Origin of the sequence: Tumebacillus flagellatus, from assembly GCF_000714935.1 — a bacterium.
Classification (GTDB): domain Bacteria; phylum Bacillota; class Bacilli; order Tumebacillales; family Tumebacillaceae; genus Tumebacillus; species Tumebacillus flagellatus.
Genome location: NZ_JMIR01000034.1, coordinates 1 through 51,249, shown reverse-complemented (window position 1 = coordinate 51,249; position 51,249 = coordinate 1). Strand labels below are relative to the sequence as shown.

The 51,249-nt window shown below is 57.0% G+C and carries 45 protein-coding genes and 1 rRNA gene; 10 read left to right on the top strand and 36 right to left on the bottom strand.

Going from position 1 to position 51,249, the window contains the following annotated elements; all coding sequences use genetic code 11:
* Positions 1–261: 261 nt before the first annotated feature.
* From EL26_RS18930 to EL26_RS18890, 9 genes are all read right to left on the bottom strand, one after another.
* Positions 262–825 (bottom strand): acyltransferase, encoded by a 564-nt coding sequence (locus EL26_RS18930; protein WP_081857334.1) that lies wholly within the window; start codon positions 823–825, stop codon positions 262–264.
* 43 nt (positions 826–868) lie between these two features.
* Entirely contained in the window at positions 869–1,510 is a 642-nt protein-coding gene (gene ppaX, locus EL26_RS18925; protein WP_038092676.1) for a pyrophosphatase PpaX, read from the bottom strand.
* Entirely contained in the window at positions 1,507–2,454 is a 948-nt protein-coding gene (locus EL26_RS18920) for a nucleoside recognition domain-containing protein (protein WP_038092674.1), read from the bottom strand. The genes ppaX and EL26_RS18920 overlap by 4 nt, the downstream gene beginning before the upstream one ends.
* 99 nt (positions 2,455–2,553) lie before the next feature.
* Positions 2,554–4,020, bottom strand: a complete 1,467-nt coding sequence (locus EL26_RS18915; protein ID WP_038092671.1) for a M23 family metallopeptidase — start codon at positions 4,018–4,020, stop codon at positions 2,554–2,556.
* A 154-nt stretch (positions 4,021–4,174) separates the two neighbouring features.
* A complete protein-coding gene (gene hprK, locus EL26_RS18910; protein ID WP_052036575.1) occupies positions 4,175–5,134 on the bottom strand; it encodes an HPr(Ser) kinase/phosphatase in 960 nt (319 codons plus the stop codon).
* On the bottom strand, positions 5,115–6,050 hold the full coding sequence (locus EL26_RS18905) for an NAD-dependent epimerase/dehydratase family protein (protein ID WP_038092668.1): 936 nt from the start codon (positions 6,048–6,050) through the stop codon (positions 5,115–5,117). Before EL26_RS18905 ends, hprK begins: the two co-directional genes overlap by 20 nt.
* 125 nt (positions 6,051–6,175) lie before the next feature.
* On the bottom strand, positions 6,176–6,511 hold the full coding sequence (locus tag EL26_RS18900) for a phage holin family protein (protein WP_038092664.1): 336 nt from the start codon (positions 6,509–6,511) through the stop codon (positions 6,176–6,178).
* Between the two features lie 86 nt (positions 6,512–6,597).
* Positions 6,598–7,815, bottom strand: a complete 1,218-nt coding sequence (locus EL26_RS18895; RefSeq protein ID WP_038092661.1) for an NAD(P)/FAD-dependent oxidoreductase — start codon at positions 7,813–7,815, stop codon at positions 6,598–6,600.
* Between the two features lie 148 nt (positions 7,816–7,963).
* Positions 7,964–8,584 carry a hypothetical protein gene (locus EL26_RS18890; protein ID WP_038092658.1) on the bottom strand — a complete coding sequence of 207 codons (621 nt, stop codon included), beginning with the start codon at positions 8,582–8,584 and terminating at the stop codon, positions 7,964–7,966.
* A gap of 128 nt (positions 8,585–8,712) precedes the next feature.
* Here EL26_RS18890 and EL26_RS18885 point away from each other — a divergent pair, with 128 nt between their 5' ends.
* Positions 8,713–9,186 (top strand): hypothetical protein, encoded by a 474-nt coding sequence (locus tag EL26_RS18885; protein ID WP_152559329.1) that lies wholly within the window; start codon positions 8,713–8,715, stop codon positions 9,184–9,186.
* Between the two features lie 107 nt (positions 9,187–9,293).
* Here the strand turns inward: EL26_RS18885 and uvrA are convergent, their stop codons facing one another.
* On the bottom strand, positions 9,294–12,185 hold the full coding sequence (uvrA, locus tag EL26_RS18880) for an excinuclease ABC subunit UvrA (RefSeq protein ID WP_038092652.1): 2,892 nt from the start codon (positions 12,183–12,185) through the stop codon (positions 9,294–9,296).
* Positions 12,186–12,442: 257 nt separating this feature from the next.
* Between uvrA and EL26_RS26765 the strand changes: the two genes are divergently transcribed.
* Positions 12,443–12,604 (top strand): putative holin-like toxin, encoded by a 162-nt coding sequence (locus tag EL26_RS26765; RefSeq protein ID WP_420802073.1) that lies wholly within the window; start codon positions 12,443–12,445, stop codon positions 12,602–12,604.
* Positions 12,605–12,785: 181 nt separating this feature from the next.
* On the opposite strand, the gene EL26_RS18875 is transcribed toward EL26_RS26765, so the two are convergent.
* The 20 genes from EL26_RS18875 to EL26_RS18780 all read right to left on the bottom strand — a co-directional run bounded on the left by EL26_RS18875 (position 12,786) and on the right by EL26_RS18780 (position 37,531).
* On the bottom strand, positions 12,786–14,771 hold the full coding sequence (locus EL26_RS18875) for an ATP-dependent nuclease (protein WP_052036574.1): 1,986 nt from the start codon (positions 14,769–14,771) through the stop codon (positions 12,786–12,788).
* Positions 14,772–14,867: 96 nt separating this feature from the next.
* Positions 14,868–16,850 carry an excinuclease ABC subunit UvrB gene (gene uvrB / locus EL26_RS18870; RefSeq protein ID WP_038092649.1) on the bottom strand — a complete coding sequence of 661 codons (1,983 nt, stop codon included), beginning with the start codon at positions 16,848–16,850 and terminating at the stop codon, positions 14,868–14,870.
* 112 nt (positions 16,851–16,962) lie between these two features.
* Positions 16,963–17,763: a flagellar motor protein MotB gene (locus EL26_RS18865; RefSeq protein ID WP_052036573.1), complete on the bottom strand. Its 801-nt coding sequence runs from the start codon at positions 17,761–17,763 to the stop codon at positions 16,963–16,965.
* The gene (locus EL26_RS18860) at positions 17,747–18,541 is read right to left on the bottom strand and encodes a flagellar motor protein (RefSeq protein ID WP_038092644.1); all 795 of its coding nucleotides are present in this window, start codon (positions 18,539–18,541) and stop codon (positions 17,747–17,749) included. The genes EL26_RS18865 and EL26_RS18860 overlap by 17 nt, the downstream gene beginning before the upstream one ends.
* Before the next feature lie 28 nt (positions 18,542–18,569).
* On the bottom strand, positions 18,570–19,874 hold the full coding sequence (locus tag EL26_RS18855; protein ID WP_052036572.1) for a PDZ domain-containing protein: 1,305 nt from the start codon (positions 19,872–19,874) through the stop codon (positions 18,570–18,572).
* A 117-nt stretch (positions 19,875–19,991) separates the two neighbouring features.
* The gene (locus EL26_RS18850) at positions 19,992–21,413 is read right to left on the bottom strand and encodes a S41 family peptidase (RefSeq protein WP_081857333.1); all 1,422 of its coding nucleotides are present in this window, start codon (positions 21,411–21,413) and stop codon (positions 19,992–19,994) included.
* A 53-nt stretch (positions 21,414–21,466) separates the two neighbouring features.
* Positions 21,467–22,678, bottom strand: a complete 1,212-nt coding sequence (locus EL26_RS24075) for a murein hydrolase activator EnvC family protein (RefSeq protein WP_052036570.1) — start codon at positions 22,676–22,678, stop codon at positions 21,467–21,469.
* A 31-nt stretch (positions 22,679–22,709) separates the two neighbouring features.
* Complete coding sequence (gene ftsX, locus EL26_RS18840; RefSeq protein WP_038092638.1) at positions 22,710–23,591, bottom strand: permease-like cell division protein FtsX; 882 nt, start codon at positions 23,589–23,591, stop codon at positions 22,710–22,712.
* Positions 23,581–24,267 carry a cell division ATP-binding protein FtsE gene (ftsE, locus tag EL26_RS18835; protein WP_038092635.1) on the bottom strand — a complete coding sequence of 229 codons (687 nt, stop codon included), beginning with the start codon at positions 24,265–24,267 and terminating at the stop codon, positions 23,581–23,583. The genes ftsX and ftsE overlap by 11 nt, the downstream gene beginning before the upstream one ends.
* Before the next feature lie 213 nt (positions 24,268–24,480).
* Positions 24,481–25,320 carry a metal ABC transporter permease gene (locus tag EL26_RS18830; protein WP_052036576.1) on the bottom strand — a complete coding sequence of 280 codons (840 nt, stop codon included), beginning with the start codon at positions 25,318–25,320 and terminating at the stop codon, positions 24,481–24,483.
* A gap of 11 nt (positions 25,321–25,331) precedes the next feature.
* Positions 25,332–26,111 carry a metal ABC transporter ATP-binding protein gene (locus tag EL26_RS18825; RefSeq protein WP_081857332.1) on the bottom strand — a complete coding sequence of 260 codons (780 nt, stop codon included), beginning with the start codon at positions 26,109–26,111 and terminating at the stop codon, positions 25,332–25,334.
* Positions 26,112–26,162: 51 nt separating this feature from the next.
* On the bottom strand, positions 26,163–27,122 hold the full coding sequence (locus tag EL26_RS18820) for a metal ABC transporter substrate-binding protein (protein WP_038092634.1): 960 nt from the start codon (positions 27,120–27,122) through the stop codon (positions 26,163–26,165).
* 169 nt (positions 27,123–27,291) lie between these two features.
* Complete coding sequence (locus EL26_RS18815; RefSeq protein ID WP_038092631.1) at positions 27,292–28,245, bottom strand: metal ABC transporter substrate-binding protein; 954 nt, start codon at positions 28,243–28,245, stop codon at positions 27,292–27,294.
* A 123-nt stretch (positions 28,246–28,368) separates the two neighbouring features.
* The gene (locus EL26_RS18810) at positions 28,369–28,839 is read right to left on the bottom strand and encodes a hypothetical protein (RefSeq protein WP_038092628.1); all 471 of its coding nucleotides are present in this window, start codon (positions 28,837–28,839) and stop codon (positions 28,369–28,371) included.
* Positions 28,840–28,945: 106 nt separating this feature from the next.
* Entirely contained in the window at positions 28,946–30,328 is a 1,383-nt protein-coding gene (gene argH / locus EL26_RS18805) for an argininosuccinate lyase (RefSeq protein ID WP_038092625.1), read from the bottom strand.
* Positions 30,325–31,557: an argininosuccinate synthase gene (locus tag EL26_RS18800; protein ID WP_038092622.1), complete on the bottom strand. Its 1,233-nt coding sequence runs from the start codon at positions 31,555–31,557 to the stop codon at positions 30,325–30,327. Before EL26_RS18800 ends, argH begins: the two co-directional genes overlap by 4 nt.
* A gap of 119 nt (positions 31,558–31,676) precedes the next feature.
* A complete protein-coding gene (gene argF / locus EL26_RS18795) occupies positions 31,677–32,651 on the bottom strand; it encodes an ornithine carbamoyltransferase (protein WP_052036569.1) in 975 nt (324 codons plus the stop codon).
* 40 nt (positions 32,652–32,691) lie between these two features.
* Complete coding sequence (gene carB, locus EL26_RS18790) at positions 32,692–35,901, bottom strand: carbamoyl-phosphate synthase large subunit (RefSeq protein ID WP_038092620.1); 3,210 nt, start codon at positions 35,899–35,901, stop codon at positions 32,692–32,694.
* On the bottom strand, positions 35,885–36,976 hold the full coding sequence (locus tag EL26_RS18785) for a carbamoyl phosphate synthase small subunit (protein ID WP_038092617.1): 1,092 nt from the start codon (positions 36,974–36,976) through the stop codon (positions 35,885–35,887). Before EL26_RS18785 ends, carB begins: the two co-directional genes overlap by 17 nt.
* A gap of 333 nt (positions 36,977–37,309) precedes the next feature.
* The gene (locus EL26_RS18780) at positions 37,310–37,531 is read right to left on the bottom strand and encodes a hypothetical protein (protein WP_038092614.1); all 222 of its coding nucleotides are present in this window, start codon (positions 37,529–37,531) and stop codon (positions 37,310–37,312) included.
* Positions 37,532–37,775: 244 nt separating this feature from the next.
* On the opposite strand from EL26_RS18780, the gene EL26_RS18775 reads away from it, so the two are divergent.
* From EL26_RS18775 to EL26_RS24070, 4 genes are all read left to right on the top strand, one after another.
* Positions 37,776–37,985 (top strand): hypothetical protein, encoded by a 210-nt coding sequence (locus tag EL26_RS18775; RefSeq protein ID WP_038092610.1) that lies wholly within the window; start codon positions 37,776–37,778, stop codon positions 37,983–37,985.
* 49 nt (positions 37,986–38,034) lie between these two features.
* Positions 38,035–38,796 carry a YcdB/YcdC domain-containing protein gene (locus EL26_RS18770; protein WP_038092607.1) on the top strand — a complete coding sequence of 254 codons (762 nt, stop codon included), beginning with the start codon at positions 38,035–38,037 and terminating at the stop codon, positions 38,794–38,796.
* A gap of 194 nt (positions 38,797–38,990) precedes the next feature.
* The gene (locus tag EL26_RS26510; protein ID WP_274518900.1) at positions 38,991–39,116 is read left to right on the top strand and encodes a hypothetical protein; all 126 of its coding nucleotides are present in this window, start codon (positions 38,991–38,993) and stop codon (positions 39,114–39,116) included.
* On the top strand, positions 39,113–39,514 hold the full coding sequence (locus EL26_RS24070) for an NUDIX domain-containing protein (RefSeq protein ID WP_052036568.1): 402 nt from the start codon (positions 39,113–39,115) through the stop codon (positions 39,512–39,514). Before EL26_RS26510 ends, EL26_RS24070 begins: the two co-directional genes overlap by 4 nt.
* 44 nt (positions 39,515–39,558) lie before the next feature.
* On the opposite strand, the gene EL26_RS18760 is transcribed toward EL26_RS24070, so the two are convergent.
* On the bottom strand, positions 39,559–40,332 hold the full coding sequence (locus EL26_RS18760; RefSeq protein WP_038092604.1) for a DUF3050 domain-containing protein: 774 nt from the start codon (positions 40,330–40,332) through the stop codon (positions 39,559–39,561).
* A gap of 173 nt (positions 40,333–40,505) precedes the next feature.
* Between EL26_RS18760 and EL26_RS18755 the strand changes: the two genes are divergently transcribed.
* Positions 40,506–41,549, top strand: a complete 1,044-nt coding sequence (locus tag EL26_RS18755; RefSeq protein WP_052036567.1) for an EAL domain-containing protein — start codon at positions 40,506–40,508, stop codon at positions 41,547–41,549.
* A gap of 50 nt (positions 41,550–41,599) precedes the next feature.
* Here the strand turns inward: EL26_RS18755 and EL26_RS18750 are convergent, their stop codons facing one another.
* From EL26_RS18750 to EL26_RS18735, 4 genes are all read right to left on the bottom strand, one after another.
* Complete coding sequence (locus EL26_RS18750) at positions 41,600–43,807, bottom strand: hypothetical protein (protein ID WP_152559327.1); 2,208 nt, start codon at positions 43,805–43,807, stop codon at positions 41,600–41,602.
* A 201-nt stretch (positions 43,808–44,008) separates the two neighbouring features.
* The gene (locus EL26_RS18745) at positions 44,009–44,680 is read right to left on the bottom strand and encodes a GNAT family N-acetyltransferase (RefSeq protein ID WP_038092598.1); all 672 of its coding nucleotides are present in this window, start codon (positions 44,678–44,680) and stop codon (positions 44,009–44,011) included.
* Between the two features lie 25 nt (positions 44,681–44,705).
* Positions 44,706–45,383 carry a GNAT family N-acetyltransferase gene (locus tag EL26_RS18740; RefSeq protein WP_038092596.1) on the bottom strand — a complete coding sequence of 226 codons (678 nt, stop codon included), beginning with the start codon at positions 45,381–45,383 and terminating at the stop codon, positions 44,706–44,708.
* A 13-nt stretch (positions 45,384–45,396) separates the two neighbouring features.
* Positions 45,397–46,254, bottom strand: a complete 858-nt coding sequence (locus EL26_RS18735; RefSeq protein ID WP_038092593.1) for a carbon-nitrogen hydrolase family protein — start codon at positions 46,252–46,254, stop codon at positions 45,397–45,399.
* 477 nt (positions 46,255–46,731) lie between these two features.
* Between EL26_RS18735 and EL26_RS18730 the strand changes: the two genes are divergently transcribed.
* From EL26_RS18730 to EL26_RS18720, 3 genes are all read left to right on the top strand, one after another.
* Positions 46,732–47,709 carry a peptidylprolyl isomerase gene (locus EL26_RS18730; protein ID WP_038092590.1) on the top strand — a complete coding sequence of 326 codons (978 nt, stop codon included), beginning with the start codon at positions 46,732–46,734 and terminating at the stop codon, positions 47,707–47,709.
* A gap of 140 nt (positions 47,710–47,849) precedes the next feature.
* Positions 47,850–48,572, top strand: a complete 723-nt coding sequence (locus EL26_RS18725; protein WP_038092587.1) for an N-acetylmuramoyl-L-alanine amidase family protein — start codon at positions 47,850–47,852, stop codon at positions 48,570–48,572.
* 162 nt (positions 48,573–48,734) lie between these two features.
* Positions 48,735–51,059: a glycoside hydrolase family 31 protein gene (locus EL26_RS18720; protein ID WP_052036566.1), complete on the top strand. Its 2,325-nt coding sequence runs from the start codon at positions 48,735–48,737 to the stop codon at positions 51,057–51,059.
* Between the two features lie 116 nt (positions 51,060–51,175).
* Here EL26_RS18720 and rrf read toward each other — a convergent pair.
* Positions 51,176–51,249 (bottom strand): 5S ribosomal RNA (gene rrf / locus EL26_RS26825); the annotation flags it as partial.

Sequence of the window (51,249 nt, the reverse complement as noted above, 5' to 3'; positions counted from 1 at the left end):
AAACTCACCTTCAACTCCTGCGCCGTCTCTGCGTGCGAGGCCGGAGCCGGGGTCAGGCCGAGCAGCAGCGCGGCGGTGGTCAGACCGGCGAGGGGAAACATCCACTTTTTCACTCTCTTCACCCCTTGGGTTTTGTTGTTCATACAGGCATTTATTAGTATATCGGAAAAATTTATGCAGTTCTATGAAACTGGTAAAGTAAATCCTCCATAAAAAAAGTTCCCGTCCGCATAGCGTCCGGGAACTCTCTTTTTCAACTGCTTAATGCAAAATTCCAGCTTCTTCATCATCCAGCACTTCCGCCAGCTCGCCCGACTCCGTGCGCACATCCGCCGAATCGACGATCGACTGGCGAATGATGCGAATCGGGTTGCCGCCGACGAACGCGCCCGCCGGGACATCTCGGTTGACGAGCGAACCTGCTGCGACCACGGCTCCGTCTCCGATGGTGATCCCCGGCAACAGCGTCGAATTCGCGCCGATCATCACTTCGTCGCCGATGATCACCCGGCCGAGGCGGTATTCGCGGATCAGGTACTCATGGGCGAGAATCGTCGTGTTGTACCCGATGATCGAGTTTCGCCCGATCGAAATCAATTCGGGGAACATGATGTCCATCATCACCATCAGCGCCACCGCCGTCTGCTCCCCGACCTTCATCCGCAGAAAGGTGCGGTACAGCCAGTTTTTCACTCCGACAAACGGCGTGTAACGCGCAATCTGGATCACGATGAAGTTTTTGACGACCTTCCAGAAGCTGACCGTCTTATACAGTTGCCACAGGGCGTTTGCACCCTCGACCGGGTAGCGGTCCGTGTTCCGCATGAAGTTCCCTCTTTTCTACAGGTGTCCCGAATCTCGTTCTCCGTCAGCTCCCGAGAATGATCTTGCGCAATTCGAGCATGTCGCCCACCAAGTAGGTCGGCTTGTGCACGCGCAATCCTTCCTCGCCGCGCAAACTCCACTTCACGCCCGCCGTCGCCACGCCGGCCGCGTGACCGGCGCCGATGTCGTACGGGCTGTCCCCGACCATCAGCGTACTGGCGGGATCTGCGCCGAGCAGCTCCATCGCTTTGTGCAACGCTTCCGGATGCGGCTTGTGATGCTCCACATCGTCCGACGTCACCACCGCGTCCAGATACTCCGTGAGACCGCACAGTTTCAGCCCCATCTCCGTGGTCAAGCGCATCTTGGACGTGACGATCGCTTGTTTGATCCCGCGCTCATGCAGTTCGCGAAGCACGTCTTGCACGTGCGGGAAGCCGACCACCAGCGCGTCGTGCTGGCCGATGTTGTAGCGGCGGTACGTCTTCACCAACTCCTCCGAGCGCCCCGGCGCAAACCGTTCCATCTGTTGAAAAAGCGGCTCGCCCATGTACGGGAGGATATCGGCACGGGTGTATTGCCCCGGCGTATGCGTTTCCAGCGTGTGTTCAAACGATCGGATGATCAGCTCGTTGGTGTCAAGCAAAGTTCCGTCTAGGTCGTAGAGTACGTAGGAATAGGTCATTTCGCGATCACCGCTTTCTGAGATTGGTTCACGTCCCGCCCCGCCCGCCAGATGCGGGCCAACACAGCGGTCAGCACCAGCGCCGCCAGCAAGCGGCTGCCGAGCAAGTACCAGCCGTTGACGTGAACAGGTACGAAAATCAACGTGTCTTCCACCACCGCGTGGCACAAGACCAAGAAAATCATCAAGAGATACAACTGCCGCTTCGGGAGCGGGTTCTCCCGCGCCGCTTCAATCATCACCCCGGAGCCGTACGCAAGACCGAAGAACAGACCTGCCAGCATCGGGATGGCTGCTTTTTTGTCCAAGCCGCAAAACGCGAGCAACGGGTTCATCAGCGTCGCAATCCGATCGAGGAAGCTGAATTCCTTCAGCACTTGGATGACCACCATCAGCGGGATGACGATCAAAGCCAGTTTGTACACACCGCCCCAGATCGTAAGGACCACTTCCTTCGCCGTCGTCCACAGCGACACGTCCCACAAGTACGCTTCATGCCCGTACGTCCCGGCGATGCTGCCCGGATGGTTGCCGTAACCCAGATGAACGAGCCAGCCGCCGATCAAACTGGTCACAACCCGAATCATCGCCAAGACCGGCCCGGAGAGCCCGATGCGCTTCGCCACTGCCGTTTCAATGAAGATGTTGTGGCAAAACGAGAGCATCACCGAGAGGATCATCACTTCCGGAGAGTTGAGTTGCAAGGAAAAAATCGCGCCAATCGCTGCGTACAGGTTCAAAAACCACCCCAAGGCGAGCACGATGGCGGCATCGCCCGGAAGTCCGAACGCGCCCATGATCGGCGTGAACAGCCACACGATCCACTCCAGCACCGGCGTGTGTTTGAGCAACGTGAGCACAAAGGTGATGGGAACGATGACCTTGCTCAATGTCCATGTCGTCCGCCAGCCGGCAACCCAACCCCGAATCAGGATGTCCTTCATCCTCTGCACACCTTCTTCCGAGTTCGAAAAACAATTTCGATTTCCATTATAACACAAAGAGGTCCGTGACTTCCGTCACGAACCTCCTTCCCTCCTGTCTTACATATAAGGAGTCGGGTTCACGTGCACGCCGTTGACGCGAACTTCGTAGTGCAAGTGCGCGCCCGTCGAATCGCCGGTCGAGCCGACGCCGCCGATGCGTTGGCCCTTCTGAACCGCTTGTCCGACGGAGACGTTCATTGAAGAAAGATGCCCGTAGATCGTCACGACACCGTTGCTGTGCGAGATGCGAATGCAGTTGCCGTAGCCGTCTCCCAAGTCGCCCGCTTGGATGACGGTGCCGTTGTTCGACGCGTACACCGGAGTGCCCATCGCCGCCGCGATGTCGATTGCAAGGTGCGGTTTACCGCCGCGGTTTTCGCCGTACTGCGACGAGATGTAGCCGCCGCCGATCGGATACGCCCACGAGCCGCTGACCGGTGCCGCGCTGCCGGAATACGACGAATAGGCTTGCTTGTGCGTGCCCTTGGAGATGATCTCCTTGACCGGTTCTGCCGTGACATGCTCGGACAGCACGTCCTCTTTGGTGACGGCGCCGTTGTGACGGGTGATGCGCACCGTTTGGGTTTTCTTGCCTTCCTTGCCGTCTTGGATGATCTTCTCCGTGCCGACGTCAAGCGAATCGTCGTCCCGATACTCGACTTCGTAGTTGGTGGTGAGTTCGCGGGTCTCTTCGGACACGGTGTCCACAGAGATCAGCGGTTCCACCGCGACGAGGTTGATCTGCTGGCCTTCCGCGAGCGCATCGACGTCTGCGATGTTCGGGTTGGCCTGCGCGAGTTGGTCGACGGTGATGTTGTTTTTCGATGCGATGTCCCACAGCGAGTCGCCGCGGGAAACCACGTAGGTTTTGCGTTCGTTCTTGCCTTGCTGGATCAAAGCGAGCGCCGCGTCGAAAGAAACCAACGTTTGTTTGTCTGCGTGCAGAGGCACAAAATCGACTTGCTCAGACAATTTGACGGTGGCATTGCTGTCCGGTTTGACGTACTGCGCTTCCAGGGTTTGAATCAGTTTCTCAGCGGTTTCCTTGTCTTTGACATGGACGATGTCTTGGCCGTTCACGCGCACGACCACCATGTCAACCATCGTCTTGGTTGATTCGGCGATCGCATTCGCCACGGTCCATTCGTTGGTGCCTTTCACCGCTTGGTGCACAGGTAAGAAAGCCACATGCGCTTTGAGCAGCGGCCCGTACTTCTCCATCTGTTCTTGAATCGAAGCTTGATCCCGGACGACGCCGGTGTATTCACCATCTATGTAGACTCGATAAACGGGTGTTGCCGTTTTGACTTTGTCGTGTGCTGTATATACGCCAACCGAAGTCAGCGCCAAAACTGCGAGGGCAGCGATTGAAGTGCGAACGTTGAAGGTTTTGCGAAACTCGGACTTGGCAGCGCGGATGAAGGCTGCGGTTTGTTCTTTCATCCATTCTTTCTTGCTTCTTGCTTGGCTGGCAGTTCCGATATGACGGCGACGGTCATACAGCATTTCTGTCAGCTTCCCCATGATACCCCTCCCCAAACTAAGCAACTCGATTGCTTGGCTGCTAAATCAGTATGTTTCTTGTTTTTTTGGTTCGACATGTACATTTCGACAGAATATGCCACGTTCCTTCCTCAGACACAAAATTGACGAAAAAAAATGAAAAAAAGCAGAGGCCCTAATACTTCGGGCCTCCGCTTTCTTGTTGCATCGTAAGTGTCATTTTTTCCGTGAGTTCTTTGGCTGCATTGTACCCCATCCGTTTCAAGCGGTAGTTCATCGCCGCCACTTCGAGGATGACCGCCAAGTTGCGGCCCGGCCGCACCGGCAAGTTCAAGAACGGCACTTCCACGTCGAGAATCTTGATCGTCTCTTCGTCCAGACCGAGGCGGTCGTACGCCGCTTTGTCATCCCACATCTGCAGTTGGATGACCATCTCGATGTCCTTGCGCATGCGAATCGCGCCCGCGCCGAACAGCGTCATGACGTTGAGCACGCCCAAGCCTCGAATTTCGATCAATTGGCGCAAGAGTTCAGGCGACGTGCCTTCCAGCACGTTCTCCGCCACGCGTCGAATCTCCACGGCGTCGTCGGCGACGAGGCGATGCCCGCGCTTGACCAGTTCGAGCGCCGTCTCCGATTTCCCGATGCCGCTCGACCCTTGGATGAGGATGCCGATGCCGTAGACGTCGACGAGCACGCCGTGCACCAGCGTCTCAAGCGCCAACTGGCGGTCAAAGTACGCTTGCAGACGACCGGTCAATTTGGTGGTGGAAAGCTGCGAGCGCAACACCGGCAACCGGTGCGCGATGGCGGCGTCGAGCAGCTCTTGCGGCACTTCGATGCCGCGCGCGACGATCAAGCACGGCGTCTGCACATACGCGCAAAGCTGCTTGGCGCGCTCCTTCTGCAACGCTTCCGGCAACGCTTCAAAAAACGTCGTCTCCGTGCGTCCCACCACCTGCACGCGCTCTTCCGGATGGTAGGTGAAGAATCCGGCCAAAGCCAGTCCCGGCCGGTTGATGTCGCTCACCGCGATGCGGCGCGCGATATCGGCCGACTTCGGGTTGACCAGTTCGAGGTCAAACTCCTCCATCAGCTCTTGCGTGGTAATCCACTTATGAACGATCTGCTCCATAGAAAGAACGCCCCCATGCGATGGTCGCTTGCAAACCTTCCGCGAGTGTCGTTTCCGGACGCCACGGCAGGCCGCTGGACAAAATCTTGCTATTGGAAAGCACACTTCTGTAGATATCTGCGACGCGAGCCGGACCGTGCACCGGTTGTTGGGTGTAGCCGATCATCTCGGAAAGCAGTTGGAATATCTCGTTGACCGAAACTTCGACTTCGGTGCTCAAGTTGTAGACGCCGTTGATGTCCGATTCCAGCGCCAACACGTTGGCACGCGCCACATCACCTACGTAGATGTAGTCGCGCGTTGCACCGCCGTCCCCTTCGATGGTGCAGGTTTTGCCTCGCAACATGCGCTCGGTGAAAATCGAGATCACGCTGCCTTCGCCCGATTGCCCCTGACGAGGACCGTAGATGTTGGCGTAACGGAACACCACATACGAAATACCAAACAGCTCGCGGTACATCTGGAAATACTCTTCGATCAATTTCTTGCTGAGGCCGTAAAACGACAACGGACGCTGCGGATGCTGCTCGTCCACCGGGACGTACTCCGGCATCCCGTACGAAGCGGCGGACCCTGCGAAGACAATTTTCTTCAGGCCCAATTCACGAACCGCTTGCAAGAGATTGATCGTGCCCAAGAGGTTGACTTCCGCATCGTACTTCGGGTCCTTGATCGACGGCGGTACGGTCGATTGAGCTGCTTGGTGAATGATGGCTTCGATGCCCTCTTCCCGGAGCGTCTCAATCAGACGCGTGTCTGTGATGTCCATGCTGAAGAATTTCGCCGCCGGGTTGAGGTTGTTCGCCGTGCCCGTCGCCAAGTTATCCATCACCACAACTTCATGCCCGCTCTTCAAGCATTCGTCGACAATGTGCGAGCCGACGAATCCGGCGCCGCCTGTTACAAGAACTTTCATTATGTAGGTACCCCCCAAGCCGTTTGAATCGCTTTAGCATCATCATACCGTGTTTTTTGTCGAAACACCACAAGGAAAACGAAAAGAGATGGGAGTTTATCCCACCTCTTAAACCGCCACATCCTTCAATCTTTCAAAACGCCCAAAATCGCCGACACCACCGACAGCACGATCGAGCCAAAAAACGCGCTGGCAAACGTCGCGACGTGGAACCCGGGCACGACGTGCGAGGTGAGCAACAGCATGGCGGCGTTGATCACCAGCGCGAAGATCCCAAACGTCAAGATTGTGACCGGAAGCGCCAGCACCTGCAAGATCGGGCGGATGATTGCATTGACCAACCCGAGCACCACCGCCGCCACAAACGCCGGAATGATGCCGTCCACCCAGATGTTCGGAAACAGCCACGCCACGATCAACAGCGCTGCCGCCGACAGAATCCAATTCCAGATCAGCTTCAAACCCCGTCCCCCTCTCCGTCTCTCAAGAGTCCCTTCCTTAAGATTATACGAGGGCTGTGCGTACAAGTTGCGGGTGTTGAAAAAAATTACTTCAGCCGCCCCAGCTTGAACAGCGGCGCATCGGGATTCGAACGCCCCAGAATCTCATCGCGCAGAATCTGTCCGGCGATCGTGCTGTACACCGTTCCGTTGCCGCCGTACCCGAGCGCGTAGTAGCAGTTCGGGTGCTGGTGATGCTCTCCGATAAACGGCATCCCGTCCTTGGTCCCGCCAAACGACGACGCCCACGAGTAGGCGATCTTGACACCCGTAAGCGCCGGAAACAGTTGGTACAGCGCGGCGAGCAGTTGCGCGGCTTTGTCTTCCAGCAAGTTGTCTCGCTTGGGTCCTTGCACCGCCGTTTCGTCGAGCCCGCCGACGAGCACGCGGTTGTCGGCGGTCGTGCGCATGTAGAGATACGGCCTTGCGGTCTCCCAGATCAAACAACGCTTGTGCCACGTCGAGAAGTCGGACACGGGTTCCGTGGCGATCGCATACGTCGAGGCGATCACCGCCCCCGGCGTGCTCTGCCGGTCCTGCGTTTCATAGCCGGTCGCAAACACCGCTTTGCGCGCGCGGATCAACGCGCCGGTGCTCGTGCGAAAGTGCAGCCGTCCGCTGTCGTTTTCGTGAAACGCCGTCGTGACCTCCGTCTGCTCGTACACGCGCATTCCGCGTTTGGCTCCGTCGTGCACCAGCGCGTGCGCGAGGCGAAACGGGTTGATCTGCGCGTCGGCGGTCGAGTAGAGACCGCCTTCTTTTTCAAAAGGGAACCGCTCCCGGATGTCTTGCCGAGAGAGGTATTCCACGGGGAAGTTGTGTTTTTTCTGAAGCTCGAATTCGGCTTGGATTTTCTTGACGTCTTGCGGCGATGACGCGTAGTAGAGGCTTTCGCGGCGCTCATAGTCGGTGGAGAGTTCGAGCGAACGGGTGATGTCCTCCAATTGTGAAATCGCGTCGAGGCACAGCGAGTAAAAACGCACGGCCGCCGCTTCGCCCTTGCTTTGCGCCAGTTGGTACATCGGCGTGTCGTTGGCATACTGCAACAACGCCGTGTTGCCGCTGGTGCTGCCGTGGCCGACCTTGCGCTTCTCGACCATCACGACATCCAAATTCTCTTGCAGCAAGGTATGAGACGTCAGCGCCCCCGCTTCGCCGCCGCCCACGATCAACACATCGCAGTCGATGTCCTCCGTGAGCGCCGGGTACGCGGGCGGGTCGGGGTCAAGCGCTTTCCAAAGCAGTTCTCCGGTGTTGAGGTCCATACATCCGCTCCCTTTCGCATCGCATTCTACGATGTAGTGTGGGAGAGGACTGGAAATTTTATGCTTACTCGGCCCCTGAATCTTGCAATTCGAGGAATGAAAAGACGGCGCTTCCTCATAGATTGAGAGAGGAAGCGCCGCCGGGTCATTAATGTTCCGTGCGATCGAGCGGGCCGTTGCATTGCGTGGCACGGTCGATCAGATGAGTGTAGCGCTCGGTGAGTTCCTGCACGGTGCCCGCGTCGAGGTTGGCGTAATCATCTGCCGACTCCAACGATTTCAGCATGAGGTTGACGAGGCGCAAAATTGAATCGGTGTCGTCTTCGAGCAACAGCACAGCGTCGTCATTGCGCATGATCTTGAGCTGCAACTGCGTCTGCCCGGTTTCGAGTTGTGTGACACTGTGCCCGAACTTGTGCCAGCCGTGGGGATGATGGATCCGGCGGCGGAAGGACTTGAGCACAGGGCCGTAGCGTGCGGTCAAGTAGCGGAGAAACCCGACGGTTTCCGGGCCAAGGTCTGCTTGGTTCCCGAGTTCTTCGAGGTCGTCATAGCTTTCCAAGCAACGAATGCAAGCGATCACGGCGCGTGCGATGTCGTCTCCTGCGAGGATGCTAACGCTCTGTTCGATCTCCAACGCTTCCATCGTCGTGCGGGTGAGCGATTCGCGGATCACTTCTTCAATCTGCTGTTTCAGTTCCGGTTGTTCGGACAAGCGTTGCTCCAATTCAGCCACGCCGTCCTGCACATAGCGCACAAAATGTTCCATCCCAAGACTCCTTACTTCATACTCCCTGTTCCACAGGAGACCTACCTGCATCCTACCAATGCCACCGGGGAAACGCAACCCTAATTTGGTCATAGGCATGTACTTTTCTTAAAAAAGAGGTGAACATCGTGATGGAAAAAGGCTGGTGGTTACTTCGTTTCTTGCTGTTCTCTTGCCTGCTGAGCGCCTTCTTGGTCTGGTTGGCGGCACGCGGGCGCAACTTGCGCAAATACGGAGGTCGCCAAAGGTTCTACCGCGACTTGTACCGCTTCACGGTGACGATTTGCACGGCGCTGGCGATCTACCTGATCGGCATCACGCCGGGCATTTGGCACACGCTGCAACTGCCGGAGAGCACGATGCTGTTCGCCGTGACGGCGTTGCCGACCTGGCTGCTCTCTGCCGTCAGCGGGCGCTGGTATCTGGGCTTGGGAGCGGCCGCGGTGTTGCAAGGATTCGTCGTGCAAGCGCTGATCGGAACCGGCGGCGTGCACGGAAGCAGCGTCACCCAACTTTGGTGGCCGCAAGTGTTCTGCGACCTCGGCGGCGTCGTGCTCTACGCTATGCAAACGGGAAAACGCAAAGTGCGGGTCAGAGGATAACTCTCCCCCTCCGGCGTTTTGAAAAAAGCGGGCTTGACCACTCGGTGCGTGGCAAGCCCGTTTTTACGTATGAGGTGTGGCTGTGCGGTTGGCACGTTTGAAAAAAATTACGCAATCGGAGCCGGCAGTTCGATGTCGCACTTCTCCGGCGCTTTGGCGGCGCGTTGCTTGTCGCGCTCCAGAATCGGGCCGAGGAAGCGGCCGGTCCAAGATCCTTCGAGTTTCGCGATGTCTTCCGGCGTTCCGGTGCCGACGATCGTGCCGCCCTTATCCCCGCCTTCGGGGCCGAGGTCGATCAAGTAGTCTGCCGTCTTGATCACGTCGAGGTTGTGCTCGATGACAACCACCGTCTCTCCCGAATCGACCAAGCGCTGCAACACGCACAGCAGACGGTCGATGTCGGCGGTGTGCAAGCCGGTCGTCGGCTCGTCCAGAATGTACACGGTGCGTCCGGTGCTGCGACGGTGCAGTTCCGACGCGAGCTTCACGCGTTGCGCTTCGCCGCCGGACAACGTGGTCGCCGGCTGGCCGAGGCGCACGTAGCCCAGACCGACGTCTTGAAGCGTCTGCATCTTGCGCGAGATGCGCGGGACGTTTTTGAAAAACTCCACCGCGTCCTCAACGGTCATGTTCAGCACGTCGGCGATGCTCTTGCCCTTGTACTTTACTTCCAGCGTTTCGCGGTTGTAGCGCTTGCCCTTGCAGACTTCGCAAGGCACGTACACGTCGGGCAGGAAGTGCATCTCGATCTTGATGATCCCGTCGCCCTTGCACGCTTCGCAGCGGCCGCCCTTGACGTTGAAGGAGAAGCGGCCCTTCTTATACCCGCGCATCTTGGCTTCGTTGGTGGTGGCGAACACGTCGCGGATGTCGTCAAACACCCCGGTGTACGTCGCCGGGTTCGAACGCGGCGTGCGCCCGATCGGCGACTGGTCGATGTCGATGATCTTGTCGACGTGCTCCAGCCCTTGGATTTCCTTATGCTGACCCGGTTTGGTCTTCGCCCCGTTCAAGTGCATGGCGAGCGACTTCTTGAGAATCTCGTTGACCAGCGTGGATTTGCCTGAACCGGAAACGCCGGTCACGCAGGTGAAGAGACCGATCGGGAACTTGGCGGAGATGTTTTTCAAGTTGTTCTCTTTGGCGCCGACGACTTTGATCCACTTGTCCTTCTCCGGTTTGCGGCGCTCCTTGGGCACGGCGATGAACTTGCGGCCGGAGAGGTACGACCCGGTCATCGAGTTCGGATCGTTCATGACTTCCTGCGGCGTGCCTTGCGACACGATCGTGCCGCCGTGCACGCCCGCGCCCGGCCCGATGTCGATGATGTAGTCGCACGCGAGCATCGTGTCTTCGTCATGCTCGACGACGATCAGCGTGTTGCCGAGGTTGCGCATGTGCAACAGCGTGTTGATCAGGCGTTCGTTGTCGCGCTGGTGCAAGCCGATCGAGGGCTCGTCGAGGATGTAGAGGACGCCCATCAGCGACGATCCGATCTGCGTGGCGAGGCGAATCCGCTGCGCTTCGCCGCCGGAGAGCGTTCCCGCCGAACGCGAGAGGTTCAAGTAATCGAGGCCGACGTCTGCCAAGAACCCGAGACGGGCTTCGATTTCCTTCAAGATCAACCGCGCAATCGTCAGTTCCTTCTCGTTGAGATTCAAACCTTTGAAATACTCCAGCGCGTCGTTGACGGACAGCCCCGTCACGTCGGCAATGTTGCGCTCGTTGACGGTGACGGCGAGAACTTCCGGTTTCAGGCGCTTGCCTTTGCAAGACGGGCAGGGCTTCGCGGACATGTACTCCTCGATAAACTCGCGGATGTAGTCCGACGCCGTCTCCCGATAGCGGCGTTCGAGGTTCGGGATGACGCCCTCGAATTCGGCTTCGGCGGTTTTCTTCTGCCCGAAGTCGTTCTCGAACGTGAAGCGGACTTTCTCGCCCTTGGAACCTTGGAGAATCAGCTTCATCTGGTCGGCGGGAATGTCGCGGACCGGGATGTCCGTCGGAATCTTGAAGTGCTTGGCGACCGCTTCGAGCATTTGCGGGTAGTAGTTGGACGCGCGGCCCTGCCACGGCTCAATCGCGTCTTCGGCAAGGGATTTGCTCCAGTCCGGAATGACCAAGTCTGGGTCGATCTCCATGTTGGTGCCAAGACCCGCGCACGTTTCGCACGCCCCGAACGGCGAGTTGAACGAGAACATGCGCGGCGCGAGTTCCTCGACGGAGAAGCCGCACTCCGGGCACGAGAGATTCGACGAGAACAGCATCTCTTCTCCGTCGACGATCCCGACGATGACGGTGCCTTCGCCGAGCTTCAGCGCCGTTTCCAGCGAGTCGGCGAGGCGGGTGGCGACGTCCGGCTTGACGACGATGCGGTCGACGATGACTTCGATGGTGTGTTTCTTGTTCTTCTCCAATTTGATCTCGTCGGTGACTTCCATCTGCACGCCGTCGACGCGCAGGCGGACGAAGCCCTGCTTGGAGACGTCCTCGATCACTTTGGTGTGCTCGCCCTTGCGTCCGCGAATGACCGGTGCGTAGATCTGCAAGCGGGTGCGCTCCGGCAGTTCGAGGATGCGGTCGACCATCTGCTCAACCGTTTGCGACGTGATCTCGATGTTCGGGTGGTTCGGGCAATGCGGACGCCCGATGCGGGCAAACAGCAAGCGGAGGTAGTCGTAAATCTCCGTGACCGTGCCGACCGTGGAGCGCGGATTGCGCGACGTGGTCTTCTGGTCGATGGAGATCGCCGGCGAGAGTCCGTCGATGGAATCGACGTCCGGCTTGTCCATCTGCCCGAGGAATTGGCGGGCGTACGCGGAGAGCGACTCCACATAGCGGCGTTGCCCCTCGGCGTAAATCGTATCGAAAGCGAGCGACGATTTCCCGGAACCGGACAGACCGGTCAACACGACAAATTTGTCGCGCGGAATTGTCACGTCGATGTTCTTCAAATTGTGGGCGCGAGCGCCCTTGACGACGATGTTTTCCTGTGCCATGGCTTGCTCCTTCTCGATCCAAATATACGAACAGGTATTCTCTTGGTTCTATTGTTACCTAGTTTTCACAAAAAAGCAACGTGCTAGACTCCATTAAATTGCAATGAAAAAAACGGCCGCGTGACAGGGCCGTTTTTTATAGAAGGCAACGCTGTGTATGAAACAAAAGCATCATTTGAAGAAAGAGAAATGTTATTTCATTTATCCAAAAGAGGATTCTAATTTCTTCATTTGTGATATACTCGAACCAGCGCAAAATGAATCGGCTCTCAAGGGCGGTCGCTCATCTCCGGAGGGAGGTGAGAGAGATGACGGTATACGAGTCTTTGTCCATCATGGTTAGCTTCGGGAACTTTCTGATTGCCTTCATGATGTGCATCCTCACCTGTTTTCTCGTCTTTCTAAACAGAAAGAAATAAGACCCCCTTGGGCAGCAACCGAGCTGGGGTCTTATCTCTTTACTCGAATGAGAGATGAGCCTAGCCCAAAGGGCTGACTGTTTTGTGCGGAACGACCGTGAGTGTTGGCGCACTCGCGGTCTTTTTATCGTTACCGTAAGTTTACCACATTACTCGGATGTTCCACAACCGAGCCAAGGAGTTACTCAGTTGGAGTTGCAGGAGGGTCAGGCAACATGTTGTTGACGCGGAGGATGTAGCGGATCATTTTTTCTAATTGGTAGGTAAGGTCGGTGATCATCTCGGGATTTGGGGCTGGGGTCTTGCCGTCCAAGGTGAAATGATCGGCCTCTAAATTTTGATACACAAATTGTGCCAACTCGTTCTTGTGTTTCAGCGTCCCGCTTGGGGCATCGACTCCCGTCAGACCGCGCTCACTTAGAATACTTCCTGCACCGTCCGAGGCTGAGTATACATCCCAATCTGAGTCACTTAAGGTTGTGACATTTTTGACTTTCGGACTCTTTTCGCACAGCCTTTTATAAAATTCCTTTACTAGTTGCGGATGCGCGTAGTTCTCCAACTCCCGCCCTTTTAGCAACCAAAAGTTCGGGATCTCTTCCAAATGAAATTCTAGCTCCCCCTCCTCCCACACTTTATTCGTGAAAAGTTGAGACTGGCCATTCTGATCATTCAATTCCTGTGCAATCCTTAGATTGCGCAAACGTTTTTTAGATCCAGCTTCTGCATTATCGGAATCGATCATGACAAACGGATTTGGATTCACTCTTAATACATGTAGTTGATCATCAACTTTGTAATCCTCGTGGGATATCTCTTTTTCAGAAAACGAGTAATTTTTAATTAGACTTCCACCCGTCATAAGGATTGAATAATGCAGACCTTCGAGTAGCGATCCTTTTATCTTATGCTTTTTCCTATACACTTCAAAATAAGTCTTCAACCAAGCCCTTACCCAAAGTTTTTCCGAAGGACCTTCAACCCAGATGACCGCGTTGCTTAAAAGTGCATCTCCTGGGATTACTCCCAAGTCGTCAAAGACAGAACGCATCATTTTTGCTTCCCTGCTATTTCCTTTCTTACTCCGGAAGAAACCTTCGAAGGTGCACTGCCCGTTCTCTTTTTGGAAACGGTAGATATAGTCCCCTGCAGTTGCTGCCTCCATGACAGCCGGCGAGTGCGTAGCCAATACAAATTGGACCCCTGTTTGATTACGAATGATTTTCAGCAAGGCTCGAATCAGACCCGGTTGTAGATGACTTTCGATTTCATCGATTAGGATCAATTGTTTCTTGCTCCGTGCAATCTCCATAAGGAGTATGTAAAGCATTGTATAGCCCGTTCCAATTTCTTCTGAAGAAAGTTCTAGATGATTTTCAAACGTGAACAACAATAAATCATCTTCGTCATCCACTCGAACAGCCCTTGGAACTTCTAGCCCTAACTCAAGTAACCAGTGGCTTACTTGTTCTTTCGCTTTCCGAATGTCACCATGATTTTTTCTAGTCCTCAACCACTTTAGTAATTCTCCTCCGCTAATAGAGAATGACCGATTAGATTCACGGTCAAAAGAACGAATTGAATCGAAGACAAGAACTCTTTCACGTATTTCGTGGTACAAAGTATTGTAAAATTCATAAGCATCCCGTTCATCAAAATCCATAGAGAAGTCCTCGTTATAAACAACCTTGTGCGAAACTTTATTGAAATAATGAGTTTCTGTTTTTCCGTCACCCACGGACATATAGCAGAAGATATTCCCTAAGTTATTCATGATCGTGAAATTATAAAATATCTTCCCATTCATCCTGTTTATCCATGATCTCAAAAAATCGTTACTTAGATACCCTAATGCTGAACAGTCTATTTCAAACGATATTTTGATAGCTTCACTAGAATCAAACTCATGATAGTCCTTGTCACTAAAATTATCCATTCTTAATGAAACTTTGGATAAATCACCTCTTGGGAATTGTTCATGACCTTGAAAAATAGAAAACAATCTCGCTATCAACGACTTCCCTGAGTTATTTGCTCCTGATAAAAACGTCACTTGTCCGAAATCAGCCAAACTGAGCACATGTTTATTTTTAAAACCACGATAATTTTCAAAATTAATACTTTTTATGAACGTTTTTTTCTCGTCATTGGCTAATTTCTCTGCCATAAGTTCCTCCGTATACTCTCATTATGATTCATTACATGTTGAGAAAAAAGGCCCTGTCTTCGAAGCTGCAACAGGGCCTTTCATACTTCTTCTTCATTAGGAAGCTTTCAGCTCCAAAATAATATCGCGAAGCTCCGCGGCGCGTTCGAACTGCAGCGCTTTGGCGGCTTCCTTCATCTCTTGTTCAAGCTTCAGGATCAGTTCTTCGCGGTCTTTCTTGGACATTTTGTCGACGCCCTTCTCGACGATGAACGATTCCTTCTCCGCGGTGGTGACCGCTTCGATGACGTCGCGGACTTTTTTGTTGACCGTTTGCGGGGTGATGCCGTGCTTCTCGTTGAACTCCATCTGGATCTTGCGGCGGCGTTCCGTTTCTTTGAGCGCGATGTCCATCGACTTCGTGATTTTGTCCGCGTACATGATGACTTCGCCGCCCGCGTTGCGCGCCGCGCGTCCAATCGTCTGGATCAGCGAACGTTCCGCGCGCAGGAACCCTTCTTTGTCCGCGTCGAGGATCGCCACCAGCGACACCTCCGGCAAGTCCAAGCCTTCCCGCAGCAAGTTGATCCCGATCAGCACGTCGAACACGCCCAACCGCAAGTCGCGCAAGATCATCATCCGCTCGATCGTCTTGATGTCGGAGTGCAGGTAACGCACTTTCATCCCCAACTCCTTGAGGTAGTCGGTGAGGTCCTCCGACATCTTCTTCGTCAGCGTGGTGACCAACACGCGCTCGTCCCTGGCGATGCGCTGGTTGATCTCGCCGACCAAGTCGTCGATCTGCCCCTTGATCGGACGCACGTGCACCACCGGATCGAGCAAGCCCGTCGGGCGGATGATCTGCTCGACGACCTGCGTGCTGTGGTTGTTCTCGTAGTCGCCCGGCGTAGCGGAAACATAGATCGCTTGGTTGACTTTGGACTCAAACTCCGCGAACTTCATCGGGCGGTTGTCCTTCGCCGAGGGCAGACGGAAGCCGTGCTCAACGAGCATGTTCTTGCGCGCTTGGTCGCCGTTGAACATGCCGCCGATCTGCGGAACGGTCACGTGCGACTCGTCGATGATCAGCAGAAAGTCTTCCGGGAAGAAGTCGAACAGCGTGCTCGGGCAGGAACCCTCCGGACGACCCTCCATATGGCGCGAGTAGTTCTCGATGCCGGAGCAGAACCCGATCTCCAGCATCATCTCAATGTCGTAGTTCGTGCGCTGCTCCAGACGCTGCGCTTCCAGCAGTTTGCCCGCCTCGCGCAGCTCTTCCAAACGCGCTTCCAACTCCGCGCGAATGTCGGACACGGCGCGTGTCAAGTTATCGCCCGACGTGACAAAGTGAGACGCCGGGTAGATCGAAACGTGGCTGCGCGTGCCGAGAATCTCACCGGTGACAGTGTCCACTTCGGTGATGCGGTCGATTTCGTCGCCAAAAAACTCCACCCGCACCGCTTGCTCCGAGCGTGATACCGGGAAGATCTCCACCACGTCGCCGCGCACGCGGAACGTCCCGCGCGTGAAGTTGATGTCGTTGCGCTCGTATTGCATATCCACGAGTCGGCGCAGCACTTCGTCGCGCGGCTTTTCCATGCCGGGACGCAGCGAGAGCACGAACTTGGAGTACTCCTCCGGCGAACCCAAGCCGTAGATCGAAGACACCGACGCGACGACGATGACGTCTCGGCGCTCCAACAACGCCATCGTGGCGCTGTGGCGCAGTTTGTCGATCTCGTCATTGATCTTCGCGTCTTTCTCAATAAAAGTATCGGAAGACGGGATGTACGCTTCCGGTTGGTAGTAGTCATAGTAGGAAACAAAGTACTCCACCGCGTTGTCCGGGAAAAACTCCTTGAACTCGGCGTGCAGTTGAGCCGCGAGGGTTTTGTTGTGTGCCATGATCAGGGTCGGTTTGTTCACTTGCGCGATGACGTTTGCCATCGTGAACGTCTTGCCGGTCCCCGTGGCCCCCAGCAAAGTCTGGTGTTTGGTCCCTTGCTGCAGCCCCTCAACGAGTTGCGCAATCGCTTTCGGCTGGTCCCCGCGCGGTTCGTATTCGGATGCCAGTTTGAATTGAATGTCTTCACGTTCCATCGGTGCGGCACCTCCATTTCTATCACCGTCCATTATAACACGAAAGCGAACGTACATACGTAAAAAAGGTGAGAGTCCGCATCGGCTCTCACCTTTTTTTGAAAATCGGCATTTAGTTTTGAACAGCTTGCGGGTCCAGCGGCGAAATCGACTGCATCGGATACTTGCGCATGATGATGATGTTCACCCGACGGTTTTGCGAACGGTGCTCGTCCGAATCGTTCTCGACCAGCGGCACCGTGTCCGCATAGCCAACGGAGTGCAGTCGTTGGTGCCCAACCCCCGTGCTTTCGAAGAAATGCAACACGTTGATCGCCCGTTGCGACGAGAGTTCCCAGTTCGACGGGAACTTGCCCGAGGTGATCGGCACGTTGTCGGTGTGCCCCTCGACGGCGATCTCGTTTTCCAAGACACCGAGGAACGGCGACAGGCCGCCGAGCAGTTTCTGCGCCTGCGGTTTCAGCACCGCTTCGCCGGAGTCAAACAGCGCGGCATCGGACAGCGTAATCTGCACGCCCTTGGCGTTTTCCAAGACGTTGATCTGACCGCCGAGGCCGTTTTGCTGGATGAACTGCTCAAGTTTCTTCTTGACGTCCTGGAGGTTCGCTTGTTCCTGCTGTGCGGCCGCTGCTTGCTTCTGTTGGTCGGGCGTCTTATTCTTGGTGTCCGACTCCGGGCGTTTGGAAACCAATCCCGAATTGCCCATCGACTGCAACTGAATCTGGTTGTTCGCATTGAGGGCTTTGTTGAGCGACACCGAGAGCGAATCAAATTTGGATTGGTCGATTTGCGACATGGCGTACATGATGACGAAGAAGATCATGAGCAAGGTGATCAAGTCGGAATACGTGATCAGCCAACGCTCGTGGTTCTCGTGACTTCCGCCGTGGTTTTTCTTACGCCGACTCGACATTCGCTTCCCCTACCTCTGCCTTAGGATCACGCAGCTTCGGCGCCAGGAACGCCTTGAGCTTCTGTCCGAGGATGTTCGGGTTCTCGCCCGCTTGAATCGACAGAATGCCTTCGATCATCAGTTCGCGAATCAACACTTCTTGCTTGGTGCGGTTCTTCAGCTTGGTGGCAATCGGCAAGTAGGCGACGTTCGCAGAGGCCACGCCGTACAAAGTAGCGATAAATGCAGTTGCGATCTGCGGGCCCAAAGCGTTGACGTCCGAAAGGTTGCCAAGCACGTGCACGAGACCCATAACGGTCCCGATAATCCCCATCGTCGGTGCAAAGCCGCCCGCTTGCTCGAACGGTTGCGCGCCTTTCTCGTGACGGGATTCGATAAACGAAAGCTCAGTTTCCAGCATGCTGCGCACGAGGTCCGGGTCGACGCCGTCGACGACGAGGCGGATGCCGTTCTTAAAAAATTCGTCGTCATACGTCTCGATCTTCTCTTCGAGCGCCAAGATGCCTTCGCGGCGCGCCGTGGTCGCCAGCGACACCAATTCGGTGATCGTATCCATCGGGTCTTTCGGTTTGTAGGTAAACGCGACCTTCAAAATCTTCGGCAGTTCCTTCAGCTGCTCCATCGGCGTTGCCAGCATGACCGCGCCGAACGTCCCGCCGAATACGATCAGTGCAGCGGTCGGGGATAAGAGCGCACCCAGTTCGCCTCCCTCAGCCATAAAGCCGCCTAACAAGCCCCCAATGCCGATCAGCAAACCAAGCAGTGTGGTAATGTCCATGACGAGTCCTCCACTTTCTCTTCTCTTTCTAGGAATGTTCGTGATAATTCGAGTGCGTCTGCTTACTTCCTCTCATCCGCTCCCACAGCCATGCCCAGGGAGAGACGGTGCCGAGGCGGACATATTGCCGCGCGTTGTCATCCGGCACGAGGATGACCCCCAGCATGTGGTGGTCGCCCGTATAGATCGCCGTGTTGGCAAATCGAACTTCGCCGTCCGGCCTCAACAATTCGAGCTTGGCATACGCGGGATTCTGGTTGAGCGCAAAATGCAAATCATAAGGTGAGTTCACCGGTGTACCGTTTACTTTGAGGATCGTCTCGCCCGGCAGGAGACCCATTTCCTTCGCCGGGCTTTTCGGCAGGATCGAGAGAATCTTCAATCCTTGCAAAGGCTTCACGTAGATCGGATGCCCGCTCTGTTCGCCGCGCATCTCCCGGAGGATCAACAGCTCATGCACGATCGGACAAAACACCGCCGCGACCCAAGCGAGAGCCGACACATAGGAACTGCCGACGGCAAGTCCGAGCAGCACCACGCTGTAGGCCAGAAGCCAACGCGACGTGTGCTTGGACGTCTGTTGCGGCGTCTTGGTCAGCGCCGCCCCGGAATAACCCAAGATCGCCGGGACGGGCACAATCTGCAAGCCCGCGCCAATACCCAAGCCGCCAAGCGACATCAGGGGCCACCACGACGGCGTGTGCAACACGCTGTCCGGCACGCCCGTCACGACAAACGCCGCCATCGGGATCACCCAAAATTTCTGGAGGACGAACCCGCCGACCAAGCGTCCGCGCTTGCCGGGCACAAACACCGGCAGCGGCGCGTGATCCCCGTGCAGGCGAACCAGAATCGCTTCCACGAGGTGCAAAATCGCCACCAACGCCATCAGGTCCGGAACGTGCAACTGCTTCAAGTCATCGTAGATTCCAAGCAGCCAATCCGGCCCCGACATCAGCGTCGGCAAGGCGTTCAAAATCAAGCTAACGAGGCTGAGCAAACCGCCTGCGTAGGCAAAGCACGTGTAGCGCACGTTGACGAGCGCCAACACCAACGCCACGACCCACACATACGTCATGTCAACCGGAGAGAGCACGACGCCGATGACCGTCATCAAGAACGTCGCGAGCAGCCCGCCGCCGACCCCGTAGAGGATGGAACGGAGCACTTGATCGGCCAACGACGAGCATCGCACGCCAAACATCCGGCGCTCCATGGAATTCTGCCGCCTGTACTGCAACACGATCAGCAGAATCGCCACGTAGAATAGAGGATGCGCCAAGACTTGGGCAAGCCCGTCGAGGATCTCGGTCAAGAAAGACAGCTCTGTCATTCGCACTCCTCCCTTATTCTTGTTGTCAAAAGGGCTCTTTTACAAAAAAAGTACCCGGTTGGAACCTGTGCTGGTTCGCCGGGTACTTACTTCGACACAATCCGCCTTCAATCCTTCCTATGGCAACATTTTACGGAGGACCTGCTTGGCTTTGTCGAGCTGCGTGTCGTTGTCTTGAATTTTCTTTTGCAGAAGCTCGATCATCTTGCTGGTGGTCTTGCCTTTGATCACGCCGTCCGCTTCGAGGTTCTGGACTTTCTGGAACGCGACAACCGCTTGTTTGGTCTTGTCATCAAAGAATCCGTCCTTGCGGCCCGGCTGGTAACCGAGCGCTTCCAGCATGATTTGCGCCGTTTTCACTTCGTTGGAGAACGTGTCCGGCTTCAGTTCTTTGTCCGGGTCGAGGTACGGCAGGTCGGCGTACTCGGGCAGGTCTACTTTGTAGTCCGGCTCGATGCCTTTTTTGTGAATCCAGTTGCCGTCCGGGGTCAGCCATTTCGCCATCGTGTATTTGATGTTCGAACCGTCGTTATACGACTTCGTGGTTTGCACGGTGCCTTTGCCGAACGTTTTCTCCCCGACCAGCGGGAAGTTGCCCGATTCCTTGAGCGCGCCGGCGAGAATTTCCGCCGCCGATGCGGAACCGCCGTCGACCAGCACGACGACCGGGAAGTCCGCTTTGCCGTGCTTGGAGCGGTAGACTTCCTTCTGCCCGGAACGGTCCTCGACTTGGAGGATCAGCTTCTGATCGGGCACCAGTTGGTTGGCGATCTGCACGCAGACGTCGAGCAGTCCGCCCGGGTTTTGGCGCAGGTCGAGGATCAGACCTTTCATGCCTTTGCCCTTCAATTCGGTCAGCGACTTGTTGAACTCGTCGGCGGTCGTTTCCGCAAACTTGCTCATCGTGATGCGCGCCATGCCGTCGTCGAGCATCTCGCCTTTGACGGTGTCGAGCGGGATCGTGTCGCGCACGACGCTGATGTTCAACTGCCCGGTTTCACCCGGACGCTCGATGACGAGTTCGGCTTTGGAGCCTTTTTTGCCGCGGATGTAGGTGACCGCTTCCGTGACTTTCATCCCCGTCAAGCTCTTGCCGTCCACGGAGAGGATGCGGTCGTTCGGCTTGATGCCGGCTTTCTCCGCCGGCGCGCCCTTGATCGGAACGTCGACGACGATCTTGCCGTCCTCAGACTTGATTTCCGCGCCGATGCCTTCAAACGAAGACGAGATATTCTCTTGGAAGTCTTTCGCTTCCGTCGGGCTCATGTACGTGGAGTACGGGTCGTCGAGCGACTTGACCATGCCGTCGATCGCACCGTTGAGGAGCGTGTCGTCCTTCACGTCTTGGTAGTAGCTTTTCTTGAGCGTGCCGTATGCGTCGACCAGTTTGTTGAACTCGGCGTCGGTGACGGCCGGCGTTGCGCTGTCGCTCGCTTTCGTCAGATGGCCGGTCGCGTTTAAGCCGATCACGGTCAAGCCGCTGCTCAAGACCAAAGACACAACCAGCCCAATGATCAGGGTACGTCCCTTGATGTACATCTTCCCGCTTGCACCACCTTTGTCCAAATCTGCTTTAGTATATGACACTCCGGCTAGAGATATTTGCGCGGATTGACAACCTCTCCGTTTTCATAGACGCCAAAGTGCAAGTGCGGCCCGGTGGAACGCCCGGTGGAGCCTTCCTTGCCGATCGCGTCGCCCTGCGTGACTTGCTGGCCGACGGAGACGAGGATGCCCCCGTTCATCAGATGCCCGTACAGCGACCAGAGACCGCCGCCGTGATCGATGATGATGCAGTTGCCAAACCCGTTGACCCATCCGGCGGTGATGACTTTGCCGGATTGCGCCGCGACGACGGTCGTGCCCTGCGGACCCGCGATGTCCATCCCGTTGTGGCCCATGCGCTGGCCCGTGAACGGGTCGATTCGGTCGCCGAATTCGTCGGTGATCAAAGTAATGCCCGGCAGCGGCCAAATGAACGGACCGCCGTGCGTCTGCCCGCCGGACGATTGCGCCGGCGTGGTGTTTTGTTTGTTCTGTTCCGCTGAAATCTGTTGAGACAGCGCGTAGATTTGCTTGATCGCTTGGTCTTGAATCGCTTGCGACTCCTGCTCGATGCGCTCTTGCGCGGATTTGTCGCTCTCCAGTTGTTGGTTGAGCGCGACTTTTTGTGCTTTGAGAGAGTCGAGCGAGGCTTTTTGCTCCACTTGCTGCGTCTTCATCGCCGTCAGCGTGTTGCGGTCGTCCTCGAGCTTTTGCTTGGTCGCGGCGATCGTGTCGCGGTCGGCTTTGTTTCGCTTGAGGATTTCCGTGTCCTGCTGGTAGATGACGGCGAGCGCGTCAAAGCGGTCGAGAAAGTCGGAAAACGATGTGGCGTTCAGCAGCACGTCGAGGTATTGCACTTCGCCTTGCTCATACATCATCTTGAGGCGCGACTTGAGGACTTTGTCGCGTTCCTTGACGCGCGCCTGTGCTTCGGCGAGTTTGCCTTCGGTGGTTTGAATCTCTTGGTTTTTCGTGAAAATCGAGCTTTGGAGTTTGGCGATCTCGCTCTCCTTGGCGTCGATGTCGGCTGCAAGTTTGTCGATGTCGTTCGCGTTGACTTGAATCTGGCCTTGGATCTGGTCTTTTTTCTGTTTGGCTTCTTGTTCGCGTTGTCTGGCGGCATCGAGTTGTTGCTGTTGTTGCTGCTGCTGAGATTTCAGGTCGTTGATGTCGGCAAAACCGGCCGACGGAAAAATCAGCGCCAACACGGCGGCCGTCGACAGGCCGACGACCAAAATACGAGACTTGCGAGCTTGCATCCAACTATCCCCTTCCCTCAAGTAGAGATACTTAAATTCGCAAGAAACGAGAGATCGACATGACAGAACCGATCATGCCGATCAAAGCTCCGATGGAGACCAGAATCGCCGCGACCGAGTATACGAGGCTCGCCGGAGCAAACGTGAAGTACATGAACCCCGGATAGTTGCTGAGCACGTATTGGTAGCCAAACGAGATCAGCGCAGTCGGCACCAGCGCGCCGAAGACGCCGATCAACAAACCTTCGATCAAGAACGGCCAGCGGATAAACCAGTTGGTGGCACCGACCAGCTTCATGATCTCGATTTCGCGTCGACGGGCGAAGATCGTGACTTTGATCGTGTTGGAGATCAAGAACAGCGCCGTGAAGCAGAGGCCGACGACGAACACCCCGCCGGCGTTGCGGACGATGTTGATGCCCTTGAACATCTTCTCCACGGTCTCTTTGCCGTAGTTGACTTTGTCGACGAGCGGCAAGGTTTGGACTTTTTGGGCGACGGCGGCGATGGTCTGCGGGTCCTTCGCTTTGAGAATGAACTTGTCGGGCAACGGGTTTTCTTGGTCCAAGCCTTCGAGAAGGTTGGCGTTTTCGGCGAGTTTGTCGCGCAGTTGATCAAGGCCCGTTTCCTTCGATACATAGGTGACGGAGGCGAGCTCCGGGAGACTCTTCAGTTGGCGTTCCAGCTCCAAGACGTCGGCGCGGGTGGCGCTTTCCTTGACGTAGACGTTCATCTCGACTTGAGATTCGAGTTGCTGGGAGAACAGCTGTACGTTGTAGGCGAGAATCAAAAAGACACCGAGCAACAAAAGCGTCACGGTGACGGCGGAGACAGACGCAAACGTCATCCAACCGTTGCGGTTGAGGTTGCGAAGACCTTCGCGTCCGTGGCGGCCGATCGTTCTAATTTTCATAGCCGTATACCCCCCGTTTCTGGTCGCGGACGATTTGCCCGCCCTCGACGGCGAGGACGCGTTTTTTGAGCGTGTTGACGATTTCTTTGTTGTGCGTGGCCATGACGATCGTCGTGCCCCGGTTGTTGATCTCCTCGAACAGGCGCATGATGTCCCACGAGGTGTCGGGGTCGAGGTTGCCGGTCGGTTCGTCCGCGATGATGACGGACGGGTTGTTGATCAGGGCGCGCGCGATGGAGACGCGCTGCTGCTGACCGCCGGACAATTCGTTTGGCAAAGCGTTTGCTTTGTCGCCAAGACCTACGAGTTCGAGGACTTCGGCGACGCGGGACTTGATTTTCTTGGGGCTGGCTTCAATGACTTCAAGCGCGAACGCGACGTTCTCTTTGACGGTCTTGTTCGGGAGCAGTTTGAAGTCTTGGAAGACAACGCCGATCTGGCGGCGGAGCAACGGAATCTTGCGCTCCTTGAGGCGTTCGATGTTAAATCCGTTGACAAAGATCGAACCTTTGGACGGACGTTCCTCACGATACATGAGTTTGATAAAAGTCGATTTGCCGGCGCCGCTGGGACCGACCACATAGACGAACTCTCCCTTGTCGATCCGGATGCTTACGCCCTGCAGGGCTACAGCGCCGTTGGGATAGGTCTTCCATACGTCGTGCATTTCGATCATCGTTCACACCACTTTCTACTGTCTGATTTCGTTGGACACAGCCGAACAGACGATGTCGAAACTCGCCACCCTACATGTTTCGACGCCCCTCTGTCATTTCCTGTAGAGAATTGCGGATTGGTGGATTTTTCCCAGAGGATTTTTTGTCGGGACTGTGAAAAAAAAACCCTCTCCTCCACTGAGCGCGGAAAAGGGGTTCTCTTTGCCATCCAATTAATTTGCCAATTCCCGTTCCGTCCCGGCACTCGCCGCGCCGGCTCTGCTGAACAACCGCTTCACCAGTAACACCACGACCAAAATCACCAGCAGCAACAGCACGATCGTCCCGCCCGGCGGGATGTCGAGTTGATACGAGGCTGTCAGTCCGCCGAGAACGGACACGAGCCCCGTGAGCACCGCGATCCAGATCGTCATCGTGAAGCCGCGTGAAATTCGCAGCGAAATCGCCGCCGGCAACACCATCAGCGACGAAACCAGCAGCACGCCGACGATCGGCATCGCCGTCGCCACCACGAGTCCCGCCAGCAGCGAGAACGCCAGCGACAGCGTTCTCGCCGGAATGCCGCTGACTTGCGCCGTCTCTTCATCAAACGTCAACACATACATCGGACGCCAGAAAAACCAGAAGAACAGCGCGCACAGGACGACCACTCCCGCCATGATCAGCAGATCGGTCTGGCTCACCGCGATGATCGAGCCAAACAGATACGACGTGAACCCGCGGCTCGCTCCCTTGTTGAAGCTCATCAACACCACCGCCGACGCCAAACCGCCCGACATCAAGATCGCAATCGAGAGCTCGCTGTACGCTTTAAACGACCGGCGCAGCGTGTCGACCAAAATTGCTCCGATCAACGCCGCCACCATCGCCGTCACCATCGGATACACGCCGATCAGCGCCCCGACCGCCACGCCCGCAAGCGAGACGTGCGAAAGCGTATCCGCCATCAACGACTGCCGACGCAACACGAGGTAGACGCCGATCACCGGCGCCACCAGCGCAATCAAGATCCCGGCCAGAAAAGCGTTCTGCAAAAATCCATATTGCAACATCTCAAACACAGTTACAGCACCCCTTCCTGCACGGCCGCTCTCGGCTTCGTCTCTTCGTCGTCGTAACAGCAGTACAGGGGCAACGTCACGTTGTTCGTCCGCAAATCCATCCGCTCTTGGAACTCTTGCGGCGAACCGTCAAAGCGAATCCGCTTGTCGAGCACCAACAAGCGCGTCAACCGCGGCAACGTCTCTTCCAAATCGTGCGTCACCATCAACACCGTGCGCCCGTGATGCTGCACTTGGTGCGTGATCAAATCGTAAAACGAACTCCGCGCTTCCACGTCCATCCCCGTCGTCGGCTCGTCAAGCACCAGGAGATCGGGTTCCAACACCAGAGCGCGCGCCAAACAGACGCGCTGCTTCTGGCCGCCGGAGAGCTCGCCGATCTTGCGCTTGCGAAATTCCCACATGCCCACTTGCTTCAACACCTGCTCCACCCGTGCCACTTCCGCGGCCGGCAACAGGCCGAACCACCGCTTGCGGGTGTACAGCCCGGAACGCACCAACTCATAGACGGTGCTCGGAAACCCCGCGTTGAACGACGCGATGTTCTGCGGCACATACCCAAGCACCAGCGGTTTTCCTTTCGGCCCGGTCGGATTCAGTTCCACTCGGCCGCGCTGCGGTTGGAGCAGCCCCAACAGCAGTTTGAGCGTCGTCGTCTTGGCCGCGCCGTTCGGGCCGGTCAGACCGATGAATTCAGATGTCCCAATTTGCACGTTTAACCGATCCAATACCGGCGTCTGACCATATCCGAACACCACATCCCGTATCTCGGCCAATTTCACTTCGACTTCTCTCCTTTGCTTTCCCAAATTCCATTTTCAAAAAAACGACCCTTACAACGCCTCTTTCAGCGCGGCAAGGTTTTGCTTCTGCACACCGATATAATCAAGCCCTTGGGCTTTCTCTTCTTCTGTCAAACCTTCCAGCGGGTTGAGCACGCCGGTCTTGGCGCCGACTTCGTTTGCCACCGCTTCCGCCACTTTCGGCGATGCCAGCGTTTCAAAGAAGATCCTCTTCACGCCGTGCGCTTTCGCCAACTCCACGATGTCTTTCATCTGCGACGCACTCGGTTCTTGCTCAGGCGAAAGTCCCGCGATCGGCACTTGCGTCAAGCCGTAGCGCTTCGCCAGATACCCGAACGCCGTGTGCGACGTGACGAATTCCTTCTGCGACTTCTCGGCAACGCCCTGTTTGAACTCTTCGTCGAGATCGGCGAGCCGTGCGTTGTAATCGGCAGCGTTTTTCTTATACTCGGCAGCGTGTGCCGGGTCTTTTTTGACAAAAGCGGCGGCAATGTTGTTGACTTCCTTCATCGCCAAACTCGGGTCCAACCAGACGTGCGGGTCCATGTTGTCCGAAGGCAGTTGCAATTTGAACGCGTTCTCGTGCCCCTCGTGGTCGTCGTTCTTGCTCTCCAGAAGCTGAATGCCTTTGGAAGCTTCCACCACGTCCAAGTGTTGCGAGGTCACCGAACCGAGCACGCTGTCCACCCACTGCTCAAACCCCGCCCCGTTGTAAATGAACACATCCGCGACCTGGATTTTGGCGACATCCTTCGGCTTCGGTTCCCAATCGTGCGGCTCCGTGCCGCCCGGAACGAGCACCGTCACGTCGACGTTGTCGCCGCCGACCTGTTTGGCAAACTCATACATCGGATAAAAAGACGTGACCACCTGCAATTTGCTTGGGCCGACGCTGTTGTCGTTGCTCATGTTGTTGATGTCGGTACAGCCTGCTGCAAACAAGCTCGCGGTCAGCAAGCCGCCCATTGCAAGTTTCCACCATTTCCCCATGGATCAAACCTCCTCGCAAAAAAACGGAACCGTTACGAAGTATCGCTCAGATAACTATACTCCTCTGCAAGGGATTTGTAAAACGGAAATGTTACGATATTTGCTGTTCCGAAAAAAACAGCACACCCCGCGCAGGCAGGGCGTGCTGTTTTGCGTTTGGCCGCGTGTCTTACTCGAGGTTCAAACCCGCTTCAAGTTGATTGAGGTTGTCTTGCATCGTTTCGATGTAGGTCTTGTCCTGCTTGCCTTCATACGACTCCAAGATGCCGGACTTGTAGCCCATCCATCCCATGAATTCCTGAACGCGCGGAGCTGCTTCCTGTTGGAAGAAGACCGCCTTGATGTCGTGCTTGGCGAGGTCGTCCTTGATGGCATTGCCCTTGGCTTCGTCGTCCTGCGGGAATTTCATGGCGGTGAACGTGTCCGGGACGTAGTATTTCAAGCCGTATTCTTTCGCGAGATATTGGTACGCCGGGTACGGCGAAACGATTTCCTTGTGCTTGACTTTGGAGAGGGTGTCGCGGTACTGCTTGTCGAGTTCGTCGAGGCGTTTTTTGTACTCCTCGGCGTTTTTCTTGAAGTCTTCCTTATAAGAAGGAGCTTTTTTCTCCAGAGCCGCTTCGATCGTGTCCACTTCCTTCTTGGCGTTGACCGGGTCGAGGTAGTAGTACGGGTCTTTGCGCGGCTTGTTGCGCTCTTCGTCAGTGACGTCCGGGTTGATGAATTCCAAGAGATCCAACTTGTCGATGCCCTTCGAAGCGTCGACGATCAGGAGACCTTTGTTCTTCTCCTTCATGTTGGTTTCCACATCGTTCCAGTAGCGGTCTTCCACATTCACGCCGTTGCGGATGAACAGGTTCGCGCTCTCTAAGTTCTTTTGATCCGCGAGCGTCGGAGCCCATTGCCACACGTTCACTCCGTTTGGCACCCAAGTATCCACGACCACGTGTTCCTTGCCAATCTGTTTCACAAAATCGGATTCCGCCATCATCGTCGTGTACACTTTGACCTTGTCTCCAGAGGAGACAGTTGCCGTGTCACATCCTGCCGTCAAAACCGTCGTCATGACGAGCCCGACGCCCAAGGCGGTGTAGGTAAGCGATTTCAACCAGCGTTTTTTCATCGTCGTGTGACCTCCCATGAAAATCTCTCTTAATCTCTCTCTGAAAATTCGTTCTCTTGTAGTGTATATAAAAACCCGCCCTGCGTCCATAAGCAATTTTTAACGACCGATGACAAATGTGTGTCAAGGCACCGTGAAAGGCACATCGATCACCACATGCTCGTCCCGCTTCTGCCCGCGTTGAAACACGGCGCGGACGGTGTGCGCGCCGGAAGAAGCGGGCTTCGTCGGGCGCAACACCACGTCGAGCGCCAGCGTTTGGCTTGGCGGCAGCGTTTTCGGGACGACGACCGCCGCGCAGAGGTCGGGCTCGCCCGCTTTTTTTACACGGGTGTAACCAAGCGAGGCGACGCTGATGCCGGGATCGCAGGAGCTGTAGCCGATGTAGTCGACCGACTCCGTGCTGTCGTTTGCCGCTTCGACGTGCGCATGGATCTCGTCTTGCGGCCCGTAGGAGGGCTTGTCGAGGGTGAGGCTCAATTTCACGCCGTTTTGTTGTTTCATTTGATTGTGCGCCGGGTCGGAGACTTGGCTTTTCTCCGAACAGCCGGGGACCGCCAGGAGGAGAAAGAGCAGACAAAGCGTTGGTTTCATGCGGTTCACGCCCCTACACAGTATTCCTTGGTAGGGTTTGTCGGCGCTCTCCCCTTTATCACAAAAAAAGCCGCGTTCAGGGAGGCGCGGCTTTTCTTGGAACTGCTTATTGCTTTTGGGCTTGCAGCCATTCGCGGACGTTTGCCAGTTGCACGTTGACACTTTCGGTGCCGGTGCCGCCCTTGGAGTTGCGGGCGTTGACGACGTTGCGGATGTCGAGCGCTTCGAAGAGGTCGGCCTCGAAGAGCTCGGAAGCGGCTTGGTATTGCTCCAGCGTCAAGTCGGCGAGGTACACGCCCGACTCGATGCATTGCAACACCAGTTTGCCGATCACTTCATGCGCGTTGCGGAACGGAAGTCCCTTGCGCACGAGATAGTCGGCGAGGTCGGTCGCGTTCGAGAAGTCGGCTTTCACGGCGCGTTCCACGTTCGCACGGCGCACTTGCAGAGTTTCGATCATGCCGGTGAACAGCATCAGACCCGGTTTCAGCGTGTCGACAGTGTCGAACATGCCTTCTTTGTCTTCCTGCAGGTCTTTGTTGTACGCCAGCGGCAGGCCTTTGAGCACGGTCAAGAGGCCGATCAGGTCGCCGTAGACGCGGCCCGTCTTGCCGCGGATCAACTCCGCGACGTCGGGATTTTTTTTCTGCGGCATGATCGAGGAACCGGTGCAGTACGCGTCGTCAAGCTCCACGAAGGAGAACTCGGTCGACGACCACAGCACCAACTCTTCACAGAAGCGCGAGAGGTGCATCATCAGGATCGACGCGTTCGACAAAAACTCCAAGATGAAGTCCCGGTCGCTGACCGCGTCCATCGAGTTTTCGTACACGCGGGCAAAGCCAAGTTCCTCGGCGACCCTGTCGCGGTTGATCGGGAACGTCGTCCCCGCCAACGCGCCGGAACCAAGCGGCATGATGTCGATGCGCTTGTAAGAGTCCTCGAAGCGTTCAATGTCGCGGCGGAACATGCCGACGTACGCCAGCAGGTGATGCGCCAAGAGCACCGGTTGGGCGCGCTGCAAGTGCGTGTAGCCCGGGATGATCACGTCGAGGTATTCCTCGGCTTTGTCGGTCAGCACTTCCACCAACCGGTAGAGCAGACCGACGATTTCCTCAACTTCTTCCTTTAAATAAAGATGCATGTCGAGGGCGATCTGGTCGTTGCGCGAACGGCCGGTGTGCAGCTTGCCGCCGACCGGGCCGATCAGGTCGATCAGGTGCTTCTCCACGTTCATGTGCACGTCTTCGTGCGCGACGGAGAAGTGAAGTTCGCCCTGTTCGAGTTTCGCTTGCACTTGGACAAGCCCCGCTGCGATCGTCTCGGCATCGGCCTGCGGAATGATTCCGCAGGCGCCGAGCATCTTCACATGGGCGAGCGACCCCCGAATGTCTTGCGCCGCCAGCTTTTGGTCGAACGGGATGGAAGCGGTGTAGAGTTCGACTAATTCGTTGGTCGGTTTGGTGAAACGTCCGCCCCAGAGCTTCATTTCACTTCCACCGCTTCCAGTGCCGGCGTGTTGCCTTTGCCCGCTTGCACTTTGGAGTAGACTTTGGTCGGCAAGCCCCACAGCTTGATGAAGCCCTTCGCTGCGTTGTGGTCGAACGCATCGTCCGGCGAGTAGGTGGCGAGGTCGAGGTCGTACAGGGACTCCTCGGACTTGCGGCCGACCGGTTGGAACGTGCCTTTCCACAGCTTCACGCGGACGGAGCCGGTGACGGTCGCTTGGGTTTCTTCAATGAAAGAGTCGATCGCTTTCTTCAGCGGCGAGAACCAGAGGCCGTTGTAGACGAGCTCGGTGTATTTCAGTTCGAGTTGCGGTTTGAAGTGGAACACTTCGCGCGGCAGGGTGATCGTTTCCAGTTCGCGGTGTGCCGCGATCAGGACGAGTGCTGCCGGAGCTTCGTAGACTTCGCGGGACTTGATGCCGATCAGACGGTTTTCCACGTGGTCGATGCGGCCGACGCCGTGTGCGCCCGCGATTTTGTTCAGCTGCTCGATCAGTTCGACGAGACCGAGTTGTTCACCGTTCAGGGAGACGGGAACGCCTTTTTCAAAACCGATTTCGACATACTCCGCTTCGTCCGGAGCGTCGGCGATGCTTGCGGTCCATTCAAACGCCGCTTCCGGCGCTTCCGCCCACGGATCTTCGAGCACGCCGCACTCGCAGGAACGGCCCCAGAGGTTGACGTCCGTGGAGAACGGGTTTTCCAGCGTGATCGGAATCGGAATGTTGTTTTTCTTGGCATATTCAATCTCTTCGTCGCGGCTCCAGCCCCATTCGCGGACCGGTGCCACGATTTCAAGGTTCGGGTTGAGAGCGGTCACCGATACGTCGAAACGCACCTGGTCGTTGCCCTTGCCGGTGCAACCGTGCGCAACCGCGTCTGCGTTTTCCTGCTCGGCGACTTGCACGAGCAATTGCGAGATCAACGGACGGGAGAGCGCAGCAGAAAGCGGATATTTGTGTTCGTAGAGCGCGTTTGCTTTCAGCGACGGCAAGATGAATTCCTTGGCGTAGAGATCGCGCGCGTCAACCATGTACGACTTGGTCGCGCCGACTTGCAGGGCCTTGCTCTTGATGAATTCGAGGTCTTTGCCTTCGCCGACGTCAGCGGAAAGCGCGATGACTTCGTACCCTTGATCTTTCAGCCAGGTGATCGCAACGGAGGTATCCAGCCCGCCGGAATAGGCGAGCACGACTTTTTTGTTCGACATGTATGGTTCTCCTCTCAACTCGGAAGTTGTCTGTAGGTTGTCTGTATATAAAATGCATCAACGGGTATAATTATGCATCAACTTGCAAAAAAAATCTACCCCTGTTTTTTAGAAAAAAATCACGGGGCCATGGTGGCGACGAGAATCGCTTTCTGAACGTGCAGGCGGTTTTCCGCTTCGTCAAAAATCACCGAGTTCGGGCCGTCGATCACGCCCGCCGACACTTCTTCGCCGCGATGCGCGGGCAAGCAGTGCATAAACAGGTAGTCCGGTTTGGCGTGCTTGACGAGCTCTTCGTTGACCTGGTACGCCGCAAAGTGGTTCATGCGCTCTTGCTGCTCTTGTTCTTGGCCCATCGACGCCCAGACGTCGGTGTAGATCATGTCGGTGCCTTGCACCGCTTCCACCGGATCGTGGGTCAGCAAGATCGAGGTGCCGTGTTGCGCTGCGAGGTTGTTCGCTTGCTCGACGACCGCCGCGTCGCATTCGTAGCCCGGCGGAGTGGCGATGCGCAGGTTGATGCCGAATTTCGGAGCCGCCACCAGCCAGGAGTTCGCCATGTTGTTGCCGTCGCCGATGTAGGTGACGGTGAGGCCTTTGAGCGTGCCTTTTTTCTCCCAGAGCGTGAGGATGTCGGCGAGCACTTGGCACGGGTGGTGCAGATCGGTCAAGCCGTTGATCACCGGAATCGACGCATACTGCGCCAGTTCGGTCACGATTTCATGCCCGAAGGTGCGGATCATCAGACCGTCGACGTAGCGCGAAAGCACTTGCGCGGTGTCCGGAATCGGCTCCCCCCGACCGAGTTGCGTGTCGGAGGAAGAGAGAAACAGCGCGTGGCCGCCCAGTTGGTACATCGCGACTTCAAACGAAACGCGGGTGCGGGTCGACGCTTTTTCAAAGATCATCCCGAGCGTTTTGCCCGCGAGCGGACGGAACGGGATGCCTTGTTTCTGCTTTTCTTTGAGATCGATCGCCAAAGTCAGCAGGTCTTGCAGGTCGATGGCCGAGTGATCGGCAAAATCGAGAAAGTCGCGTCCTTGCCAGTTCGGCAGTTGCCAGGTGGTTGTCGGCTGAAGCGGAATCGTCGCCATAGGTGTTTTTACCCTCCTTGGGTTTCCGGTTTTCTCAGGTTTAGGCGTGCATGAGGTGCGGCGTATCGGTTGAGCCCGATTCCAGCGATTGCAGCCAAGCGGCCGCCGTATCGAGCGAGGTCAGGCACGGGATGCGCATCTCGACGGTGAAGCGGCGGATGCGGTAGCCGAGTCGCGACGGGTCGTGTCCGAGCGTCGGCAGGTTGAGCACGAGTTGGATGTTGCCGGACTTGAGCAGGTCTTGCACCGCTTCCTCCTCGCGGGAGACGGACGTGCAGCTCAGGCCGTTACCGCTCAGCCAGTCGGCGGTCGACGGAGTTGCATAGAACGCGAGTCCCAATGCGGCGAAGCGTTTCAAGAGCGGAAGCGATTCTTCCTTGAGGCGGTCGGAAATCGAGAGGAACAGCCCGTTGGCGGTGTTGTCCTCGGAAAGTTTCGGCAGGGCGATGCCGGAGCCGACAAACGACTTGGCGAGCGCTTCGGCAAACGTTTGGCCTACGCCGAGCACTTCTCCGGTCGATTTCATCTCCGGGCCCAGCGGGATGTCGAGGCCGGTGATCTTGCCAAACGAGAAGACCGGGGCTTTGACGACCACGTAGTCTTTCGCCGGGTAGAGACCGGTGCCGTATCCGCACGTCGTGAGTTTCTCTCCGCACTGTACGCGGACGGCGAGGTCGACGAGCGGGACGCCCGTGACTTTGGAGATGATCGGAACGGTGCGCGACGCGCGCGGGTTGACTTCCAGCACGTACACTTCGCCGTTGACCAGCACGTATTGGATGTTGATCAAGCCGACGACGGGCAGGTTTTTGGCGATCTGCTCCGTGTAGGTGACGAGCGTGTCGATTTCCTGCTGGGTCAACCCTTGCGGCGGGTAGACCGCCATCGAGTCGCCGGAATGCACGCCGGCGCGTTCAATGTGTTCGAAGATTCCCGGAATCAGCACGTTCTCGCCGTCACAGACCGCATCGACTTCCACTTCGCGCCCGGCGAGGTATTGGTCGATCAAGATCGGATGACCGGAAGAAACGTCGGCTGCGTGTTTCATGTAATGCTCCAGTTCGGAGTCCTCGTAGACGACCGCCATCGCGCGACCGCCGATCACGTAGGACGGGCGGACGACGACCGGATAGCCGATCGAGTTCGCCACTTGCAGCGCTCCAGCGGTGTCCATCGCGGTGCCGCCGTTCGATTGCGGGATGTTCAGCTCTTGCAAAAACGTCCGGAACCGCTCGCGGTCTTCTGCGATGTCGATCGCGTCGGTGGTGGTGCCGGCGATGGTTACCCCGCGCTGTTGCAGTTTTTCCGCGAGGTTGATCGCGGTCTGTCCGCCGAACTGGACGAACGTTTGCTCCACGCCTTCGAGGTCGATCACTTCGAGCACGTCCTCGACGGTCAGCGGTTCAAAATAGAGGCGGTCGGCGGTGTCAAAGTCGGTCGACACCGTCTCCGGGTTGTTGTTGAGAATTACCGTTTCGTAGCCGAGGCGCTCCAGCGCCCAGACCGCGTGTACGGAGCAGTAGTCGAATTCGATGCCTTGGCCGATGCGGATCGGGCCGGAGCCGAGGACGAGAGCTTTCTTGCGGCCTTCAGACGGGACAAGTTCGCCCGCGCCGTGGTAGGTCGAGAAAAAGTACGGCGTCGTCGATTCGAATTCTGCCGCGCAGGTGTCGACCAGCGTGTACGCCGGGCGGATGTTGTATTGGTGGCGCAACGCCCGGATCATGTCGGCGTTGGTGCCGATCAGGGAGGCGATGCGGGTGTCTGCGAAGCCGATTTTTTTCAAGCGGGCGAGGTGTTCGGACGTGAGGGTGCCCACGTCGAACTGCGTCAGCGCCTGCTCTTCGGCGATCAGGTCTTGCAGTTTGTAGAGGAACCACTCGTCGACCGCCGTCCATTCGTGCAGGTCTTCCAAGCTGTAGCCGCGGCGGAACGCTTCGGCAAACGCGAAGACCCGGCGGTCGTCAGGGTCGTTTTGCAGATACGTTACGAGCTCTTCGTTCGTCCATTCTTGGACTTGTGCGAGCGCGAGGCCGTCAACGCCGATCTCCAAGGATCGGAGGGCTTTTTGCAAGCCTTCTTCAAAGGAGCGGCCCAGCGCCATCACTTCGCCGGTCGCTTTCATCTGCGTGCCGAGCGCGCGGTTGGCTTGCGGAAACTTGTCAAACGGCCAGCGCGGAACTTTGACGACGATGTAGTCGAGCGCCGGTTCAAACGCGGCGAACGTCTTGCCTGTGACCGGATTCACAATCTCGTCCAGATGCAGGCCCACGGCGATCTTGGCGGCAATTTTGGCGATCGGGTAGCCGGTCGCTTTGGACGCCAGCGCCGAGGAGCGCGAGACGCGCGGGTTGACTTCGATCACGCAGTAGTCCATGCTCTCCGGATGCAGCGCGAACTGCACGTTGCAGCCGCCCTCGATCTTCAGCGCGCGGATGATGCGCACCGCCGCCGTTCGGAGCATCTGGTATTCGCGGTCGGTCAACGTTTGCGAAGGCGCGACGACGATCGAGTCGCCCGTGTGCACGCCGACCGGGTCGAAGTTCTCCATGTTGCAGATCGTGATGCAGGTGTCGTTGGCGTCGCGCATCACTTCGTACTCGATCTCTTTCCAGCCCCGGATGGAGCGCTCGATCAAGCATTGCCCGATCGGCGACTGCTTCAAGCCGCGGGTGAGAATCGACTCGAACTCTTCCATCGTCGACGCGATCCCGCCGCCGGTGCCGCCGAGCGTGAACGCCGGGCGGATGATCACGGGCAGGCCGATTTTTTCCAAGAACGCTTGGCCTTCCGCCATCGTGTGCACGATTTCCGAAACGGGGATCGGCTGCTCCAACTCTTCCATGAGGTCTTTGAACAGCTGGCGGTCTTCCGCTCGCTGAATCGAGGAGAGCGGCGTTCCGAGCAGTTGCACGCCGTACTCTTCCAAGACGCCGGCGTCGGCGAGTTCCACCGCCAAGTTCAACGCGGTCTGACCGCCGAGCGTTGCCAAGAGCCCCGCCGGACGTTCGCGGCGGATGATCTCGGTGAGCGACGAGACGTTCAGCGGTTCGATGTAGATTTTATCGGCCACGCCTTGGTCGGTCATGATCGTGGCGGGGTTGGAGTTGACGAGGACGACTTGGTAGCCCTCTTCACGCAGAGATTTGCAGGCTTGCGTGCCCGCGTAGTCGAATTCGGCCGCCTGCCCGATGACGATCGGACCGGAGCCGATGACGAGCAGGAGCGAGCCTTTAGGTAGCGTAGGCAAGGCGGTGTCCCTTCCTTTCGTTCATGTTGGAGGTGAATTCTAAGAACAGTTCGCGGGCGTCTTCCGGGCCCGGCGCTGCTTCGGGATGATATTGAACGGAGAACACGGGCAATGCGTGATGGCGCAGGCCTTCCACCGTGCCGTCGTTGACGTTTACGTGCGTCACGCGCAAGGTGTTCGGCAGGCTCGCATCGTCCACCGTGTAGCCGTGGTTTTGCGACGTGATGTACACTTTGCCGGTTCGCAGGTCTTTGACCGGATGGTTGGAGCCGCGGTGTCCGAACTTCATCTTGAGCGTCTTGGCACCGTACGCGAGCGCCAGCAGTTGGTGACCCATGCAGATCCCGAAGATCGGGAATTCCTCACCGAGTTCGCGGATTGCCGGAAGCAAGTCGAGATTGTCTTGCGGGTCGCCGGGGCCGTTGGAGAGCATGATGCCGTCCGGTTGCAGCGCCCGGATGATCTCCACCGGCGTGGTGCACGGGACGACCGTCACGCGGCAGCCGTGCGCGGCGAGCGAGTCGGCGATGTTGGCTTTGGCTCCAAAATCGAGCAGCACGACGTGGTGCTCCCCTTCGATGCTGTGTTGGTAGATCTCGGGGGTGGTGACTTTTTTTACGAGATCGCGCGGGAGGCTCGGGTAGGAGAGCGTTCCCTCCAGCAAGTCGGCCTCCGCCGCGCGGACGATATATCCTTTTAAACTGCCGTGCTGGCGGATCATGCGCACGAGCGACCGGGTGTCGACGCCGGTCAATCCCACGATGCCTTGCTCCTCCAGATAGGCGTGCAGTGTTTTTTCACAAGCGTTGTGACTCGGTTTCGTGCAAGCGTCCGACGTGACAAACCCGGTGAGCCAAGGTTTCTTCGCCTCGAAGTCGTCCGCGTTGATGCCGTAGTTCCCAATCAATGGATACGTCATGACGACGATTTGGTTGGCGTACGACGGATCGGTCAAAATCTCCTGATACCCCGTCATGCCGGTATGAAACACAACTTCGCCGTACCCACGTCGGTTCGATCCGATCAACTCTCCACTGAACCGATGTCCGTTCTCTAAAAGCAGATACCCTTTCAACGAAAATCCCTCCTGCCGGGCAGCATTTGTCACTGCTCCATAAACATATGTGTTATTATACGTCTCTATGTATAAGTATTCAAGTCCAACTTTTGCAGTTTTTTTGCCTATTCGGAAAAGCACCATCGCACGCACCTCCACATATCGTAAAGTACGAAAACGAGAGGCCGCGCCTCTGCCGGAGAGAAAAAAAGCGAGGTGTGAGCATTCCACCCGGCAGAGAACGCGATCACATAGATGCGCCCGGCTGCAGACGGGACACCTGACTCACTAAAAAAGGGACGGAGCTGACCCTGCCAGCTTCCGTCCCCTTTTTTTGCGCTCTTGCGCTGCTCACCAAAAAAATCCTCTACCGCCCGTTCCTCCCGCAAAAAACGGACCGACCGCCCCCCAGACGTTCCAGAACACGATCCCGATGAAAAACAGCACCAGAAACGCGATCGCCCATCCTCCCCAGCCGAATCCGACGGCAAAGCCCGCCGGTCCTCCGACCCGTCCGGCAAACGGAAATCCGGTGCCATAGCCCGGGAATCCGGCCTGTTCTGCTTCCACCATGCCCGCTCCTCCTCTTCTCAACGAATCCTGTACTTCATCCTATTCAGCAAACATCCAAGGGGTACAGGCGGGTACCCATTTCCGGGGCGTAAATGATTTTCTCAATTACTTTAGTAATAATCATCAAGGAGCATGGCAGGAATTGATTTCACAGTAGGAGAATTAGAATACACACTAGGAGAAATTCAGTTTTGTTACTTCGTCAAAGTCAGAGTCAAAGTCAGAGTCAGAGGAGGTCTCAGCGGTGCAAGACGTTGAACGGTATCTGGACGAGTTGGACCAAGACCCGGTCATCCGTTCCATCAAAACACAACTTTCCAGCCTCGAAGCCCGAATCCGGCCGCTCGTGTCCGACGACGCGTGGATGTTGCTCCTCCATTGGGAAGGGCTGTGGGTGCAATACACGCAAGTCTGCGTGGAACGCCTCTATCCCCGGAACGGCACGGACGCCTAGAGATGCCTCGATAGATGTACAAAACTTCCAAATTATGAGATACTTCCCCGTGCTGGACTCTTGCATTTGGAAGGGGACTTACCCGCTTCTGAAATACATTCGAACATGGACGGCCGCCGCGTTGACAGGGTCGCTGCTGCTGGCTCCGACCGTCATCACGCCGGCTGTTTTTGCCGATACGCCTGTATCGGGGTCGGGAGTGACCGCTGGGCAGATCGACGCGGCGGCGCTGGAACAACAGGCGCGGGCGCAACTGCAATTGTCTGTGGATCATTGGAAGGTCGCGGACAGCAAACGCGCTTTTGGGGGAATCGATCAAGTGCGGGGCCGGCACTTTGAGTTTGAAGGAATTTCGGACACAACAAAGGGAACGACGATCTCGACGTACTTCGATTCACAGAGACGTCTCACGGATTACAGACGAAATAACCACCAAACCACTCTGGGAACGGTCGCTCACGCCGATGCGATGCAACAAGCGAAATCATGGGTGCAACGGTTCTTGCCCGATTACGCCGGGCAATTGGTGCTGACACGAGACGGGTACGGTTTCGGTACCCATAGTTTTTACTTTCAACGCGAAGTGAACGGAGCGACCGTTCAGACGGACTCGGTGCAGGTACTCGTCAACCATGCCGGGGAAGTTGAGCAATTCACACTCACCAATTGGGAAACTCGTGAATTTCCCGGTACGGAGAAGGCGATTTCTCCAGAGCAAGCGAAGCAGATCTATTCCGATTCGCTCGACCTGCGGTTGCGCTACTACTTTGGTACTGATGGGCTTCCCAAGCTTACGTATTCCCCCTATTAGAGACCCATCGTCACCTCTTATTAGGACCCTCAACTCTATGGTCTGGTTCTCGACGCGAATACTGGGAAACGACTGCTCGCCAATGGCGACCCGGCCGCAGACCTCCAAGTTCCCGCCGATCTCCCGTTACCGGCAACAGCTTCTTCCTCCGCACTCGAATCTTCGGATGCGCTCACGAGAGAGGAGTTTTTCAGATGAAGAAAAAACGAACCGTCGCACGGCTCTCCGTTCTGACCGCTGCCGTCAACAGAAAAAAACAACCGCCTCGCCATGAACGCACCGCCGATTTTGTTTGCCAACTAGGAGTGGATGCAAGATGACCTTCACTTCCTCGCGTCCGCGCGCTTGCGGAGTGCTCTTGCGCGGCTCCAACATCCTGATGGTGCACCTGAAAACCAAAACCGCCGATTTCTGGACGCTACCCGGCGGCGGGCTCGAACCCGGTGAAACGCCCGAAGAGGCCGTGGTTCGCGAAGTGCGGGAGGAAACGGGGCTGGTTACGCGTGCGGTTCGTTTTTTATACGAAACGACGTACAGCCAAGGACCGGAATTTTGCTTCCTGCTCGAAGAAGCGGGTCTCCCGGGCGCTTCCGCTGTTCTCGGGCACGACCCGGAATTTGCGCCGGACGAACAAGCGTTGGACGGTTTGGCGTGGAGGCCCTTATCAGAAGTGCGGGACGACAAGCAAATCCGGCAAGTCCTCCGACATCTCGAATAAAAACAAAAAACAGCCGGGGTTTCCGCACCCCGGCTGTTTTTTCGTTACCAGCAACACGGCTTGCCTTGCACTTCGTCCACGACGCCTTGCCAGAGCTTGATGCGCGACTCCAGACTTCGCTTTGCGGTTTCCATCGCTTCTTGCTTCTTCTGCGGATCGTCGCCGCAGAGGTGGTTCAAGAGCTGCTCCGCCAGCGGCCCGTGCGAATCGCCGTCGAGTTCGATGTGGCGGTGCAAGTAGTACACCAAGCGGTCGACCGCTTTGCCCTGCCCCTCGATGTCCTTGACGAGATGCGTGAACATGTCCGGGATGATGTCCTCCCGCCCGTAGAAAAACGCCGCCGCCACTTCATGCGGCTTGCCGTGCAGGGCAATCTCCATCGTATGCGTCACAAACTGGCTGACCGTATCCGGCACACCGACTTCCGAAAGCGCGTCCGCGACGCTCTTGCCGTCGCGCAACGCTCGCAAGAAGTGCTGCACCGGACGCGAATCGGCTTCCACTTGCTCCATCGCTTCCAAGTACAGATCAAAGTGCGAGATGTACCCGCCGTTCCCGTCCTCGTCCGACTCTTCTCCCAGCACGATCTCGTTGATGAAACGGGCATACTGCGTCGGTTTGCCCGGCATCCACGGGACACTGACGTCGGTGAGCAGGTTTTGCAGGCGCTTGAGCAGACTCATGAAGTCCCACACGGCAAACACGTGGTGTTTCATGAACGTGCGCACTTTGTCCGGCGTGTTCAACTCGCGGTAGATGTCATGCTCCAAGAGGCGGTCGCGAATGTCTTGCATGGATTGTATGTCAAGTGTGTTCATATGTATCTCCTCCATTCCTGCATTAGGGTTCCGCGGGTCAGTATAACATATCCCTGCCTGGAGAAAGCTTTTCAACTTTATGAACATCAAGAGGAATAGCAACTATAGAGAACGAAATACAAGCATATAGATGAAGAGGAAAAAGACGAATTGAGGGGAATGGTGACCAAATCGTGTCTACGCAATCATGCCAAGCTTGCGCACCGACTACCGGTGCCGGGTACGCGGTTCGCTTTTTCGGCGAACAGAACGCCCACGCCTTGCAAGAGTGGAAGAACGGAGATCGCTTCACCCCGTACCGCGAGCTCGACGCCGCGACCCTTTGGGTGCCGGAACATGCGCTCGCCGGACTGATCGACTACTTCCAAGCCCATATGGACTCCCCGCACATACAAGCGTCTCCCATGTCGGAAACGGATTCGGATGTGCACAGCGAGTGGAAGTCGCTTGCCGACATCCGGCAGCACCACGACGCGCACTGGATCGACGACGTGATTGCCGATTCGCGCATCAAAACTCATTTTCAACCGATCGTCTCCGTCCAAGCGGGGATCGCGCAGGTGCAAGGTTATGAATTCCTGTCACGCGCTCTGGAAACGGACGGGTCGTTGATCCCTCCTTATAAAATGTTCGAAGCCGCCCGCCTGCGCGACCGTTTGTTCGCGCTCGACCGCGTCTGCCGGGTGAACGCGGTGCGCCAAGCCTCGCAGGTCGGCGACAAGTTGGCGTTCGTCAACTTCATTCCGACGGCGATTTACGCGCCGGAGCACTGCTTGCAAACCACGCTCTCCGAAGCCCGCGCCACAGGTGTCAACCCGCACAACTTCGTGTTTGAAGTCGTGGAAACCGACAAAGTGGACTCGGTGGAGCATCTGGAGAACATCTTGCGCTACTACCGCAAGCACGGCTTCCGCTATGCGCTCGACGATGTCGGCCAAGGCTATTCGACGCTGGAGATGGTGGAGCGCTTGAAACCGGACTTCGTGAAGCTCGACATGCACTACGTCCAAGGCGTCAAGGACGACGTCGGCAAGCAAAAAGCCGCGCTCGACCTCCTGAACACCGCCCTCTCCGTCGGTGCCCGCCCGCTTGCGGAAGGAGTCGAGACGCTCGAAGATTGGAAATGGCTGGTGGAAGCCGGGTATGAGCTGTTTCAAGGGTACTTGTTCGGCAAGCCGGATGCGGTGCCGAAGGAAGTCTCGCTCGCTCTCGTATGAGAAAATAACGCACTCCCAAGCTGACGCGGGGGTGCGTTTTTTTATCCGACTTAACGTTCGCGGTGGGAGAATGCCGTGTCGAGCTCCTGTTGCAGGCGCTCCAACCCCAGCAACAGGTACGGAAACAGCGTGAAAAGCAGCATCATCCCGGCGACCGCGCCGCCGGAATCGTTGGTGAACAGCCCGACGGCAGCTCCCAGCGCCGCGCCCGTCAGCGCCGGGGCGGCGGGAAAGTCTTGCGGCTTGCGCAAGAGAAACAGCAGGAATCCGACGTACACCGCCATCAACACGACCGACCACGCCGACGTGGTGAAAAAGCGCAGGAACATCTCCGACTTGCGCGAGAAGATCCGCAAGACTTCGATGAAACCGCCGGAAATCACTTGATGTGTAGCCGTCCCGATGTGCGACGGCATCGCCGGGCTTTGGTTGAGCCATACGACGATGCCCAATGCGCCGCATAACGAGAGCAGCGTGTAGAAGAGCGCCCGCGGCGGACGGTGTCGTTTTTGCATGGCGAGACAGAGGGCGGTCGTGCCCGCCATCGTCAACGCACCGCCGGTGTTCGTCCCCAGCACCGGCGAAGCAAAAAACACGGTGAGGAGCATCCCGGTCAAGAAAAACGCGAGGTTCCCGTACGGCACCCGGCGTTGCAGCAGCACGCCGTAGAGCAGCGAGACCGCGCCGACGAGCACGCCCATGTATTCGTTTCCGACGCCGTAGTAGCGCGCGCCGACGATCGGGTCGTAGCTGAGGATCGAGCTTTTCGCCAGCGGGCCGCCTTGCCAGATGTCGAGCAGAATCACACCGACCGTCCAGCCCGCCACCCAGACGGCGCGCCCCGCCACGCTTTGGGTGAACGGCAAGATGCGAAACGGGATGGCGACGCCTACTAAGAGGCTCGCCAGCAGGGCGGCGCACGTCTCCGCAAAGTTGCGGGCGTGCCAAAGCGGCAGCGTGTAGAGGCACAGCGGCATCGCGAGGATGCACCAGAGCAAACGGCGCGTGAACGCAAGCGACGGTCCGCTGGCAAACAGCAAGCGGCAGACCGCCGCCAAGAATCCCGTCCCGACGAAGGCGCCGATGATCCAGAGCAGCAGATCGCGGTGCGTGTACGTCCAAACGGTGGACGCGTGTAAGACTTCGAGCGCGGAGGGTTTCAGTTTCGTCGTGGTCGTCAGCGGATAGCCGATCATGCCCGCCGGTTTGTCCACCTGCAAGAAAGAGGCGAGCGTCGGCAGCACGTCGAGATTCGTCACGAGGCCCTCGCGCCGTGTCGTGGCAGAAGTCAGGACGGCATCGGTCTGCGTGTTGCCGCCCGCCATTGCGACCGGTGCCAGCCATTGTTGCTGAATGGCCGCTTCGGCGCTGACTTGAGGCGTGGCGACGAGCAGGAGATGTTGGGCGTCCGCCTTGGCGAGCAGTTCGCCTAGAAATGCGTCGATTTCACGCAGGGTTTGCGTGCGAAGCGTCTCGTACCGCTCGGCGGAGAGCTTCGGGCGGTACGATTCCAACCGAAACAGATCGCCGAGGTCGAACACGAGAAGCGAGGCGCAAGCGCCGGGTTGGTTTTGATCCAAGGCTTGAAGCATGCGGGCGTAGTCGGTTCGCACGCCGTAGGGTCGTTCCGGCGCGGAGGTCAAGACGCGGGCGCTGACATCGCCGAAGTCGGTACGGCCGTGCGAATCGGCGGTGAGCAGCGCGGCGGGCCGCCATTCGCGGGTGCCTCGGTCGCTGGAGCCGTAGACGGCGGTTTTCAGACCGCGGCTGTGCAGAGCGTCTCCGAACGAGCCGGGAGTGCCGGACCATTGGCGGAGGTCTTGTTTGCGTTGTTGTTTGAAGAGAGAGAGCAGGAGCACGCCGTTTTGCGTATGCGCCGGCTGTCCGGTCAACTGCCGATACATCGAGGCGGCGGGGATGTCCGTTTGCGCGGGCAGGGATTCATCGGCGTTGAACGCGAGCAGAGCGGACTCTTGGAGTTGCGCGGGCACGCCGAGCGCGAGCGTCGCGTACGCGGACGCGTCGATGCGCCGTCCGCCGCTGTTCACGTTGAGCAGACCGCGCGCCATCGCTTGCATGTGCGGCATCCCGGCGACGTCGTCGACGGAGAGGCGGTTGACGAGGACGAGCAGGGCTTGGCGGTCAGGTTTCGCTTGCGGCGCGGGTGCCGCCTGTGCGGGAGCTGACACCGTCCCGCACAGACAGAAAAAACAACACGCTGCCACAAGCCAAGCGCACGCTTTCTTCCAAATCATCACGAACTTCCCTCCCGCAACCTGTCTTTGGCAACAGGATGTCCAAAATTTGGATGGCGTATGTAAGCGCGCCGAAGGGAAGCTGATTTCGCAATTGGAGAGCTCACTTTTGTATCGCCGTTCATTACACTTTTTCTTCTATTGTAGAATGAAGAAAAAAAGCCCCCGCCGATCTCAAGTCCAAGAGTCGGCGGGGTTTTTTTACTAGATCGCAAGCAAGGAAACGGACTCGCGCGAATCCAGCTTCTCTACCATCGCGTACCATTCCTGCGGTTTTTCCGGGAGCGCGGAGTAGTAGGTTTTGAGGAACTGTGCCACGAGCGCCGCCGGGACGCTGTCCATGCCTGCGCGGTAGGTCAGGAAGCACAAGTCCAGCCCGTGCACCGCTTCCCCGTCCTGCTGCCACGACGGATGCACATAGTCGAGGTCGAGCTTGCGGTACCCGAGATGCGCCAACACTTCGCGGCGCACAAACGGGTTCATCACCATCAGCCCGCCGAACTCGTAGTCTTTCACGAGATACGGGTTGTAAATTTCCGCGAACATGCCGATCAGTTCCTTGCCCGCTTCTTTCACGACGGCAAACAAATCCTCCTGCCGCTTCTTCGCGAGGAACGGCCCGATCCCGCGGCCTTCTCGCCCGACGATCGTGAAGTCGGTCATCGCCACTTGCATCTCTTCATAGAAACGATACTCCGTGCACCCCACCACTTCTCCGTCTTCCACCGCGACAAACACGCGGATGCCCGGGTCTTGCAGCGGGCCCGCCCAGTCTTCAAACGCCAGCACTTCTTCCGGCGGGAACACGTCCTTCATGAGATCGTGCATTTTTTTAAAAAGCGGGTCCTCAATGCTCGTGATGCGTTTGTAATCCATCTCTCCTGCCTCCTCAATAGCTCTTCTATGACTCCTCTTGTAAAAAAGGATTCTTCCACTCCATCAGCGCCGCATAATGGCGCGACTCTTCGTCTTCCAAATAATTCGGCACCACCGCAACCGGCACGCGTCCGCAACGCAGCAGGAAGGAGATCACAGGGTCGTGCAAATCGCCGGACACAACTTTCTCCAGGTACTCCTCCGCGCTCATCGCATCGGCATGGCGGTGATACCCGGACATCCGGCCGCCGCCCAGCAACCGCCGCACGCCCAAGTGCACGACCACTTCATACATCGAGAGCATCATCCATTTGCCCAGCCCCAGCTTGCGAAACTCCGGCAGCACGCAGATATCCACAATGTACAGCGTGTCGCCCTGCGGATCGTGGTTGCGGATGTACCCCTCGTCCGTTACGTCCGCCCACGTGTGCGCCGTGTGCGCGGGATCGAGCTGCACGCGCAATCCCGTCATCGACGCCACTACGCGACCGTCGATTTCCACGCACAGCGCGCCCTCGGGAAACCGTGTCACATGGTTGTGCAACTGCTCCCGGTTCCACCACAGCTCCGAGGGGAACGGCGGCGGGAAACTGCCTTTCTGCACGTCGATCAGCGCGTCGAAGTCGTTCTCCGTGTACGTGCGAATCACCGCGCGAACCGGTTTGCCCTTGGGCTCCGCGACATAGAGTTCCTTGCGAAACATCTTCGCCTCCCTCCTAGTTCCAGTCGGTGTAGAGGTCAACGCGGCGGTCGCGCCAAGTGGTGACGGAGCCTCGTTCCCGCACTTGATACAGCAGTTCGAGATCGAGGTCGGCGGTGATGATCATGTCGTCGTTGATCTCGCCCTCCGCCGCCAAGCCCTTCGGCGGGAACGGGATGTCGTTCGGCGTAATCACCGCCGCTTGGCCGAAGTTCGCCCGCATGAAATCGACCGTCGGAAGCGACCCGACCGTGCCGGTCAACACCACGTAGACTTGGTTTTCAATCGCCCGCGCATGGCTGGTATAGCGCACGCGGTGGAAGCCGTGGCGGTCGTCGGTGCACGACGGGCAGAAGATCACGTCCGCGCCGCGCGCTTTCGCCATCCGCACGATCTCCGGGAACTCGATGTCGTAGCAGGTCAACAGCGCGACTTTGCCTTTATCCGTTTCAAAAACTTCAAACGTCTCGCCCGCCGCCATGTTCCATTCATGCACTTCCGTCGGGGTGATGTGCAGTTTGGCTTGCGTGACGACGCGGCCGTCCGGATAGAACATGTGGGCCGTGTTGTACAACTTGCCCCCTTTTTCCACAACGTGCGTGCCGCCGATCAAGTGGACGCCCGATTTTTTCGCAAGGGTTGTGAATAACTCCAAGTATTGCTCGGTGTACTCCGGCAGTTCGTCGATCCGGAGTGCCCGTCCGCCCTTGCCGATCGACATCAGCTGCGTGGTGAAAAACTCCGGAAACAAGATAAAATCGGCCCCAAACTCCTCGGCCGTCTTCACATAATGCTCGACTTGAGCGGCAAATTCCTCAAAGCTATGAATCGTATGCAGGTGATACTGCACCGCAGAAACACGCATCTTCGTCATCTGTGCACTCCTCCTTCTCCTCACCTATTGTACTGGAAAATACTCCTCGACAAAACGTGACGCCACTTACTTGACTTCTTTGTCTAAATATTCAACTCATCCACAATATCCACATACTTATCAACAGCCAAGAATCGCGTCAAACCAACAAAAAACACCTTATTCGACAAAGTTATCCCCATTCTTCGCCCACACTTTACATAACAAAGGTGAAAAATTTGTCGACACGAAAAAGCCTTCTTTTCAACAGTTTTCCACGTTATACACAATGGGTTGTGAATAACTGCGAAGAACTGTGCACAACTCTGTTGATAACCGCAAGTCATCCTCACCTAAGAAAAATTCGAAACTCGGGCGCGCACAACGCTTTTGGATTGATAAGAAAATAAGATTCACAACTCGCGAAATTTTATTGATATTTGCTGGTTTCTATCTTATGATCAAAACATGCAAACCCCTCGAAACTTGGTGAGTCCTATGAAAAAACTACAAAAATGGCTGTTGGCATCGATCGTCACCCTCGCCGTGCTCGGCGGGGCCGCGTACGAAATTCATGCCAAGTACCAACCCCTGTTGTTTGTGGTCGGCGATGAAGTGATGCGCCAAGACCAGTGGGTCGCGCTGCGGCCGGAGCTGTTCGCCGGACTGCCTTACACCCGCAGCGACGACCTTCAGTTTTTGGAGCGCCGGGCGATGGAAGAACTCGTGCTCGCCAATGCCAAGGCGATGAACGTCACATACGACGCCGACGTTCTCAACAAACAGATCTCCCAATTCGGCAACACCCCGGAAGAGCGCAAGAAAACGTTGGCGGGCATGGGCACCACGGAAGACAAAGTCCGCACGAACTACGAGCGCTCCTTGACCGCGTTTGCGCTCAAAACCAAGATGACCCGGGACGTCACCGTCACCGAACAGGAGATCAACGACTACTACGAGCAGAACAAAGAACTTTTTCACGCGCCGGAATTTCGTTCCGTCTACTTCGTGAAGTTCAAGATCACCGACTCCGAACTCTATGACGCGGCGATCGCAGCAACGCCGCAGACGTTCCCCGACCTCGTCAAAAAATACAACGACGAGACCGCCAACCGGATCGCCGCCTGGCACGAACTGGACGGCCAAGACCATCTCGCGTCGCACACGACGCAACACGTGGCGGAGTTGGCGTTTCAAGCGCCTGTGAACAAAGTGACGGGCCCGATCCAAGAGAACGGATGGAACTATTTTTATATGGTGTCCGAGATCAAGGAGCCTCATCAATTCTCGCTCTTGGAGGAGCACAGCAAGATTCAGTCCACGATCCTGCAAGACAAGCAACTCGCGCAATACCGCAAATGGCTGGAGGAACGGAAGGGAGTCGTCGGCTACGCATACTTCCCGGAAAACCTCGACCGCGAGCCGTTGTCCGCGTTCTGGCATGATTTGACGCAAAATTTAAAACTTTTGTTTTAGCATCTGACGCACTTCTCTATTTTCTATTAAAATTTCTTCGTTTACTGATTGAAAAAACGATAACACGAACCTATAATTGAATTAGTTAGATATCATGACTATCAAACTTATTTCACAAGAAAAAGAGGAGGTCATTCCACATGAAACTCACCCGCACTCTGGCGGCGGCGTTGGTTCTCTCCAGCGTCATGTCCGTCCCGGCTTTCGCGGCGAAACCGGTGCAAACCGCAATCGCAGGCGAAGCACTGTCCAACTCGGCTCCGGCTCCGGCGTCTTACAACGCTACCGGCTCCACCACCATCGAAGGCATCGTAGCTCCGGATGCAAACCCGGTGATCGCGCTTGATGCAGGTCACGGCGGTTCCGATCCGGGCGGCGTCGGCAACGGCCTGTACGAGAAGAACCTCACCCTCGACATTGCCAACCGCACGAAGTCGTACATCACCACCAACTACCCGGCTTCCGTCGTGATGACCCGTTCCAGCGACGTAGACGTATCGCTGCAATCCCGTTGCGACATCGCAAACAACGCCGGCGCAAACTTCTTCGTCTCCATGCACATCAACGCCTTCAGCGACTCGACCGCAAACGGTCTGGAAACCTACTACTACCCGGGTTCCTCCAACGGTCTGAACCTCGCGACCGACATCTACAACAAGCTGAAAGGTTCCTACAGCACCCTGCGCGGCGTCAAGTCTGCAGACTTCTACGTCCTGCACTACACCAACATGCCGGCTTCCCTCGGTGAAACGGGCTTCATCTCCAACGCGACCGACGCGTCGAAGCTGAACACCACCACCTTCCGTCAACAGCTGGCTACCCAATACGCACAAGGTATGCACCTGTACTGGTGGGGGAACTAATCCCTGCGTTGTGCTCATAAGAGAAGCATCGGTTCGCAGACGCGGATCGGTGCTTTTTTTTCTGTACGTCTTCCTGTATAGTTAGAGTGATGCAACCGTTTGCATTGACATACTGATAGATGAGGCAGCAGAGATTCTATTTTTTCTCGAGGAGGTTTTTCTGTGGAAGGCAGTGAGACGATTAAGCCTGAGTACCACAAAAGCACAACCGGCGTGGAGTACATTTCCGTCGGCGATCTTCGTGACCATGAGCTCTCCGGCGATACATATCTTTTTTCTTCTGACAATGCGGTCATCTCGGTGCAGTTTTTGACCGACCGGCTGTTCCGGTTTAAACTGACGCGCAAGAGCCGTCCGTTGACCCTGGACTTCTCCCGCGTGATCGAGCCGGCTGCAAAAGCGTCGCGTGCCGAAGTTGTTTTTACCGACGGGGCGGATGCGTTTGAATTGAAGACTGCGGCGTTGACCGTGACGCTCACCAAAGCGCCGTTTGCGATGCGCGTCACCGATGCGCGCGGCCGCGTGGTCTCCGAAGATGCGGAGAACGGTTACGGCTGGACCAAGGAACACCTGCTGTTCACGACCAAGAAGTCGCAGAACGAGAACTTCTACGGCTTTGGCGAGAAAACCGGTCACTTGAACAAAAAAGGCACTCTGCAGTCCATGTGGAACACCGACGTCTACGCGCCGCACGTGCCGGAGATCACGGAGTTGTACCAATCGATTCCGTTCTTCTTGGCGACGCGGGGCGACTTGGTGTACGGTGTGTTCCTCGACAACCCGGGCAAGACGGAGTTTGACTTGAACGGCGAAGATACGTATAAGATCTCCTGCCACACCGGCGATTTGGAGTACTACTTTCTGTACGGCCCGACAATGAAGGACGTGGTGGGCCAGTACACGTTCCTGACCGGCCGCATGCCCATCCCGCCGAAGTGGGCCATCGGGTATCACCAGTCGCGCTACTCGTATGAGACCGATCTGGAAGTGCGCGAACTGGCGCAAAACTTCCGGAATCGGGAAATTCCCTGCGATGTGATCTACCTCGACATCCACTACATGGACGAATACCGCGTGTTCACGTGGCACCCGACCCGCTTCCCGCAGCCGAAGAAACTGCTCTCCGACCTGCGTGCCGACGGCTTCCGCGTCGTGCCGATCGTCGACCCGGGCGTGAAGAAAGACGCGAAGTACATCGTCTACCGCGAAGGCGTCACGCACGAACACTTCTGCAAATACCTCGAAGGCGAAACCTACCACGGCGTCGTGTGGCCGGGTGTGTCGGCGTTCCCGGATTTCACCAACACGGCGACGCAGAAATGGTGGGGCGAGAAGCACGCCGGTATGATCGCCGACGGCATCGAAGGCATCTGGAACGACATGAATGAACCGGCGATTTTTAACGAGACCAAGACGATGGACCTCGAAGTCATGCACGGCAACGACGGCGATCCGAAGACGCACGGCGAGTTGCACAACCACTACGGGCTCTTGATGTCCAAAGCGACGTACGAAGGGCTGAAGGAACAACTCGGCGGCAAGCGTCCGTTCGTGTTGACCCGTGCGGGGTATTCCAGCATTCAGAAGTACGCGGCCGTTTGGACGGGCGACAACCGTTCGTTCTGGGAGCACTTGTCGATGTCGGTGCCGATGATCTTGAACATGGGTCTTTCCGGCATTGCGTTTGCGGGCGCGGACGTGGGCGGGTTTGCGCACCACAGCAACGGCGAACTGCTGGCGCGCTGGACGCAAGTGGGCGCGTTCCTGCCGTACTTCCGCAACCACTCCGCAATCGGGTTTGCGCGCCAAGAGCCGTGGAGCTACGGAGAAGAATACGAAGCGGTGATCAAGCAGTACATCGAGATGCGCTATGTGTTCCTCCCGCACCTCTACACGCTGTTCCGCGAGGCGTCTGTCAGCGGGATGCCGGTCGTGCGTCCGTTGGTGCTTGAGTACCCGCAGGACCCGAAAACGCACAACATGAGCGACCAGTTCTTGTTCGGCGATTCGATTTTGATCGCGCCGATCATGCAGCCGGATACCGATCACCGTGCGGTGTATCTCCCGGCGGGGACTTGGATCGACTACCACACGGGCGAAGTGCTCGAAGGCGGCCGCACGATCTTGGCGCACGCTCCGATTCATGTGATGCCGATGTACGTAAAAGAAGGAGCGGTGTTCGCGACCGGCAACGTTGTGCCGCACTCCGGAGTGAAGCAAGACATCACGTTCCACGTCTACGCAGGCAACGGCTCGTACCGCTTCTATGAGGACGATGCAGAGACGTTCGCGTATGAGGAGGGGGCGTACAACCTCCTGCGCGTGGAACAGCGCGTCGAAGGCTCACAGTTGGTGCTGAGCTGGACAGAAGAGCACAGCGGCTACGAGAGCGCCGATCAGCTCGCTTTCCACATCCATCACCGCGACGGCCGCAAAGAAACGCTCCACGCAGCCAAAACGGACGGCTTGCTTGTCGTCAACCTGTAAGCACGCATGCAAAAAGACCCCTTTCGCGGGGGTCTTTTTTTTGGTATGCCGGTTCCCTCCTTGTCTTGCAAAAAAAAGAGCCCGATCCGTAAAGGATCGAGCTCTTTCTTCTGGTTGCCTCGCGATGTCCTACTCTCCCGGGACCCTGCGGTCCGAGTACCATCGGCGCTGGAAAGCTTAACTTCTGTGT

Coding starts and splice junctions, on each gene's coding strand:
- EL26_RS18930 (WP_081857334.1), bottom strand. CDS start 825: ATGCGGAACACGGACCGCTACCCGGTCGAGGGTGCAAACGCCCTGTGG.
- ppaX (WP_038092676.1), bottom strand. CDS start 1,510: ATGACCTATTCCTACGTACTCTACGACCTAGACGGAACTTTGCTTGAC.
- EL26_RS18920 (WP_038092674.1), bottom strand. CDS start 2,454: ATGAAGGACATCCTGATTCGGGGTTGGGTTGCCGGCTGGCGGACGACA.
- EL26_RS18915 (WP_038092671.1), bottom strand. CDS start 4,020: ATGGGGAAGCTGACAGAAATGCTGTATGACCGTCGCCGTCATATCGGA.
- hprK (WP_052036575.1), bottom strand. CDS start 5,134: ATGGAGCAGATCGTTCATAAGTGGATTACCACGCAAGAGCTGATGGAG.
- EL26_RS18905 (WP_038092668.1), bottom strand. CDS start 6,050: ATGAAAGTTCTTGTAACAGGCGGCGCCGGATTCGTCGGCTCGCACATT.
- EL26_RS18895 (WP_038092661.1), bottom strand. CDS start 7,815: ATGGACCTCAACACCGGAGAACTGCTTTGGAAAGCGCTTGACCCCGAC.
- EL26_RS18890 (WP_038092658.1), bottom strand. CDS start 8,584: ATGGAACATTTTGTGCGCTATGTGCAGGACGGCGTGGCTGAATTGGAG.
- uvrA (WP_038092652.1), bottom strand. CDS start 12,185: ATGGCACAGGAAAACATCGTCGTCAAGGGCGCTCGCGCCCACAATTTG.
- EL26_RS26765 (WP_420802073.1), top strand. CDS start 12,443: ATGAATCGGCTCTCAAGGGCGGTCGCTCATCTCCGGAGGGAGGTGAGA.
- EL26_RS18875 (WP_052036574.1), bottom strand. CDS start 14,771: ATGGCAGAGAAATTAGCCAATGACGAGAAAAAAACGTTCATAAAAAGT.
- uvrB (WP_038092649.1), bottom strand. CDS start 16,850: ATGGAACGTGAAGACATTCAATTCAAACTGGCATCCGAATACGAACCG.
- EL26_RS18865 (WP_052036573.1), bottom strand. CDS start 17,763: ATGTCGAGTCGGCGTAAGAAAAACCACGGCGGAAGTCACGAGAACCAC.
- EL26_RS18860 (WP_038092644.1), bottom strand. CDS start 18,541: ATGGACATTACCACACTGCTTGGTTTGCTGATCGGCATTGGGGGCTTG.
- EL26_RS18855 (WP_052036572.1), bottom strand. CDS start 19,874: ATGACAGAGCTGTCTTTCTTGACCGAGATCCTCGACGGGCTTGCCCAA.
- EL26_RS18850 (WP_081857333.1), bottom strand. CDS start 21,413: ATGTACATCAAGGGACGTACCCTGATCATTGGGCTGGTTGTGTCTTTG.
- EL26_RS24075 (WP_052036570.1), bottom strand. CDS start 22,678: ATGCAAGCTCGCAAGTCTCGTATTTTGGTCGTCGGCCTGTCGACGGCC.
- ftsX (WP_038092638.1), bottom strand. CDS start 23,591: ATGAAAATTAGAACGATCGGCCGCCACGGACGCGAAGGTCTTCGCAAC.
- ftsE (WP_038092635.1), bottom strand. CDS start 24,267: ATGATCGAAATGCACGACGTATGGAAGACCTATCCCAACGGCGCTGTA.
- EL26_RS18830 (WP_052036576.1), bottom strand. CDS start 25,320: ATGTTGCAATATGGATTTTTGCAGAACGCTTTTCTGGCCGGGATCTTG.
- EL26_RS18820 (WP_038092634.1), bottom strand. CDS start 27,122: ATGGGGAAATGGTGGAAACTTGCAATGGGCGGCTTGCTGACCGCGAGC.
- EL26_RS18815 (WP_038092631.1), bottom strand. CDS start 28,245: ATGAAAAAACGCTGGTTGAAATCGCTTACCTACACCGCCTTGGGCGTC.
- EL26_RS18810 (WP_038092628.1), bottom strand. CDS start 28,839: ATGAAACCAACGCTTTGTCTGCTCTTTCTCCTCCTGGCGGTCCCCGGC.
- argH (WP_038092625.1), bottom strand. CDS start 30,328: ATGAAGCTCTGGGGCGGACGTTTCACCAAACCGACCAACGAATTAGTC.
- EL26_RS18800 (WP_038092622.1), bottom strand. CDS start 31,557: ATGTCGAACAAAAAAGTCGTGCTCGCCTATTCCGGCGGGCTGGATACC.
- argF (WP_052036569.1), bottom strand. CDS start 32,651: ATGGCGACGATTCCGCTTCAGCCGACAACCACCTGGCAACTGCCGAAC.
- EL26_RS18780 (WP_038092614.1), bottom strand. CDS start 37,531: ATGGTGGAAGCAGAACAGGCCGGATTCCCGGGCTATGGCACCGGATTT.
- EL26_RS26510 (WP_274518900.1), top strand. CDS start 38,991: ATGAAGAAAAAACGAACCGTCGCACGGCTCTCCGTTCTGACCGCTGCC.
- EL26_RS24070 (WP_052036568.1), top strand. CDS start 39,113: ATGACCTTCACTTCCTCGCGTCCGCGCGCTTGCGGAGTGCTCTTGCGC.
- EL26_RS18760 (WP_038092604.1), bottom strand. CDS start 40,332: ATGAACACACTTGACATACAATCCATGCAAGACATTCGCGACCGCCTC.
- EL26_RS18745 (WP_038092598.1), bottom strand. CDS start 44,680: ATGGATTACAAACGCATCACGAGCATTGAGGACCCGCTTTTTAAAAAA.
- EL26_RS18740 (WP_038092596.1), bottom strand. CDS start 45,383: ATGTTTCGCAAGGAACTCTATGTCGCGGAGCCCAAGGGCAAACCGGTT.
- EL26_RS18735 (WP_038092593.1), bottom strand. CDS start 46,254: ATGACGAAGATGCGTGTTTCTGCGGTGCAGTATCACCTGCATACGATT.
- EL26_RS18730 (WP_038092590.1), top strand. CDS start 46,732: ATGAAAAAACTACAAAAATGGCTGTTGGCATCGATCGTCACCCTCGCC.
- EL26_RS18725 (WP_038092587.1), top strand. CDS start 47,850: ATGAAACTCACCCGCACTCTGGCGGCGGCGTTGGTTCTCTCCAGCGTC.